The 43,664-nt window shown below is 42.6% G+C and carries 30 protein-coding genes and 10 pseudogenes; 16 read left to right on the top strand and 24 right to left on the bottom strand.

The window, feature by feature from the left end:
* Positions 1-179, top strand: a 179-nt coding sequence (ccsA, locus tag ACYRY3_RS04660) for a cytochrome c biogenesis protein CcsA (protein WP_460200592.1), incomplete at its 5' end; no start/stop codon positions are given.
* Between the two features lie 340 nt (positions 180-519).
* Here the strand turns inward: ccsA and ACYRY3_RS04665 are convergent.
* The 7 genes and pseudogenes from ACYRY3_RS04665 to ACYRY3_RS04695 form a co-directional block, all read right to left on the bottom strand.
* Complete coding sequence (locus ACYRY3_RS04665; protein WP_460200562.1) at positions 520-2,586, bottom strand: prolyl oligopeptidase family serine peptidase; 2,067 nt, start codon at positions 2,584-2,586, stop codon at positions 520-522.
* Positions 2,587-2,717: 131 nt separating this feature from the next.
* A pseudogene (locus tag ACYRY3_RS04670) lies at positions 2,718-4,331 on the bottom strand (hybrid sensor histidine kinase/response regulator); the annotation flags it as partial.
* Between the two features lie 27 nt (positions 4,332-4,358).
* Positions 4,359-5,516: pseudogene (locus ACYRY3_RS04675) on the bottom strand (MFS transporter); the annotation flags it as partial.
* 93 nt (positions 5,517-5,609) lie between these two features.
* Positions 5,610-7,187 carry a long-chain-fatty-acid--CoA ligase gene (locus ACYRY3_RS04680; RefSeq protein WP_460200563.1) on the bottom strand — a complete coding sequence of 526 codons (1,578 nt, stop codon included), beginning with the start codon at positions 7,185-7,187 and terminating at the stop codon, positions 5,610-5,612.
* A gap of 52 nt (positions 7,188-7,239) precedes the next feature.
* Positions 7,240-8,601, bottom strand: a complete 1,362-nt coding sequence (locus tag ACYRY3_RS04685) for a thioesterase domain-containing protein (RefSeq protein ID WP_460200564.1) — start codon at positions 8,599-8,601, stop codon at positions 7,240-7,242.
* 70 nt (positions 8,602-8,671) lie between these two features.
* Positions 8,672-8,809 (bottom strand): annotated as a pseudogene (locus ACYRY3_RS04690) (P-II family nitrogen regulator); the annotation flags it as partial.
* A gap of 134 nt (positions 8,810-8,943) precedes the next feature.
* On the bottom strand, positions 8,944-9,429 hold the full coding sequence (locus ACYRY3_RS04695) for a globin family protein (RefSeq protein ID WP_460200565.1): 486 nt from the start codon (positions 9,427-9,429) through the stop codon (positions 8,944-8,946).
* A 1,438-nt stretch (positions 9,430-10,867) separates the two neighbouring features.
* Here ACYRY3_RS04695 and ACYRY3_RS04700 point away from each other — a divergent pair.
* Together ACYRY3_RS04700 and argJ are read left to right on the top strand one after the other, a co-directional pair.
* Entirely contained in the window at positions 10,868-11,422 is a 555-nt protein-coding gene (locus tag ACYRY3_RS04700; RefSeq protein WP_460200566.1) for a pentapeptide repeat-containing protein, read from the top strand.
* A 295-nt stretch (positions 11,423-11,717) separates the two neighbouring features.
* Positions 11,718-12,881 (top strand): bifunctional glutamate N-acetyltransferase/amino-acid acetyltransferase ArgJ, encoded by a 1,164-nt coding sequence (argJ, locus tag ACYRY3_RS04705; protein ID WP_460200593.1) that lies wholly within the window; start codon positions 11,718-11,720, stop codon positions 12,879-12,881.
* Positions 12,882-13,021: 140 nt separating this feature from the next.
* On the opposite strand, the pseudogene ACYRY3_RS04710 reads toward argJ, so the two are convergent.
* Positions 13,022-13,378: pseudogene (locus ACYRY3_RS04710) on the bottom strand (serine hydrolase); the annotation flags it as partial.
* 12 nt (positions 13,379-13,390) lie between these two features.
* Here ACYRY3_RS04710 and ACYRY3_RS04715 point away from each other — a divergent pair.
* From ACYRY3_RS04715 to ACYRY3_RS04725, 3 genes are all read left to right on the top strand, one after another.
* Complete coding sequence (locus ACYRY3_RS04715; protein WP_460200567.1) at positions 13,391-14,107, top strand: C40 family peptidase; 717 nt, start codon at positions 13,391-13,393, stop codon at positions 14,105-14,107.
* A gap of 15 nt (positions 14,108-14,122) precedes the next feature.
* Positions 14,123-15,136 (top strand): glycosyltransferase family 2 protein, encoded by a 1,014-nt coding sequence (locus ACYRY3_RS04720; protein WP_460200568.1) that lies wholly within the window; start codon positions 14,123-14,125, stop codon positions 15,134-15,136.
* A gap of 168 nt (positions 15,137-15,304) precedes the next feature.
* Positions 15,305-16,534, top strand: coding sequence for an MFS transporter (locus ACYRY3_RS04725; protein WP_460200569.1), 1,230 nt, complete (start codon positions 15,305-15,307; stop codon positions 16,532-16,534).
* A gap of 100 nt (positions 16,535-16,634) precedes the next feature.
* On the opposite strand, the gene ACYRY3_RS04730 is transcribed toward ACYRY3_RS04725, so the two are convergent.
* Positions 16,635-17,180, bottom strand: coding sequence for a pentapeptide repeat-containing protein (locus tag ACYRY3_RS04730; RefSeq protein ID WP_460200570.1), 546 nt, complete (start codon positions 17,178-17,180; stop codon positions 16,635-16,637).
* A gap of 37 nt (positions 17,181-17,217) precedes the next feature.
* Positions 17,218-18,153, bottom strand: a complete 936-nt coding sequence (locus tag ACYRY3_RS04735; RefSeq protein WP_460200571.1) for a CobW family GTP-binding protein — start codon at positions 18,151-18,153, stop codon at positions 17,218-17,220.
* A gap of 136 nt (positions 18,154-18,289) precedes the next feature.
* On the opposite strand from ACYRY3_RS04735, the gene cysS reads away from it, so the two are divergent.
* The 3 genes and pseudogenes from cysS to ACYRY3_RS04750 all read left to right on the top strand — a co-directional run.
* On the top strand, positions 18,290-19,792 hold the full coding sequence (gene cysS, locus ACYRY3_RS04740) for a cysteine--tRNA ligase (protein WP_460200572.1): 1,503 nt from the start codon (positions 18,290-18,292) through the stop codon (positions 19,790-19,792).
* Between the two features lie 156 nt (positions 19,793-19,948).
* Positions 19,949-21,391 carry a TldD/PmbA family protein gene (locus ACYRY3_RS04745; RefSeq protein ID WP_460200573.1) on the top strand — a complete coding sequence of 481 codons (1,443 nt, stop codon included), beginning with the start codon at positions 19,949-19,951 and terminating at the stop codon, positions 21,389-21,391.
* 232 nt (positions 21,392-21,623) lie between these two features.
* Positions 21,624-21,758, top strand: a pseudogene (locus tag ACYRY3_RS04750) (TldD/PmbA family protein); the annotation flags it as partial.
* A gap of 649 nt (positions 21,759-22,407) precedes the next feature.
* Here ACYRY3_RS04750 and ACYRY3_RS04755 read toward each other — a convergent pair.
* Together ACYRY3_RS04755 and prfC are read right to left on the bottom strand one after the other, a co-directional pair.
* Positions 22,408-24,549, bottom strand: coding sequence for a M48 family metalloprotease (locus ACYRY3_RS04755; protein WP_460200574.1), 2,142 nt, complete (start codon positions 24,547-24,549; stop codon positions 22,408-22,410).
* Positions 24,550-24,771: 222 nt separating this feature from the next.
* A pseudogene (gene prfC / locus ACYRY3_RS04760) lies at positions 24,772-26,127 on the bottom strand (peptide chain release factor 3); the annotation flags it as partial.
* On the opposite strand from prfC, the pseudogene ACYRY3_RS04765 reads away from it, so the two are divergent.
* A pseudogene (locus ACYRY3_RS04765) lies at positions 26,124-26,672 on the top strand (Crp/Fnr family transcriptional regulator); the annotation flags it as partial. The pseudogenes prfC and ACYRY3_RS04765 sit on opposite strands and share 4 nt — an antisense overlap.
* A gap of 133 nt (positions 26,673-26,805) precedes the next feature.
* Here the strand turns inward: ACYRY3_RS04765 and ACYRY3_RS04770 are convergent.
* The 5 genes and pseudogenes from ACYRY3_RS04770 to ACYRY3_RS04790 form a co-directional block, all read right to left on the bottom strand.
* Entirely contained in the window at positions 26,806-27,837 is a 1,032-nt protein-coding gene (locus tag ACYRY3_RS04770; RefSeq protein WP_460200575.1) for a PstS family phosphate ABC transporter substrate-binding protein, read from the bottom strand.
* A 199-nt stretch (positions 27,838-28,036) separates the two neighbouring features.
* The gene (locus ACYRY3_RS04775; protein ID WP_460200576.1) at positions 28,037-29,470 is read right to left on the bottom strand and encodes a protein kinase domain-containing protein; all 1,434 of its coding nucleotides are present in this window, start codon (positions 29,468-29,470) and stop codon (positions 28,037-28,039) included.
* Between the two features lie 103 nt (positions 29,471-29,573).
* Positions 29,574-30,500: pseudogene (locus tag ACYRY3_RS04780) on the bottom strand (LysR substrate-binding domain-containing protein); the annotation flags it as partial.
* A complete protein-coding gene (locus ACYRY3_RS04785) occupies positions 30,424-31,155 on the bottom strand; it encodes a hypothetical protein (protein ID WP_460200577.1) in 732 nt (243 codons plus the stop codon). The gene ACYRY3_RS04785 and the pseudogene ACYRY3_RS04780, both read right to left, overlap by 77 nt.
* Before the next feature lie 397 nt (positions 31,156-31,552).
* The gene (locus ACYRY3_RS04790; protein ID WP_460200578.1) at positions 31,553-32,116 is read right to left on the bottom strand and encodes a Uma2 family endonuclease; all 564 of its coding nucleotides are present in this window, start codon (positions 32,114-32,116) and stop codon (positions 31,553-31,555) included.
* Positions 32,117-32,198: 82 nt separating this feature from the next.
* On the opposite strand from ACYRY3_RS04790, the gene ACYRY3_RS04795 reads away from it, so the two are divergent.
* On the top strand, positions 32,199-32,504 hold the full coding sequence (locus ACYRY3_RS04795) for a hypothetical protein (protein ID WP_460200579.1): 306 nt from the start codon (positions 32,199-32,201) through the stop codon (positions 32,502-32,504).
* 58 nt (positions 32,505-32,562) lie between these two features.
* Positions 32,563-32,781: a hypothetical protein gene (locus tag ACYRY3_RS04800; RefSeq protein ID WP_460200580.1), complete on the top strand. Its 219-nt coding sequence runs from the start codon at positions 32,563-32,565 to the stop codon at positions 32,779-32,781.
* 39 nt (positions 32,782-32,820) lie between these two features.
* On the opposite strand, the gene ACYRY3_RS04805 is transcribed toward ACYRY3_RS04800, so the two are convergent.
* Complete coding sequence (locus tag ACYRY3_RS04805) at positions 32,821-34,074, bottom strand: M28 family peptidase (RefSeq protein ID WP_460200581.1); 1,254 nt, start codon at positions 34,072-34,074, stop codon at positions 32,821-32,823.
* Positions 34,075-34,389: 315 nt separating this feature from the next.
* Between ACYRY3_RS04805 and ACYRY3_RS04810 the strand changes: the two are divergent.
* A pseudogene (locus ACYRY3_RS04810) lies at positions 34,390-34,833 on the top strand (sulfite exporter TauE/SafE family protein); the annotation flags it as partial.
* Here the strand turns inward: ACYRY3_RS04810 and ACYRY3_RS04815 are convergent.
* The 4 genes and pseudogenes from ACYRY3_RS04815 to ACYRY3_RS04830 form a co-directional block, all read right to left on the bottom strand.
* Positions 34,732-36,354: a B12-binding domain-containing radical SAM protein gene (locus tag ACYRY3_RS04815; RefSeq protein ID WP_460200582.1), complete on the bottom strand. Its 1,623-nt coding sequence runs from the start codon at positions 36,352-36,354 to the stop codon at positions 34,732-34,734. The pseudogene ACYRY3_RS04810 and the gene ACYRY3_RS04815 overlap by 102 nt on opposite strands.
* Before the next feature lie 21 nt (positions 36,355-36,375).
* Entirely contained in the window at positions 36,376-36,630 is a 255-nt protein-coding gene (locus ACYRY3_RS04820; RefSeq protein WP_460200584.1) for a SemiSWEET transporter, read from the bottom strand.
* 54 nt (positions 36,631-36,684) lie between these two features.
* Positions 36,685-38,505, bottom strand: coding sequence for a hypothetical protein (locus ACYRY3_RS04825; protein ID WP_460200585.1), 1,821 nt, complete (start codon positions 38,503-38,505; stop codon positions 36,685-36,687).
* Between the two features lie 336 nt (positions 38,506-38,841).
* Positions 38,842-39,273 (bottom strand): annotated as a pseudogene (locus ACYRY3_RS04830) (chorismate synthase); the annotation flags it as partial.
* Positions 39,274-39,328: 55 nt separating this feature from the next.
* On the opposite strand from ACYRY3_RS04830, the gene ACYRY3_RS04835 reads away from it, so the two are divergent.
* The 3 genes from ACYRY3_RS04835 to ACYRY3_RS04845 all read left to right on the top strand — a co-directional run bounded on the left by ACYRY3_RS04835 (position 39,329) and on the right by ACYRY3_RS04845 (position 40,865).
* Positions 39,329-39,508: a hypothetical protein gene (locus ACYRY3_RS04835; protein ID WP_460200586.1), complete on the top strand. Its 180-nt coding sequence runs from the start codon at positions 39,329-39,331 to the stop codon at positions 39,506-39,508.
* Between the two features lie 3 nt (positions 39,509-39,511).
* Positions 39,512-40,012 (top strand): GNAT family N-acetyltransferase, encoded by a 501-nt coding sequence (locus tag ACYRY3_RS04840; RefSeq protein ID WP_460200587.1) that lies wholly within the window; start codon positions 39,512-39,514, stop codon positions 40,010-40,012.
* 91 nt (positions 40,013-40,103) lie between these two features.
* A complete protein-coding gene (locus ACYRY3_RS04845; protein WP_460200588.1) occupies positions 40,104-40,865 on the top strand; it encodes a HEAT repeat domain-containing protein in 762 nt (253 codons plus the stop codon).
* A 68-nt stretch (positions 40,866-40,933) separates the two neighbouring features.
* Here ACYRY3_RS04845 and ACYRY3_RS04850 read toward each other — a convergent pair whose 3' ends face one another.
* Together ACYRY3_RS04850 and ACYRY3_RS04855 are read right to left on the bottom strand one after the other, a co-directional pair.
* Entirely contained in the window at positions 40,934-42,271 is a 1,338-nt protein-coding gene (locus ACYRY3_RS04850) for a PQQ-dependent sugar dehydrogenase (RefSeq protein WP_460200589.1), read from the bottom strand.
* Positions 42,272-42,349: 78 nt separating this feature from the next.
* Positions 42,350-43,447 carry a hybrid sensor histidine kinase/response regulator gene (locus tag ACYRY3_RS04855; RefSeq protein WP_460200590.1) on the bottom strand — a complete coding sequence of 366 codons (1,098 nt, stop codon included), beginning with the start codon at positions 43,445-43,447 and terminating at the stop codon, positions 42,350-42,352.
* Positions 43,448-43,664 lie beyond the last annotated feature (217 nt).

Raw genomic sequence — 43,664 nt, forward strand, 5'->3', positions numbered from 1 at the left:
CTTGGGCGCTGATCACTTGGTTGGTCTTCGCTGCTTATCTCCACGCCCGCATTACTCGCGGTTGGCAAGGTCGTCGTCCTGCAATTTTAGCCGCAAGTGGCTTTGTCGTTGTTTGGATTTGTTACTTAGGAGTGAACTTGTTAGGTAAAGGTTTACACTCCTACGGCTGGTTTTTTTAGAATAAATTACGTAGCTTGGGTTGAGTACGAAACCCAACATTCCCAAGCCCACGATCGAGGTTGCCCAAAACCAAACATTCGCAACATGATCAAGCTTTTTGTTGGGTTGAGCGAAGCGCGAAACCCAACCCAACCATTCTTCTCAAGCGCACACTCGGTTCACGCTCTCAAGCTTATTGACTTCATCTCACTATGCTCTTAATTTAGGAGTTTGAGCGCTTCTGCTTCCTCAAGCAACAACCGGACAGTGCGAACATAAGTACTCAGAGGTGTGCCGTAAACAGTAATTGTTGCCATTATTTGTCAATCTCCAACCTAAAATTTCACAATTAATTTCGGTTTAAAGTTCCACATCAAGTGTACTCACCAAAAAAGCCCACTTGTCTGCTGCTTCTTCAATGAGCTTCGTTGTAGGTTTGCCTGCTCCATGTCCTGCTTTAGTCTCAATTCTAATCAGGACTGGGGCTTTACCAGTATGAGCAGCTTGCAAAGCCGCTGCAAATTTGAAACTGTGTGCTGGAACAACGCGATCGTCACGCAAGGCTGTGGTAATCATGGTTGCTGGGTATGCTGTACCTGACTTGAGGGTGTGCAGAGGAGAATAGGCATACAGCGCCTGAAACTCTTCAGGATTGTCTGGCGAACCGTATTCAGGAACCCAAGCCCAGCCAATGGTGAATTTGTGGAAACGTAACATATCCATGACACCCACAGATGGCAAAGCTGCACCAAATAAGTCGGGACGCTGAATGATACATACCCCTACAAGTAATCCCCCGTTGCTACCTCCGCCAAGCGCTAATTTAGCAGGCTTGGTATAGCGATTTGCAATCAGCCATTCAGCAGCAGCAATGAAGTCATCAAAAACGTTTTGTTTTTTCTGCTTTGTTCCTGCTTGGTGCCATTGTTCTCCATACTCACCCCCACCACGCAGGTTGGGAATTGCATAAACACCTCCCATTTCCATCCATACTAAGCTACTAACAGAAAAACTGGGGGTGAGAGAGACGCCGAACCCACCATAACCATAAAGGTAGGTAGGATTACTACCATCTAACTTAATTCCCTTTTTGTAGGTGATAAACATTGGTACTAAAGTACCATCTTTGCTTTCATAGAAAACTTGTTTTGTCTCGTAATTATCGGGATTAAAATCTACCTTTGGTTCCCGGAAAACTTCGCTTTCTCCGGTGACCATGTCGTGACGGTAAATAGTTCCTGGTATAGTATAGCTTGTGAAACTATAAAAAGTTTCCGTATCATTTCTTTTGCCAGCAAAACCTCCAACAGAACCAATGCCCGGTAATTGAACTTCTCGCACAAATGTGCCGTTCATCTGAAAAATTTTGATTTGACTGCGAGCATCTTTGAGATAATCAGCAACAAGTTGGTTATTGATTGTACTAATAACTTGTAGAGTTTCATCTGCTTGGGGTATGATTTCTACCCAGTTTTCCCGTGCGGGATTTTTAATATCAATAGCGATCGCTCTTCCTTTTGGCGTATCTAAATCCGTTTGAAAATAAAAGATATTATCTTGATTGTCAATAAAGCCAAAACTTGCCTCAAATTCCTTAATAAGTTCTACAACTTCTGCATTTGAATTCGTCAAATCCCTATAAAAAACCAAATTCTGAGGATTAGCTCCCTCCCATACTAAGATAATCAGGTAGCGCCCATCTTCTGTAACGCTGCCATTAAATCCCCACTCTTTTTTGTCGGGGCGCTCATAAATTAATATGTCTTGTGACTGGGGCGTACCCAATTGGTGGTAAAAAAGCTTTTGATAATAGTTAACATCTTCAAATTGGGTTTTTTCATTTGGCTCATCATAGCGACTGTAGAAAAAGCCTTTACTATCATGAGTCCAGGACGCACCAGAAAATTTAATCCACTTTAAGTGGTCTTCCAAATCCTCACCAGTTTCGATATTCCGAACTTTCCACTCTAGCCAATCAGATCCAGAGGATGATAAACCATAGGCTAAAAATTGCCCGTTTTCACTAATTGCAATTCCAACAAGCGCAACAGTACCATCTTTTGACAGGGTATTTGGATCGAGTAAAACTTGTGGTTCGCTATCCAAAGTTTTCAGGGTATAGAGAACGCTTTGATTTTGCAAGCCATCGTTTTTAAAGTAGAAATAGCGATCGCCCTCTTTAAAAGGAACGCTATACTTTTCGTAATCCCAGAGCTTCGTCAACCGCAGCTGAATTTTTTCTCTGGCAGAGATTTCTCGAAGATAGCTAAAAGTGACTTGATTTTGTGCCTCAACCCAAGCCTTAGTTTCCTCTGAATCTGGGTTTTCTAGCCAGCGATAGGGGTCTGGAACCAAAGTTCCGTGGTAATCGTCAACCCAATTGCTCTTGGGGCTTATGGGATAAGTCAAATCTTTTCCAAAAGACATGGTATGAGGTAAGAAGGTACTTTTAAATGGTATCGAAGTTACTAAACCTAACCTAGGTTCATCCTTTATACTTCATCCTTGATACTTTAAATGTTGGGTTTCGCGCTGCGCTCAACCCAACCTAGGGTGGATTAAATGCCAACGTTGTTAACGAGTTTTTCGCCTTTTAACATCCGCGAAGCTGCTTCAAGCAGGGCTTCTTCAAGATAGGGTTTGGTGAAGTAGCCACTAGCACCGAGTTGTATTGCCATTTGTCTGTGTTTGTCTGCACCGCGTGAGGTGAGCATGGCGATGGGTAGATTGTTAAGATGGGAGTCTTTCTGAATCCGAGAGAGCAATTCCAGACCATCACAACGGGGCATTTCAATATCGCAGAATACGATGTCGCAAGGTAAACCAGAACGCAGTTTATCCCAAGCTTCCTGACCATCACGTGCTTGTTCTACGCGGTAACCAGCCTTATTAAATGTTAGCGAGAGCAATTCTCTTACTGTAATGGAGTCATCAACAATGAGTACTGTTGGGTCAATCTTGGCAGAAGAGGTTTCTGCGGTAACCGTACCAGATGTTTGTTCCCTGAAGCTAATGGCACGCTGTTTTGAAGTTCGACCTTGGAAGATGTCAATGATTTCCAATACATCAGCAATTGGCATAATGCGACCGTCACCCAACACAGTGGCACCAGCGACACCAATGGGCTTGGGTGCGGGACCTTCAAATTGCTTGATGACAATTTCTTGTTCGTTAAGGACTTGATCGACCTGTAGGGCAACGAGGGTATTTGCCGAGCGCACAACAATCACAGAAATCATATCATCATCGCGATTACCACCGTAGACGTTACCGCGACTCAGTTGCCTGTTGAAAGTTAAAATCTCTTTCAGGGGTCGGAAAGGCAAGGTTGTCTCGCGCCACATGATGTACTTTTGCCCATCAGCTCCTTGTTGAACAGTTTTTCCAGGTATATCAAGGGTATCCTCTACCCCATCCATTGGGAAAGCAATACGAGCTTTGTCAGATACACAGCACAGTGCTTTACAAATACTGAGGGTCAAAGGCAGACGAATGGTAAAAGTCGTTCCTTTGCCTGGGCTGGAATCAATACTAATTGCCCCCCGAATTTCGCTAATTCTGGTGCGAACGACATCCATACCCACACCACGTCCTTTCAAGTCGTCAACCTTTTCGGCAGTACTGAAACCAGGTTGAAACAACAAGTCGTAAACCTCAACACGAGACATGGTTCTGGCTTGTTCTGGCGTAATCAGACCTGTTTTGAGTGCCTTTGCTTTCACTCCCTCTGCATTAATACCCGCACCATCATCGCTGACAGAAATAACGGTTTGGTTCCCTTGGTGAAAAGCGCGGACAGTGATGTTTCCCACTGGTGATTTCCCAGAGGTTTGTCGCACTTCGGTTGGTTCAATACCGTGAGCGATCGCATTATTCAGCAAATGAGTCAGGGGGTCTTTAAGATGCCCCAAAATCATTTTATCAATTAAGGTGTCCCGACCTTCAATTTTGAGTTGTGCCTGTTTGCCCTCTCTAATAGCACTTTCCCGCACTCCTCGCTCTAAAGGAGTTGTCACTTCCGAGAAAGGTTCCATTCGTGCTCTTGTAATCCCTTCTTGGAGTTGATTGCTCACTTGTCGGAACTGCCGCGCCACTCGCTCGGTTTCTTCTGTCACAAAATCAATATCACTGGCTGCCTCACGCACCCGCACACTCAGTTCAATCATTTCTTCATAGGAAAAAGGAGCAATACCAAAGGAAGAAAGCATTCCCAAGCTCATCACTCTTCCTAACATTTCAGGTGGAGTTTGCTTTTGCATCCAGGTAATTCCTACAACAGTAAACAAGCCACTGCATAATCCCAGTACAGCGATTGTTACACTGGCCAGTACTACATTTGGTATGAAGCTAAGTAAAAATAGACCTAATCCTTGTATACTAGCAAGACTCAGCATCAAAACTCCAAGCTTGGGAAGGTTTTGGAAGACTTGAGGTATAAGTATCCCTAATAACCCACCACCACCCCAAGCAGAATTCATTATCCCTAGAGCAACAGCACCGCCTGGAAAGCGACTATGAGCCAGTGCAGTGATGCCAACTTGTAACGGGCCAATAAAAAGAAAATTTAACATCACCAATACCAGCAAAACTGCTTTGAGAGCTGGATTATGCCATGCATAGTTGAGTCCCTCACGGATACCAGTAATTAAACTAACACTCTTGTTAGTTGAGCTAGGATTTTGAAATGAGTCATGAGCTTGTTTTGATTCCTTATGCAATGCAATCTCTTTAGTCGTTACAGTATTTGACCTAAGACTGTCCTTGAGCAGCAAAAGTGTTACGGTTGTGAAAATAAAAGTGGCAGCATCAATTGCAAACGCTGTCTCAATACCGCTAGTGGCAATGAGCAAACCACCTAAAGCAGGCCCGATAAGCAGAATCAGTTGGGAAGTTCCTTGGCTCAAGGTGTTACTTGATACCAATTGTTCTTTGGTCACAAGACTAGGTATGATTGACTTTGCGGCGGGAATAAAAAAGCCATCTGTGATTCCAAAACTGATAGCAACCAGGTAAAGATGCCATAGCTGGGTTGCTCGAAAAGTAACGATCGCTGTTAGTAAAATTGTCAGTATTGCGCGGAGGGCATTGGAAGCAAGCATAACTAACCGAGGTGAGCAGCGATCGCTGACCACACCACCAATTAGCATCAAAACAGCGCGAGGAATTGCAGCTGCCATGAGCACTGTGCCCAAGCTAACACCAGAGTTAGTTAACTGAATAGTCAACCAAGGCAATGCTATTAAATAAAATTGATCGCCCAGCAAAGAAACACTTTCACCAACATAAAAAAGTAGGAAATTGCGTACAGTTAATGGTTGCCAAAGAGGAACTTTGTCTTTACTAGAACCTGTTTTCATTCTTGTTAAAAGTGCTGAGTCAAATACTAATCCCTAATTTTCATCCTTGGTGATGAAACTTGTTTCATTGGGACTACCTTTTGTCTTTGTTTATCAATTAACACGACGTTGATAACCTTGCCAATATTTTTCTCGCAGTTTGCTCTTTTGCAATTTACCGCTCGGTGTTCTTGGTAAGGATTGAGTAAATTCAACACTTCTAGGTAACTTAAAATCGGCAATTTTCCCCCGTACAAAACTGATAATATCTAGTGCTGTTGCCTTCATCCCTGATTTTAAAACGACGATCGCTTTAACAGTTTCTCCAAAATCTCCGTCGGGAACACCAATTACAGCTACCTCAGCTACTGCAGGATGTTCATACAAAACATTTTCAATTTCTGCCGGATAAACATTCTCACTAGCATAGCAGATCATATCTTTAACGCGATCGCAAATATAAATGTAACCTTCTTCATCGAAATAGCCCGCATCACCAGTATGAATCCAGCCATCTACCAATGTGTTTGCTGTAGCTTCAGGTAATTTCCAATAACCAATCATATTAGCAGGGGACTTGATACAAATTTCACCCACCTGACCGCAATCTACGTGTTTCCCTGTATTATCTAAAATTGCTACTGATACACCGGGAAACGGTTTACCCGCAGATTTTAACCTGTCTGGATTTGTAGAGGTATGGGCATCCGCAGGTAAACACACAGCACAATTTCCCGTTTCAGTCATGCCATAAATTTGCACAAAGTTGCAGGCAAATGTAGCGAGCGCTTCTCTCAGTACTGATTCGGCAATCGGAGAACCTCCATAAACAATGTATTTCAGTGAGGAAAAATCTGTTTTTTGGCACTGAGGTTCAGATAAAAGAACTTGAATCATGGCAGGAACCATACAGGTCTTAGTAATATGGTACTTTTCAATAGCAGCTAAAACCTCAATTGCGTCAAAAGTGTCTAGCAAAATATTTTCGGCTTGGGATGCCAAACCACGGATAGCCCACCATAAACCTCCAATATGGAATGAAGGTAAGACTACTAGACTCCGATCGGCTTTGTCCCAACCGATCCAGCTTTTTCCTTGCTTGCAAAATTCTTTGGCGATCGCAAAAAAACTGTAATGCCCTAGTTGCACACCTTTGGGTCGTCCAGTCGTACCACTAGTATATATTTGTACAGCTACATCATTTGGTTGAATTTCAACATCAGGCTGAACATGACTATGTTGCTGCCACCAAGTATCATAAGTCACCCAATTATATTCAGATTTGTCTAAGGCAATGAAGGTTTTAATACCGTCAAGCGCTTCTCTAATAGATTCAATCAACCCATGAAACTCGGCTCCGACAAAAAAAACTTCAACGTTAGCATCCCTGAGAATATAACTAACTTCAAGAGCAGTTAAACGCCAATTAATTGGCACTAAGACAGCATTGATTTTAGAACAAGCAAATAAGATTTCATAACTACGAAGTGAATCTTTGGCTAATAATCCAACTCGCGATCGCGCTTTCACTCCTTGAGCTAAAAGTGCATTCGCCACACGGTTACTTTGTAAATCTAGCTGTAAATAGGTGAGAGCATTTTCCTTGAATATTAAAGCTGTGGCATCTGGAGATTGGTGAGCTTGTACGCGTGCCAAATCTGCTAGTGTTGAAATCTCATCGTTGTGTATCATTGTTATTTTCCAAGAATTGTGAAACGCACAGGTAAGCAACAGAGTATAAGTCCTATTTTTGATTGTTCAATTTAAGTTGCATAAATTCTTGCAATCTCTGGGCTAATGCTGTAATACGGGGAGGACGCATGATTGTGAAGTGATTGCCATCTAAAATTTCTGTGTAGATTGCACTCTTAGTATGTTTACTCCAATCGGTACGAGGCACTCCTGCTTCGAGCAGATCCGCAGCCCACCAGACATAAAGTTTGGCTTCAATTTGGGGTGCGCGGTGAATTCTTAAGAGTTTTTGGTGAATTTCTGTAATTTCTAGCTGTTTTTGCAAAATCTCAATTGATACTTCCGTTGAAAGTAGATTTCGTTCTTCTCCCCAGCCAATCATCCGCCGCAAACGTTCAATACAAGGTAAACCTGTCAATTCGTCTCGTAATTTCTGCTGTTCAACAGCATCCAATGCTAGAAAAGCATCAACAAAAGTATTGCCAAACACCAACGCTAATTCGTACAACGGATCGCGTTCAAAGGTGGGTGCGTTGTTTGGAATTAAAAAAGAATCTACAAGTCCGACAAAAGCTACCCTCTGCCCTTGTTGCTCTAACTGTTTAGCAATACTGACAGCAATTACACCACCCATAGACCATCCAATGAGATTATAAGGGTCATGAGGTTGACACTGGCGAATAGCTTTAGCATATTCAACAGCCATATTCTCAATGCTATTATGCTCTTGAAGTGGGTTGTTGAGAGCGCAAGACTGAAGTGCATATACAGGTTGCTCCAATTCTAAACAAGCAGCTAAATGTTGATACACCATGACTTGTCCCCCAACTGGATGAATACAGAACAATCGGGGTTGAGTTCCTTTAACCCGAATTGGAACTAAATACGTAGTTTTTAATGAAGCATCAATATTTTTAGTAATAAAATTTGCTATCTCCGCCAGAGTTGGATGCTGGAAAAGTATACTAAGGGATACGTTTGTACCCAGTTTTTGATTAATTTTTGAGATTAATTGCAGCGCCAAAAACGAGTTTCCACCTAACTCAAAAAAGTCATCATGGATACCTATGCGCTCGCTTTGGAATACTTCAGTCCAAATTGTTGCCAGCAACTCCTCAAGCGAGTTGCGAGGAGCCACAAAAGTTTTTTCTAACTCTGGAATACTGTGTTTAAGTGTCGTAAGCGCCTGACGATCCACTTTGCCGTTAGGTGTGAGGGGCAATGACTCTAACAACACGAAGGCTTTTGGTATCATGTACTTCGGCAATTTCTGCTGTAGGTACTCCCGCAACTCCACAGAAATTGTATTAGAACTCCGACCGCTTTTAGCAGAAAACCACTGCTTTGTATGAGCTAAATCTAATTTTCCACCCACAAAGCTATAAAGCAGAACCTGACTCGATTCGAGCTTCAATAAATCTTGCAGTTCCTCAAACTTCAGGTAGCCAATCGGACATAATCCGATTTGGTTTTTTGGTGCAGAACCCCTCACCCTGAACTTGACTAATAGTGTAGCCGCTTACACTATGACTTTTCAGTAGCTTGACAATACGGTCTTTCAGCACCGTTTCCCCAATAATGGTGATTAAGACGGCGGATTCGAGGGGAGAGAAGTTTGACATGGAGAACTCCAGAAAATAGGTTTTAGCTTCTCAAGCTTAAGTTTTTCATAAAACAGGCGCTACAACTTCTACCCCTAAGATGTAGATTCGTCTTCTGAGCCGACTAACAATCAACTCCCATGTTGACAACAGCCCTACTGCATGGCAGCGATTAGGTAGTCAAAGTAACCGCCAACAAGGCTTGCGTCTTCTGATGATAACATTGAGGTGGTAACATTCTTCATCGCACGGATGCCTTCAGCAACAGCCTCAATCGGGGTGCCAAGAGACCTATACATTTCTCGAACACCAATGACCCCAATCTCTTGAATCGGTGTGTCCTCACCAGCTACGAGACTGTAGGTGATTAAGCGCAGGTAGTAATCCATGTCCCGTAGGCAAGTCGCAGTCATTTCTTGACCGTAGGCGTTACCACCAGGAGAGACAATGTCAGGGCGCTTTTGAAACAGCTGGTTTCCAGTTTGCTTAACAATGCGATCCCGGTTTTCTGTTAAAACCTGAACAAGCCGCATACGAACCTCACCACTTTTGGCAAAGCTCTTAATCCGGTCTAGTTCTCCAGGGTTGAGATAGCGAGCTTCAGCGTCTGCGTTCACAATCGACTTTATAATAAGACTCATTAACAGATTCCTTCAAGAACAATGAAATCAAGTTGATCTAACACTGTCGCGGCTCACTAAAGATAGTGGCATCCTTATCTATACAAATCATAAACGGTGGATATCTTTCCAACAAATGTTGATAAAGTAGCCACTGTCAACGCTGTAAAAAGTATTCGCAACGTTAAAACCTAATATCAGAAACGTCGCTGTTTCTATATTTTAATTATACTTCACAATTCTCGTGTTTTCCCAAATTACAAATAAGAAATCACAAATAGGGAAAATACAATTTAACTATAAGATAAGTAAGCCGACGAGAAAAAACCCAACTATGTAACGAAAAGTAAAATCTCTGTATTTGGCTCGTAGTAGCGCTGTCTTCGCATGCACCGTAATTACAATCCAGTGACAGCATGGGTGTAGATTTTCACGGCTTTCAGCTAACTTCACCTAGAATGCCCTATGTCAGCTTTAAAAGGCTAGGAGATACGTAATTGATATCTATATCAAAATCAAGGGCTTAATGGGCATCGTAGCGTGGGTATTTCTCAATAATTAATTTTATTGAGAATGAGTTTGCTATTGCCGCCATACTATATCTTGAAACTGTTTTCCACAACAGATATCAATAAACCAAGTGCCTAAATTTGGAAAAAGTTCATCGGTATAATTGGTGTGTTGCTCGATTTTACAAGCGTAATTAAATATTCCATGCTAAGATGAAACTAAAGAGAAATACTTTCGGCTACGTGACTACGCCATAGACACATTTGCCATAGACGCCTTCCCGGATCTAAATCTCTACACCCTATTAGGTTCGAGAGGTGTTGTATGTAAGTTTATTTAGCTAATCATCTTATGAGGTTGAATTGGACAATTGCCATGCTTGGGTAAGCAAGTTCCACGCTCCCGTGCCGTTTCTATGAATTTTGCTTTAATTCCTATAGTTGTCTCATCTAATAAAAGCTCGTTTTATGGGTTTAGAGTTAAACTCAAAGTCATTAAGGAAAAAAAGTCTGTTTGTCCTTGCTGCTCATATACTTTGCTTCGTCATATGGGCTTGAGAGGAATTTACTGGCGTTGTAGTCACTGTTACCAAGAAATGCCGGTTTATTAACTATTACAGTAGAGGGAAATTTTATGCGGAAGAAAAACACCATCCAAAGCCTAGAACTGCAGCAGATAATAACTCAGTCCAAGGCTTCAATCAACAAGCCTAAGTTGTTGGAGCCGCCGGTGCAGTCGATTATCAAACTGAATACCTTTGTTTAGGCGAAGGCTTAAACTGTAAAAAATGGCCGATTGCCCTCCATGCAAATTGCAAATTGAGAATTATGCTACTCTTTGTGAATTTTCATAAGTATAGGTCTGCATAAAACATCAGCAAGCTGATGTGACAGACCATTACTAAACTTATTGACAAAATCTTTTAACGAAATTTCAGGAAACAAAAGATATGGATACTCAGGAACTTTTGAGACGATACGGATCGGGAGAACGGGACTTTAGCAATGTAAACTTGGTTCATGTGTGCTTAACTAATGCAAATTTGGTTGGGGCACACCTGATAGGAGCACACTTGATTCGCGCAGACTTAAGAGGGGCAGACCTGAGTGCTGCACATTTAAATCAGGCAAAACTGAATGAAGCTTCCTTAGCTGATGCCAGAATGATTGAAGTGTGCCTGATGAGTGCAGAATTGGTTGATGCAGATTTGAGTGGGGCAAATTTGAAGCAAGCAAATTTTAGTGGAGCAGACTTAAGCTGTGCCAAGCTAGGTGGAGCCAACTTAAAGGAAGCAGACTTAAGTAACACCGACCTCAGGGGAGCAGACCTCAGAGGAGCAGATTTGAGTGGAGCCAACTTAAAGGGGGCAAAGCTAGATGGGGCAAACTTAGATGGGGCATATCTAGATAACGCAGACCTAAGCGAAGCAGAAATTGCAGGGGCAAATATGAGAGGTACAGGATTGAGTGGAGCAAAGATGCCCGACGGAACAGTTCACTACTAAGGGATAAAGTTGCTGTAGCGTTCTACATTCCCAGCATCTGAGCGCTTAGGTGTGAAATAAAGAACATCATTCATGGCAAAACTCAGCAATGCCAAAAAATTAACTCTCAAGTCTTTTGGGCAGGCATAGAGTCTGCCCTTTTTGCGCTTGGGTTAACTGGGCTTTGCGATCGCACGACTACCTGCAACCACCAAAGTCTGGTTACAAAATGGAGATTGGGTTAAAGCATTTTGTACGCTATCATGAAACATTAGCATCTATGGGGGCGCGTTACCCACAAGAACTTATGCGTTGTATGGAAGTGCATTTTACTTTTATCCCTCAAGGTTTTAGTACATTTGTCACCAATCTAGGCATCCGAGATAGTAGCGATGATTTTGTCTTGATTAAATCAGATGTTCCTTGTGTTGCTGATGGAGTCTTTACTCAAAGCCTTTTCGCAGGACCCAGTGTGACTATTAGCCGCCGTAATTTAAAAGATGCTCGAGCCCAAGGCATTATCACGATATCTAAAAATGCAAATGTCGCCAATGGGAAGGATGGCTTTGCTGATGCAGAAGAAGTTATTCAGATTGTTGCACGTGAAACTGGAATTGCATCTGACGATATTCTCATAGCTTCTACGGGAGTTATTGGCAGACGCTACCCGATGGAAAAAATCCGAGCAGGTTTATCAGGAGTAGGGCAAAAATTAGGTTCCACCGATTTTCATGCCGCAGCACGGGGTATTATGACAACTGATACCTTACCTAAGTTGGCTGCCCGACAAATTGGAAATGCCAAGCTAGTAGGAATTGCCAAAGGTGTCGGTATGATTGAGCCTAATATGGCTACATTGTTAGCTTTCTTTTTTACTGACGCTGCTATTTCAAAAGATGTACTTCCTTCTATTTTTCGTCCGACTATAGATAAAACTTTTAACTGTTTAAGTATTGACACTGACACTTCTACAAGTGACACTGCTATCATTCTTGCCAATGGTTTGGCTGGGGAAGTTCAAGAATCCGAATTTTCTCGAGCGCTATATGAAATTGCTCATGAGTTAACATTAATGGTTGCGCGAGATGGAGAAGGAGCGACTAAAGTTATTGAAGTGACAGTAGATTCAGCTATTAACTATGCACAAGCCAAGAGAGTTGCAAAAGCAATTGTGAATTCCCCATTAGTAAAAACTGCTGTATATGGAGCAGACCCCAACTGGGGAAGAGTCGCAATGGCTATAGGCAAATGTGAAAATGAGCGGGAGATAAATCCAGAATCTGTAGTTATTAGGTTTGGTGATATTCAAGTTTATCCGAATAGCTCTATGGAAGAAAATCTTGACTCTTTGCGACAAATCATGTCTCAGAATAAAGTAAACATTCATGTTAGCTTGAACATCGGTGAAGCTTCGGCAACAGTTTGGGGTTGCGATTTATCGGAAGGTTATGTCGATATTAATGCTAAGTATTCAACCTAAAGCGAAAAAAAGGTCACATATCTTGCACCACCTTCTTATTGAGAAAATTGTAGTCTAAAAAATTTATCCCGATCGTAGGGTGGGCACTGCCAGCCCTTTCAATGCGAACAAATGAACTACTAATTCAAGGGCTGCAAGGCGCTCTGTGTATCATTGCTAGAATCAACAATCATATCGCGCATGGCTCTTTCCAACTCCTTGGAAGTAGAAATCATGCCTTTTTCCAACCATTCGTTCACCGCTACCAAGTAAAACAGCTTCACAACACTTGCAGGGTAAATACGTTCAACACCGCGATATGTAAAACCACGAACTGGATGGCTCCAAAAAGCGTCTGGAGTAAGAGCCCCACCAGTGTTTACCAGCACAGGCGGATCGTAGACAACCCAAGTTACGGCAATTTGGTTACGAGCTAAACTCGGAAATGCTGCCCAAGTTGCTTCTAAAATTCCAGTACCAAGATTTTCCAGTTGTTCGTCCCGATTAAAAAAATTCATTGTAGTTTCAGAATGTCCTCTAATACAGAATCCAAAATTGACAATTTAAAAGCGGGTGAGTATCAGTGTTTAGCGAACCTAAACATCTATGATTCTCCTAATTGTGACCGATTAGCAACTCAAGCTGCGGCAGGGCGGTATCTGCGGCTCACATTAGATGATGTACAGACACCAAATGCCGAGTCTGTACAAATATGCTTGTGTGAGGATGACTATCCGGGATGGCTTTTAATTTCGGATTTAGATTTGTTACAACCATGCACTGTACCCCATAAAGCGCAATCATTTTCTGAAGCGGAGATTAAAAACCTCCTGCCAAAGGTGATTGCTTTTACTCTTACAGCTATGCAGCAACCGAACTATTACCTTTGGGGTGGTACGGTAGGACCGAATTACGACTGTTCGGGATTGATGCAAGCGGCATTTGCGTCTGTTGCTATTTCCATACCTAGAGATGCCTATCAGCAGGAAGCTTTCACTCAGCCGATTCCTCTTACACAATTACAACTAGGCGACCTTATCTTCTTTGGAACTTCCCAAAAAGCAACTCATGTGGGACTCTATTTGGGAGATGGTCGATACATCCATAGCTCTGGAAAAAATCAAGGGCGCAATGGCATCGGCATTGACTATCTCTCGGAACAAGGTGATGAGGTTAGTCGGTCATATTACCAGCAACTGCGCGGTGCTGGAAGAGTGGTCAAGAGTTACGAACCACAGAAAAGCTAAGGACGACAGGGAAATATGAGGAGTGGACTGGTTAATTACGGGTTTACCGGACAAAATGACGCAATAGCATCAATTGTCCCAGATGTTTCGGTTGTGGTGCCAGTACATGACGAGGTAGAAAGTTTGCCTTATTTACTTGAGGCGATCGCATCTACTTTGACAGCTACTGAATTAAGTTATGAAATTATCTGTGTGGATGATGGTTCATCTGATGGTTCGGCGCAGTTTCTTAAAGAACAAGCGCAAATACGGAACGATCTCAAAGTGGTGATTTTGCGTCGCAATTACGGACAAACAGCAGCAATGTCTGCTGGATTTAACTACGCCGTGGGAAAAGCAATAGTCACTTTGGATGCTGACCTCCAGAACGACCCAGCAGATATACCTATATTGCTGGCAAAGTTAGATGAAGGTTACGATTTGGTCAGTGGTTGGCGGAAAAATCGCCAAGATGGAGCTGTGAAGCGGTTACTTCCTTCTAAAATTGCTAACTGGCTCATTCGTCGAGTAACAAGCGTCCATGTTCATGACTATGGGTGTTCGCTCAAAGCCTATCGTGCAGAACTCGTGGCAGATATGAACCTTTATGGGGAGCTGCATAGGTTTCTTCCTGCTTTGGCTTACATTGAAGGCGCAAGAATTACAGAATTACCAGTTCGCCATCACGCCCGTCGTTTTGGTCGTAGTAAGTATGGATTATCGCGAACTTTCCGGGTATTGATGGATTTGTTAAACATCTACTTCATGAAAAAGTTCCTGACACGTCCAATGCACGTTTTTGGTCTGTTAGGGCTGATTTCAATGGTTTCAGGTGGGGCAATTGGAATTTACCTGACTTTTATTAAGTTTGCTTTCCATGTAGATATTGGTAATCGCCCGCTACTGATTCTGGCAGTCCTGTTGCTAGTGACTGGAGTCCAGTTATTTTGCTTTGGTCTGCTGGCAGAGTTGCTGATGCGTACCTACCATGAATCCCAAGGGCGTCCCATCTATCGTGTACGTGAGGTTGTAACGAAAAGTATAAAATAATATAAATACGTAGTTTCACTCACGCTATCTAAAAAAAGATTGGGCTATAACAGAAGCCATCTAAAACAGGCTAAGAAGAAATTCCTACCTGCTTTAGATGGCTTTAGTTATTATCCAGGAAACGCGTTTCTTGGTGTGAGGATAGTTTAGTATAAACGCGCATTTACCTTGAAAAACTTATACATTAATAATGCCCAAGTGAGGCATAACCTGCTGTTTTCATTTGCGGCAGGTTTATTATTCTGGTCTGCTTCAGGCTCTTTATTGCCAACTCTACCCCTTTACCTGAAGCAATATGGTGCAACAAATCAACAAATTGGCATTATTATAGGCAGTTTTGCCCTAGGATTATTGCTATTTCGTTCTAAGTGTGGACAACTTGCAGACGAACGAGGTCGTAAACCAGTATTGCTTATTGGTACACTCGTTAGTGCGATCGCGCCTTTAGGCTATTTAGTAGTCACGTCTTTTCCCCTATTAATGGTGCTGCGTATCTTTCACGGTCTTAGCGTTGCAGCCTTTGCGCCCGGTTTTAATGCGTTGACTGCGGATATAGCACCTCCCCATAAGCGTGGCGAAATCATGGGTTATATGAGTTTGGTCAATCCAATTGGTATTGCCTTGGGACCTGCGTTGGGTGCTTATGTACAATCTGCCGGTGGTAATACTTATATATTTTTCTTAGCCGCAGGATTGGGTTTGGGATCGCTATTGTGTGTCATGCAAATTACCAATCCTGGAATTGAACAAGAACCGGAAGATCTTCAAAAAAGCAAATTTTGGCAAATGTTACTCAGTCCAAGGGTGAGAGTACCAGCAGAAATTCTGTTGCTAGTTGGTTTGGCTGTCGGTACATTAAATACTTTTGTGCCGTTATTTATTAAGTCAAGCAAAGTCGAGTTGAATACTGGGTTGTTTTACACAGCCGCAGCTTTGGCTAGCTTTAGCGTGCGGTTGTTTACTGGCAGAGCAAGCGATCGTTTTGGTCGTGGTTTGTTTATCACCTTCAGCCTCGTGTGTTACTCAGTAGCAATGGTCATTTTATGGGCAGCACACACTGCTCCAGCTTTCCTCGTAGCCGCAAGCTTTGAAGGAGCAGGTGGAGGTATGTTATTTGCCATACTTGCAACCATGATGGCAGATCGCTCGCTGCCTCAGGAACGAGGGCGAGTTTTTGCTCTGTGTATTGTTGGATGGGATCTTGGAATGGCAACAGCAGGTCCCGTTTTTGGTTCCATCGCCGCACACGTTGGGTACCGAAATATGTTTGGTTTTGATGCCTTTTTAACTGTCCTTGCACTCCTTATTTTCCTGACTAAGTCCAGCAAAGACTTACCCAATTCTCTACGCTTTGCCCTGGGACGAGGTAGGGATATCTACGCTTTAAATAAAGTTTGATACCCAATCCAAAATTTATCACATCCCCACCAAATCAAAAATTCTCTCTGAATAATCTGGGTGGGGACTGCACTCAAAATTTTTGTTCAAGTCAGTAGTATCAAGTTAAATCCGTACAACTCAGGTCAGTATTGCTTAGATTAGCCTTACTGAGGTTGGCATCATCTAGGTTCGCAGCGAACAGGCTACTATGGCTCAAGTTAGCTTCGTTGAGATTAGCATGACTTAAGTCGGCACAACTGAGGTTAGCATCACTTAAGTCAACACGACTGAGATTGCTGTGGCTGAGGTCTGTGTAGTTGAGTAAGGCACCTTTGAGATTGGCACCTTCGAGATTGGCATAGCTAAGGTTTGCACCCCGTAGGTCTGCGTATTGTAAGTTCGCACCACTTAGGTTGGTACCACTTAAATCAGCACCGTTAAAATAAGTTCCCATCAAGTTGAGGTGGCTGAAGTCAGCCCCACTGAGATTTGCACCACTGTAGTTCGCAGAACTTCTGTCAACACTATCGAAGTGTGTTTTTGTAGAGCTTTGAATCCAATTTAAATCAGTATTTTTCTCTTTAATAGAAAAAATTTTTACATCTTCCTCTACAATCACCCGAGTTGAATCTTGAGATTCGTTTTGGAATTCTGATTTAGTCATGTTCTATATCTCTATCAACCTGGAATTTTAGTTTTACTCAAATACGGCTATGGCGGCTATTTCTTGAATTAAGCCGTACATATTTAATTTGATTGCAGTTAGCTAAAACCTCAGCCTCCGTAAATATATTGAATGTCACTAGTACAAGTCGGCGTAAATAAGGCAACCATTGTAAATTGCTCCAAAGCTTACAGTGTAAGCCTTTTAATTTCATGTCATGGTCATGGTCGTGACCGCATTCGGAATGGTCATGGTCATGGTCATGGTCATGGTCATGATGGTGATGGTCATGACTGTGCCCTTTCGCTTCCTCAAAATATCTGTCTGTTTCAAACAGACCAACACTCAGAATGAGGGGAAGCGGGACTTGGGCTTGCTTAGTGCGGAGAATTCTCGCACCTTCTTTAACTTGGTTAATTTTTGCCTCTAGTGCTTCTAACTCTGCTTCAGAGACTAAATCTGTCTTATTGAGTAGAATAACATCACCATAAGCAATTTGACTGTAGGCTGCTTGGGAATTGAATAAATCCAAGCTATAGTTCGCCGCGTCTACAACTGTCACAATCGAGTCAAGACGGGTTAAATCCCTTAACTCCGTACCAAGAAATGTGAGAGCTACTGGTAGAGGGTCTGCAAGCCCAGTTGTTTCTACAACCAGGTAATCTATATTCTCCTGACGTTCTAAAACTTTGTAAACGGCATCAACTAGATCGTTATTAATGGTGCAGCAGATACAACCGTTGCTCAGCTCCACCATATTGTTATTATCGTCAGTAGCGATAATTAACTCGTTATCGATACCAATTTCGCCAAATTCATTAACTAGTACAGCTGTTTTCAATCCCTGCTGGTTTGTCAGGATATGATTAAGTAACGTTGTTTTACCGCTACCAAGGAATCCAGTAATAATTGTTACTGGTAAACCTTGTTTCGGTGCGTCCATTGATTGCGGTTCGGAAGTAACTGCTTGCATAGCGCTGCTGTCAAAAAGTAAAAATAAAGGATTGTAGCGCAAAGAGTCAGGAAGACACTAGCATAAGGATGCTGGTAGTTTCATCCCAGTTGCCTAAACCTATTATTACGTATCTTTATTCTGTATTAGATTGGATATGACCCTATCTGTTTACAATACCCTCACCCGTCGTCAAGAGCCGTTTGAAACGGTAGAAACAGGAAAAGTTAAAATGTATTACTGCGGCGTGACGGTGTACGACTACTGCCACTTGGGTCATGCCAGAGCTTGCATTATCTGGGATGTAGTACGCCGTTATCTCCAATTTATTGGTTACGACGTGCGCTTTGTCCAAAATTTTACTGATATTGATGACAAGATTCTCAATCGAGCACGGCAAGAACACTCGTCAATGGAAGCTGTTGCCGAACGCTTTATTCAAGCGTATTTTGAGGATATGAGGCGTCTTGGAATTCAGGATGCTGATGAGTATCCCCGTGCTACCCACACAATGAACGGTATTCAACGGCTTATTCATGAGTTGGAAAATAAAGGCTATGCCTACCCTTCTGATGGCGACGTTTATTATGCAGTGCGTCAATTTTCCGGGTATGGTAAACTTTCCGGGCGCAATTTGGAGGATATGCAGGCGGGAGCCAGCGAACGGGTGAATTTAGAAGACCTAGAGTATCAAAAAAAGCGCGATCCGTTTGATTTTGCTTTGTGGAAAGCAGCAAAACCCGGAGAACCCGCTTGGGATTCGCCCTGGGGTAAAGGACGTCCGGGTTGGCATATTGAATGCTCGGCTATGGTACGCGATCGCTTGGGTGAAACTATTGACATCCACGCAGGAGGAGCCGATCTGATTTTCCCCCACCATGAAAATGAAATAGCTCAGTCAGAAGCTGTGACGGAACAACCCCTAGCACGGTACTGGCTGCACAATGGCATGGTAAAGGTGGATGGCGAGAAAATGTCCAAATCTTTGGGGAACTTCATTACTATTCGGGATTTACTCGATGGAATAGGGGAAAACAACCGTGCGCCCGTACACCCAATGGCGTTGCGCCTTTTTGTTCTCCAAGCCCACTACCGCAAACCAATTGATTTTACTGATGAAGCGATCGCCTCAGCAACCAACGGTTACGAGACACTGAAAGATGGTTTGCTGTTCGGCTATCAGTACGGTAAACAATTGGGTTGGGAAGTAGAAGATACGGAGACTCAAGGTGGTAAAAAGGGGAATCTATCGACAAAACTGTTGACATCATATGTTCAGCGTTTCCAAGAAGCTGTTAATGATGATTTTAATTTCTCTGGAGGATTACCAGTACTTTTTGAATTAGCCAAGGAACTTCAGCGCGAGGGCAATATTTTGGTGCATGAAGGGAAAACCCACACACCACCAGATAAACTATTGTTACAATGGCAAACTCTGATGACGTTGGCTGGGGTTTTGGGATTGGAAGCCAAGCCAGAGGTAGAAACATCCCAAAGTGGTGGTTTAAGCGATGCGGAAATTGAGGCGCTCATTCAACAAAGGCAACAAGCACGTAGAGCTAGAAATTTTGCTGATGGCGATCGCATTCGTGATGAACTACTTGCACAAGGTATTACCCTAATAGATAGCCGTGATGGTACTAGATGGCACCGGAATTAAGGTTGAAGTGTGAAGTATGAAGTATGAAAAAAATTTGAAATATCAAGTGAGTAAGCCAAACGTCAAACGTTTGAAATTATGAATTTTTAAGGATAGAGACAACATTTTTCAGACTTTATCCTTTATTCTTTATCCTTCACCCTTGACCTGAAACTTATGTTACCTGAACTGAAAAAGGCTATTGCTCAAATAAGTATTCCCGCTGATTGGGTGGGTATTAGAGTTGTAAAAGATACGACCTATAACCGTCATGTACGTGATGGCATACCGCAAAGTAATGGGAAATCCTTTACCAAGGGGTCGATGCTGGAAGTCATAGTCAATGGTTGTATAGGTTATGCAGCCAGTAATTCCCTGCAAATAGAAGACCTACAAGCTGCTGCCGAACAAGCGTATCATCAGGCACTCGCTGCCAGTGAGTGGTGGATATATCCTTTTACAGCAGCACGGGAGCGCCCTAAAGTCGTAGGTCAATATACTTCCCCATTTCTCAAAACTCTTGATGCTCTAAGTGCAGGAGAGATTAACGATTTACTCATCCGTATTTGCCACACTCTCAAAGTCTGCGACCTCATCGTCCAAACCACAGCTATTGCCTCAGTCAGCGAACGGGAGACTTGGTTTGCGAGCAGTAACGGCTCCGAGGTGTATCAAAAGTTCATGTTTTTTAGCACCCATTATGGAGCGACCGCACAGGATGGAGCTATTGTCCAACAACGCAGCCACAATGGCTGGCAGGCAAACTGCTACCAGGGAGGATTAGAACATTTTCAGAATGCGGATTTGTGGCATCAAGTACAGCAAATTGGCGAGCAAGCAGTAGAATTACTGACAGCAGAAGAATGTCCAACCACACGTACCAATCTGGTTTTAGCCCCAGACCAAATGATGCTGCAAATTCACGAAAGTGTTGGGCATCCTTTAGAAATTGACCGAATTTTGGGAGACGAGCGTAACTATGCGGGAGGCAGCTTTGTTAACAAGAGCGATTTCGGTCACTTGGTGTATGGCTCTCCCCTTATGAACATTACCTTTGACCCTACTGTCAAAAGCGAATTTGCTAGCTATGGATTTGATGATACAGGTAACTTAGCAACACGGGAGTATTTAATTAAAGAAGGTGTTCTCCACAGGGGTTTGGGCAGTTTGGAAAGCCAAGCCAGAGCGGGTGTACCCGGTGTCGCTTGTGCCCGTGCTTGTTCTTGGAATCGACCGGCAATCGACCGCATGGCAAATTTGAATCTTGAGCCAGGAGACGCTTCCTTTGAAGAACTCCTTGCTGGCTTAGAACATGGTGTTTATATGGAATCAAATCGCTCTTGGTCCATAGACGACCGCCGATATAAATTTCAGTTTGGCTGCGAGTACGCAAAACTGATTGAAAATGGCAAACTCACAAAAACCCTCCGCAATCCAAATTATCGAGCGACAACTCCAGAGTTTTGGCAAAGCTTAGTGAAAATAGGAAATTCCTCTACTTGGCAAATTTACGGTACTCCTTTTTGCGGCAAAGGAGAACCAAACCAAGCTATTTGGGTAGGTCATGGTTCCCCCGTCTGTGTATTCGCTCATGTCGAAGTTTTTGGCGGAGGTTCTTAACTCATATCTTGCACCACGCTCTCCCAATCGAAAATCATAGGCTAAAAAGCTGATGTTTTCGTAGGATGGGCACCGCCCACCGTTGCCTTATTGAGAAGGTACAAGATGTCAGTTAAGAAGAGTCGGAGACAAGGTAGACAACGAGCGACAACAGCAATTCACACTCCCTCCCTCCCTCCCTCCCTCCCTCACTCACTCCCTCCCTCACCCCTCCATCTGACCAATAATGTTCATGAAAGACGAAAAATTATCTGCCTTAGAAGTCAGTTTTAACCAATTGATTGAAACTCTCCTTATCAAGAAAGAAGAAAGCGAACAATTCACTGTAAAACTCAATAGTGAACGCAGCCAATTTACTCGTTTTAATCCCTATGTATAGGCGAACGGACATGAACTATACCTCCACAAGTTGACATTTGAATGAACGCGACCAGGCAAAAAACAGCGGCTGGTAAGCGGATGGCTGATAAATACTATTAACTAACACTGACACAAACCAACCTTTTTTACTCCAAACCGTTAACCTTTACAATACAGTTTTTTACCAGAATCAAGCTTTTTTAATACGAAAGCGCACACAACGCCAATAACACCTTTATTCTAAAAATTCTGAATTTTACAGAGTACAGCTGCCACTGGGTCTTCTTCGATATCTTTTTTCCGAAGAATGCAACACCATCCCTTACATTATCACGGTATTTTACACGTAGCTAGTTCAGGTTAGACATTTCCAGCGATTGCATAATCGCATAGTAACATAAAATACACTTCTTCTTCTAGAATTTAGTGTTTTGGAAACAAAAACCAGCCGATGGCTGGCTGATTCAATGCTGTGTTGGGAAGAAAAAGGGGATAAATTGGCGCGTTTGAGCCGCACGGGTAACCAAGCTAGGGTGCTAAGGTTTGCCAATTGCAGCTATTTTGTAAATAAATGTAACATTTATTTGAAAATTTTGCAACTTTTGTTTACATTTTCTGGGATAGCCATTACTAGTTAGTAGTTAGCCGAAAAACCACTAACCACTAAAAAGAATGTAAGCCCCCCAAGCATTAGCAGCAATAGCTAACGCCGTAGACAAAATCGGATGATGGCTGCTGATAGTTCTGCCACTTTGAATTTGTAACGTTTGAATATCTACCCAAGGCAATGCTCCCCTTCGCAACCAGCCTGTAACAGTAATCTGACGACCAATCCAATCTTGGGCGTGGAACTTTTCCCCAAGATGTGGAATATAGTGTAATTTCACTAAACTTGTGCTAGACAGTAGGATTAAATCTTGCCCGAGCAAGTTGCTAGTACCCCGACGCCCCAAAAGCTTACCAACAAGACGTACAGGAGTACTATCAACTGGAAGACTAGCTGGGTTAGCCAATAAAACTGACAGTCGGTCAGCGGTTTGTGCTCGATCGGGTATAATATCAGGAAAAAAAGAATTGATCCTTAGCAAGATGCCGATACTAATGCAAATCAGCACACAACCCATAACATAAGACCAATCGTCGTATATCCACTTTAAGTTTAAAAACTTAAGTGCATAACTCGTTTGCCAAATGACTAAAATCAGAAATGCAGACACTATACCTATGAGAATCCCTAAAACAGGGGCAATCTGGAATAAGAAGGACTGACGCCTCAGTTTCAAAGGCTTTTGGTTTTCTATGTTCAGCTCGGTTTCCAGTCGCCAGTAGCGGGCTATCGAAATTAAACGCTGCAAGCGATCGCCCATCAAAGGATGAGTCTTGTTAAAAACAAACCACCAGCGATAAGGATTAAGAGTGTCCCACATTAAAAATGATTCAAAAGTTGTGTGACAAGCAATACTCCCCAAACAAATGCTCTGCTGATAGCTAACTGGTGCTAGTATATTAAAGCTTTCTAGGAACCAACTTGTATGTTCTTGTTTTTGGATATCGCTAGCAATGCCAATCGTCATTTTAAGTAAGCCACGCACAAGACCATTAGGATTACCAGTGATTTCAGCAGCAAGGCGATCGCTATAATAATGACGCAGCTGGGACAACCACAAAGAAGTTCCTGTCAACAAACACCAAATTCCATAGGCAAAGCTTCCCATCACTGCTAAACTCACACGCCAGATTTGCACTTCTGTTTTGTTTCCCCATTCAGCTAATTGCTGATAGAGTTTGTAAACCGGAATTGTCAGCGCTAACACCAAGGACATCACAACAAAATCCCAGTAAGCAATATGACCGATTTGAGTAGCGTAGATTGCAGCTATCTCATCTTCTGCCAATTGCTCTAGCAGTCCCTGACTTATGACAATTCGGGCTGTACGCCGTAAATTACCATAAGTTAATACTACTGGAGCCGAAGAAGGCAAAATACCCAGCTTTGGAAACTTCCAACCTTGCTGCTGACATTGTCGTTGCAGCACCCGGACTGCTTCTTGACTGTATTGATTCAAAGTGTCTTTGTTCAAATCTCGGTAACCATAAGAGTTTCTCAACCATTGGTCAATCAACCAAGGTGAAAGCCCCATTAACACGAATAGTGCGAACAGCAGAAAGAATGTGGGGTCTGCATATAAAAGCTGTATTGGCTCCAAATAAGGCAGTTTAACTAAAATGTCGTTGATAAATCCCATTCCAAAGACTAGGAGTCCGCGCATCACCCAAAATAGAGCGATGAATGTCCCCGCTTGTAGCAAATGAAAGGGTATTAAATTAAGCTTTTCTAGGGGTTGCCAAGATTTGGCTCTTGCTGCTTGTCGCCAATAAATACTCAGTGGTTTTGTCGGTTCGCGAATCGCTACTGGTGGTGGGGGGGGCGGGCTAAAAGGATGAGGGTCAGGGGGGCTAGGGGTTTCCTGCGCGGTTGGGGGCTGTAGAAAACTAACTTTTTCTTTGTCCCCCTTGTCTCTCTTACTGTGTTGTTTTAGCTGTTTTAAAGTATTTTTTGCCCACTCTTGTACTTGAGAGTTATGACTTTGAGTGAGAGTCTCGCAAAGGGCTATTGCTTTTGGAATATTACCTTTGCGTGTTTGCGCTACGACTAATCCTATTTGCGCCTGTAACCCCGCATGACTGTTACCTTCTTTAGCAGCCACTGCTTCCAGAGTTGCGATCGCACTCTGTAAATTTCCTTGTTTAAGAACTTTTAAACCTGCCTCCAAAGACGGTTCTGATTGTGAAGGCATAAATATTATCTCACTCTAGTCTTATTTAAAATACCCAGATTGAGGTTTTATTTTAACGGTTGCGCTGAAATTGTTTTTAGCTAATTGCTAATCGCTAATAGTTCTTTTCCATTAGCCCTTCGGGTATTTCCTCTAAGGAGGCTGCGCCAACGCCAGTTCACTCTTGTTGGGAAACCCGTCTACAGGGGGCTGGACTCACCATTAGCCATTAGCCATTAGCCATTAGCCCTCTGCCAGTTGTTGTGCCGAAAAAACTGGTGCGATTGCGCTCAATTTTAAATTTGGATGGTCTTCCAGTAATTGATGGCAATTCCATTCATTGCGGAACAGTAATACTGGGCGTCCCATACTATCTTTCACTGTTGTTGTGTTGAATAAACGTCCGATTTTATTCAACGCTTCCCAACCACCTTCAACCCAACGGGCGACAGAGTAAGGTAACAATTCGAGATGGGTTTCTACGCCATATTCGTTTTGCAAGCGGAACTGTACAACCTCAAATTGCAACTGACCGACCGCAGCCAAAATGGGATCGCGCTTCGACTCATCTACCGAGTACATAATTTGTACAGCCCCCTCTTCCCGTAACTCGGAAACACCTTTTTGGAATTGTTTAAACTTAGAAGGGTTTGGGTTGCGGAGAGTAGCAAATAATTCTGGTGAGAAATAAGGAATACCTTCATATTCCAACTTTTGCCCAGTGTAAATGGTATCTCCTATGGCAAAAACACCAGGATTGTTCAAGCCAATAACATCGCCAGCATACGCAACGTCAATTGATTCTCTTTCTTGGGCAAATAATTTTTGCGGGCGGGACAGACGAATATTTTTGCCAGTACGGGCATGATTCACTGTCATATCTTTTTCAAATTTTCCCGTACAAACACGTACAAAAGCTACGCGATCGCGATGCTTTGGATCCATATTTGCTTGCAGTTTAAAGACAAAACCGGAAAACTCTGGGTACGTTGGTGGAATATCGCCCACAGTGCTGTTATGAGAACCCGGTCTTAAGGCATACTTGAGGAAACTGTTGAGAAATAATTCTACCCCAAAGTTGGTCATAGCACTACCGAAGAAGACAGGTGTCATTTTGCCTCGGTGTACCAATTCCAAATCTAATTCCGGTCCCACCCCTTCGAGCAGTTCTAAATCGTTTTTCAGTTGATAATAGAGGTCTTGTTCCAAAAGTTCTTCAATTCTGGCATCACCCAAATCCACTACCGTATCTACGGCTTCGCGGCTACCGTGGGCACTTCTTTCAAACAAGTGAATTTGTTCTTTTTGACGGTCAAAAACACCCTTAAAACGGTCGCCCATACCAATGGGCCAATTGACAGCATAGGTCTGCAAGCCCAATTCTTGCTCTATTTCGTCTAACAGTTCCAACGGTTCTCTTCCAGGACGGTCAAGTTTATTCACGAAGGTGAAGATAGGAATACCGCGCATCTTACACACTTCAAATAACTTCCTTGTTTGAGGTTCCAAGCCTTTTGCAACGTCAATCAGCATGACTGCATTATCTGCTGCTGCTAGGGTGCGATAAGTATCTTCACTAAAATCTGGGTGTCCGGGGGTCCGCCCAAGTTAGTGCCACTGCAAGTCAGTTAACATCTCGACGCATCAACAGAACCCCAGAGGAAGCTTTCTTAGGGTTCGTTGGTGCCGGACAACCGTTTGAAATTGTTGCTCAGTCGCCATTCACGCTACAGTCTTACGCCCATGTGGACCAAACAGCAGTGCTGTGGATGGACTGGCACGATCTAGACAATTGGCCTCACTTCCGCCGCGAAGTTATGGATGCCTTTAGATATCAGCACCAGCGCAAGCTGCTGTGGCTGAGTGCTTTAGGACAACGTCGCACTATTGACCGTCTCCTGGGATTCCTCACACTGCTCATCGAGGAATATGGAGAACCGGCAATGAGCGAAACCGACCCAGACGTTATTCGCGGTTATTGCCTGCCTTTCCCCCTCACTCATGCCCAAATTGGCAGTGCTATTGGCTCCACTCGTGTTACTGTCACCCGCTTGATGGGCAAATTGCGTCAACGCGGTTTAATTCTTACACAAGGTGATAATCTCATCTGCTTGCCAGCAGAGTCGATTAATAGAGCCAGCTAGAGCAACAAAGGAAGCAGGTGCTAGGGAATTTTGACAAACTCTTCTTGGGTAACAAGTTCCTGTGCCTGCTAAATTAGCAGTCATAAGTCGTTAGTGGTTAGTGGCTAGTAGGAAAATAACTAACCACTAGCTTCTACCGAATGCTCACATATCCAGCTTTGGCAATTAATCTCTGACCTTGAGCAGTCAGCATGAGATTGGCGTAAGCCTCTCCTGCTTCCTCGTCTGTTTGACCATTCTGTTTAACAATGACAAATAATCTTCGGGTGATAGGGTATTCATCATTCTGAAAAGCGATTGTATTCAGTTGGTTGCGCTGTTTTGGACACTGAGAACGAGGAACGAAAGGTTCGCTGTAAGGTGGAACAAGCTTATCTGATGATTTTCCCAGTAGTACGGGCTTAACGCTACATTGTCCCACCACTTCTGGTGCTGAGGCATAGTAGATACCGCCTCGGTTTTTTGCCAGATCTTGTAAAGCAGTTGTTGTGGTGGAAATGTACTTTACATTTGTGCCAAACTTTTCACCCCCCAAAACATTGTCGTTAAAAAATTCCACAGTCCCTCCTTCTTCCGGACGGCGAGAGTAGGGTGTTATAGGTAAGTTGGGACCACCTATAACCTGCCAGTTGGTAATTTTTCCCGTGTATATGTCTTTGACTTGGGCAACAGTTAAACCAGTGATATTGAGATCCGGATGAACTGCGATCGCAATGCCGTCAATTGCCACTGGAATTTCTCTCAGTGTAAACCCCCGTTGCTGTGCCTGTTGATATTCTTCATTTTTAATAGGACGCGACGACTGGGAAAACGCTAGCTGGTTATCTAAGAGCATCTTAATGCCACTTCCAGAACCTGGTGAACCAGAGGTAGGGTCAGTATAGCGTAGTTGAAATTCAGGAAAAACGGTTTGAATAGCTATATCGACATCTTTTCTGATTGGTGCCCAAGTCGTACTCCCACCATAACTGAATAATCCTGAAGGAACTTTTGGCACTTGGGAAAAAGTTTGATAGTTCGACTGTCTAATTTGCCGATACCCTTGATTGCTTAAGGAGGCTAAATTAATACCAGAATGGTTTAGCCACCAATAAACGGCACCCATTAATCCCAGTGTAATTACGAGAGAGAGAGCTAAAACCGCAGTTTCATTTTTTGCCGCCATAGCTATTTTGAATTATTTACTTTAAAAAAAATTTTGTAGCACCAAGTTCTTGAGGTTATTAATTTGACAATTTTTGTTTGAGAGTACTCCTGGAAATGTACTTAGCTTAGGCTACAAACAAAAGTTCCCTCGTTTCGGATTTGGTTATCAAAATAATTTTCAAATACCAGATCAACTGTTGTTTGCATAGCAAGGAAGTTTAGAGTATCAAAGATAACAATTTGTAGATAAGGCGAAACAGTGCTGTAGTTGCGATCGCTATCAAACTAGCTGTAATAGGTAAGATAATTAACTGCTGAATACTTAGACCAGCGTGGAGAAACGGGACAAAATAAACAACAGCAAAAGTAATGGCTGGAATGATTACTAAATCCCACCTTTCAATCCACCGCTTAGCTTGAGCAAACAGGAGTATTCCTAAAATCACGACGGAAGCAGCCACGGTAATCAAAGGGGATTTCAACAAACTGAAGAGAGCTATAGCAAACAATCCACCTTCAAACCCACTAAATGCCGCACTGCCTAATATCTCTAATACAGAAAATGGCTGTTTGGATGACGGCTTGTTAGCAAGTGATGGCTGTTGATTGTGCGATAACTGTGGTTGTACTGATAATTGCTGTTGTGGAGGTGTTGAGGGCTGGGGAGGATTGATAGTTGTGGGAGGTATTCCTACCGGGGGTGTATCCAGGGCTTCTAAAACATCCTGCGCTGATTGATAGCGGGAGCTGACAGCAGTTTGGAGCATTTTATCCAGAATATCCGCAAGATGAGAACTGACAGTCACTCGAGACCGCCATTTCCATTGATTAGTATAAACATCAAATAACTTAGTTACGTCTTGTTCCCCCGTCAGTAACATCACAATAGTAACTGCCAAGGCGTATAAATCTGTGGATGGAAAGACTTGCCCCCCAGACATTTGCTCGGGGGGTGCAAATCCCATAGAGTATATACCGGTGGAAGGGGCTGTAGCGCCGATAGGAGAATTTGCCACCTGTTTCACTGCGCCAAAATCTAGCAAATAAAGTTTGCCATTCCGATGCCGCATAATGTTGGAAGGTTTGATATCTCGGTGGATAATGTTTCGGCCGTGAACAAATTTGAGTACCTTGAGAATTTCTCGCAGGACTTCTAATACCTCTTGTTCGGAGAATTGTCCTTTGTTGATTAATTCTTCCTCTAGGTTTTGCCCGTCGATGTATTCCTGTACTAGGTAAAAAAATTTTTCTTGCTGTCCTGGTACTAGAGCTGGCACTTGTAACGGGAAAAAAGCAAACAGATCGGGGATTTGCTCGTGTTGATTGCCTATTTGCTCTAAAACCTCTGCTTCTCGTTCAAATAAATCCTGCGCCAGATGCATTTGAGTGACACTTAAATTTCCTGAAGGCTGAAATTGCTTGACCACACATTGGCGCATTCCTGGAGTATAGCGATCGCGTGCCAAAAATGCTGCTCCAAACCCCCCTTGTCCTAAAAGCTTGATTGGTAGATAGCGTCCAACTAAAATCAGAGGCATTCCGCAAGCAGTGCAGTATTTCTGCTGCGCTGTTCTCAGGGTTGCGTTATCATCTAGATCTGGAAAATGGTTTAGCGGGCGGGGGCAGCGGGAACGTGTACAGTAAACTTTCATGATTGGTCATTAGTCATAAGTCATGAGTCATTGGTCCTTGTCCTTCGTCCTTAGCCGAGGACAAATGACAAAGGACAAATAACAAGGGACGAATGACTATATCTTATTCGTCATCAGAGTTATGATTTCCTCCATCCAAAATACTTACCACCATTGTTTTTGGTATAGATTTTAACAGTTCTAGATTCCATCCCGGTGTAGCAAACTGAGGTAAAATTTCCCGACTAAATGCTTCTGCTGCTTTGGATCGATAGCGGTTGGGATTAAAAATCAGCCTTAACATCCGCTTAACGATAACACCTTCTATAGGAGCGCAATGCAACAGCCCCATTTGTAACTCTTTAGCAATTGCTGAAGTTGAGACAAAAGCGGCTCCCAAGCCAGATTGAACGGCATTTTTAATAGCTTCTATGGAATTGAGTTCCATTTCAATTTTAAAACGCCGGGTATCGATGTCACAGCGTGCTAAAACTTGGTCAATGACCTTGCGGATAGTAGACTGTGAATCCAAAGCAATGAATTGCAGTTTATATAGGTCTTCTCTTTGAATCGTTTCAAGTTTGGCAAAGGAATGGGATACGGGTAAAATCAGTGCAAGCTCATCCTCAGCATAAGGAATAATCTCCAAAGATTCCGCCAGTTCAGCCGGAATTTCGCCACCGATGATTGCCAAATCCACCTGCCCGTTGGCCACACTCCAAGCAGTTCTGCGGGTGGAATGGACGTGCAATTGTACTGCCACATCCGGGTATTTTTGTCGGAACATCCCAATCATCCGGGGTAAAAGATAGGTACCGGTTGTTTGAGAAGCGCCAACAATCAGAGTACCGCCCTGGAGATTTTGTAAATCCTCAATAGCGCGGCAGGTTTCCTGACACAAACTGAGGATTTTTTCACCGTAGCTCAGAAGTAAATGTCCGGCTTCGGTGAGTTGGGCACGACGTCCTCCACGGTCAAATAACGGGACATCTAATTGCCGTTCTAGGTTTTGCACTTGCAAACTCACGGCAGGTTGGGAAACGTAGAGGCTGTGCACTACTGAGGTTGGCACCACTGAGGTTGGCATCGTTCAAATCCAGAGTGCTTATAAGTTCTGCATCAAACAAAAAACGAATAATGCTTCCCTTTCGTTCTCCGTCCCGATCCAACCTTCGTAGCACTGATAATGTTCTAGCGCGTGCTATGTCAAGAGCTGCATCTAGCACAGGATATTCGGGGTCTGACGTTTCTAACTTTTTATCAATCAATACTTTTAAGTTTTTATCAATCAGCAGTTCTGACATTCGGTCAATATAAGCCTCTAGAGCTTGTTCACGTAAGCTGTTATCTGCTATTTTTTTCTCAGTTTCAGCCTGCTTTTCAGATCGCCTCTGTTCTGCTTGTTGAAAGGAAAATAATACAAATGGAATGGCAATCGTGCCAGCTAAGCCTAACCAATCCCACAACGTCTTTGCTGATTGAGAATGGGTAGTTGTTTCTGTAAGTTTGATAATTTTTCCGTCCTTGGGGTTTATAACTTCCTTTGTAGTTTTTGATTGATTCGAGTCTGGTCCAAAACCAGACCCCTCAAGCGAGTACAGTAGTGAGTACAGCAAGTGCAGTTGTATAGCAATTCCAGCTATAACAAAGATAATTAAGGTAATGCCAATGGCAAATACGGAGTATTTGACTATACTTCTTTTCATTAGATACTCCTATCTTGCTAAATATAATCCACTGCTATCGTTAAAGTTGGCATGGGCATAGCGACTCGTATTATTAAAAGATTTATGTCCCAGCGTTTGTTGCACTAACTGAGTAGACCCCTATCGAGTGCATGGGAAGCATGGCTGTGTCGCAGCCAATAGGGGCGGATACGACGATCTCACTTCGCCAGTTCACCAGCTTTGGCGACGATATAAGCTAACAGCCCGCCCCAAGCAATAGCACTATAGCAGAATGGTGAGATAGCGATCGCTCGGAGTATAACGATATCTTTCACTGTTAACGGTACAAGTAAGTAATCTTTGTACCCAAACCTATAGTTTTCGGCAGCCCGCTACAACGAAATTGTTAGATATGCAGATGTATATATTTATTGTTTTACTCTAATAACCAGCCAAATACAGTTCCTACACTCAGATTTAGCTCATTGGCAAAGGACGGAACTGGAAGTTTTTGCTCTGGTTCGTCAAACACCTCTAGTTGCTGCTTTGGAAGATAAACAAACACAGTTTGCTCATATGGGTCAATTAACCAACCCATTTGAGTTCCAAAATTGAGGCAATGCAAAATATTTTTGGTTACTTTTGTTTGGCTTTGGTCAGGTGACAGGATCTCGATTGTCCAATCAGGAGCTACCGTCCAAGTATTAGCAATTTCACCTTTTTCGTCGCGTGGAATTCTCCCCCAAGTAAATACAGACACATCTGGAACTATCGATCGCCCACCAAATGTGCAACGTAACTCTGAAAATGCTCGTGCAACCTGTGGAGGTTTAAGAATTAAGTTGACAATTGTAGAAAACTCAGTTTGAATTGTGCTGTGCTTACCCTGTGGCATTGGCTTCTGAATTATTTGCCCATCAATATATTCGCTTGCAGGTTCGGTTTCTGGTAGCTTCAGAAACTCCTCCAAAGTCATAGGTTGAGATGAGGTTTGTACCATTGAGACTTCCTTGCATAAGGGAGTTTGATTAGTAATGCTAAAATGTACTATAATACCTAATACAAGGTAAGAACGACGTGGCATGGCTCAGGACAGAGGAGATCGGCTAGACCGAATAGAAGCGGCGTTAGAAAATTTGCAGCAGCAGTTGGACAACCAAGTGATTGTAAACGCGGAGTTGAGACAATCGACTGCTGAGTTGAGAGCGTCAACCTCCGAACTTAGGTCAACAGCAGAAGCCCTACTGCAAGTGGTGACAATTCACCAGCAGAACTTTGAGCGATTAACTTCAGAACTGAATGCTGACCGTCAGGAGTGGCGATCGCAAATTGAGCGGATATGGGACTACCTACGGCAACGCGCCAATGGTGAGACTGAAATCGTTTAAAAATCAATACGGTTCAGTTAAGGCTGATGTGTAAATAATCACGCTGTAGAGACGCGCCATGGCGCGTCTCTACGACATGGCGCGTCTCTACGACATGGCGCGTCTCTACGACATGGCGCGTCTCTACGACATGGCGCGTCTCTATGTTGTGTTCTCAATCAGGGTTCTGGTCTTATCTGAACCGTATTGGTTTAAAAATAGACGTAACGCAGCTGTATATATTTATTGTTATTCTACCCGACAGAAAGCCCAGATTTTTTGGTTGTCAAATCCATGACCTGGGCTAACAAACAAAAAAACTGGGCATTAAACTACATCAAGAAGATGGTGGTGAAGTGGACACAGTGTTCAAAGCACCATCACTTTGCAACAACTCAGTTGTCGCATTCACCACAAGCTGTGCTGCACCTGTAAAGAATTCACGGTCAATAGTGGCTGGGACATCAGTGGGTTTGTGGTAGTGAGGTGTTCGTAAATTTGCTGTATCCGTTACCAAAACAGCACCAACTCCTTGATACCAAAACGGTGCGTGATCGCTGCGAAGCATATCCGGTGTCAGCAAGCCTTTGAGGGGTACTGGTAGTGCGAGTACGGATGGCAATGAGGGAGATGGGGAAGTTATTTCAGCCTTTTGGCTCTTATCTTCTTTATTGAACGCAGTTTGGAAATTGTGTGCTTTTTGAAAAGCGTGAAGGAGTGGCATGTGTTCTGCATCGCCCACCACTGCCAAAAAATCCCCTTTGTCGCTGGCTGGGGCGATGGGCAAACCCGAGGGGTATTTTTGACATCCAGAGGTGTGGCAGGCATAACCGACCATATCCATTACAATGACGCTACGTAGGTTTTCCAAATGTGCTTTATTTGTGACAAAAGCTTTGCTCCCTAAAAGCCCTGCTTCTTCTAAGTCAAAAAAAGCTAACTGTAACGTTTTGGTAGTTGGAACAGAACTCAGGAGTCGAGCAACTTCTAAAACAACAGCAACACCACTGGCGTTATCGTCAGCACCAGGAGAGAAGAAAATGGTATCGTAATGAGCAGCGACCAGAATACTGCCCGCTTCTTTATTTGTACCGGGTCTTTCTGCAAAAATGTTAATACCTTCTCTGGTGTCTTCCAACTGTTTGCCTGTGAACTTCTCCATCTGGGGGTTCCAACCAAGTTTCTTCAATTCAGACGTAATGTAAGCCCTAGCCCGTGCTCGTTCGACTGGAGTATGACGTATAAAATTTAACTTAAGAAGGTGGGAGAACAGCTTGTCACCGGAGACTTGTGGGGTATTGACAATGAGCGAGCTATCTACCTTTTCTTGTAAAGACTGATGCGGAGACGAGGATTCGGAAAGAATATGACGGGGTGAATTGGAGAGAGAAAATTTCCCCTTGTGCCCTTGTTCCTGAGTCCTCATGTCCTTTTTATCTGCCTCTTTCTTTACAGGAATGGAATTTTCAACTCTAATGCTATAAATAACTGACTCCTGCGGCTGTTGAAAGAATCCTTGTGTACCCAAGACAACGACTGCTGTTGTTAAAGCTAACAGCACCAACCAAAACCATTTTTTCTTTACTTTCATTTACAAACCCTTTCCTTTTCACCTTGTCCCCTTCTCTCTTAATTTCCTGACATAGAATGGCGCAACCGTTAAGTTTGACGCCACGTCTTTTGACAGAAGCGTTAACTTCATCTAGAGTTCCCCATAAAACTGTCAAAGTATAGACAATGCTGCAAAAATTTTTCCTATTCCAAAACAGGCAAGTATAAAGGATCGGTAGTTGGCTTCTTACCTTAACCTAATTTAATAAGTCAAATTTTAATCAAATTTCAAATGTTAAATTTGTTACTTATTGCAAGCCTGGGGTTTCTGGGAAGTTTTGGACATTGCTTTGGGATGTGCGGTCCTCTTTCGGTGGCATTTTCTCTGTCTCAGAACCAAGACAAAACGGCTATCACATCTAGACAATCCCCCTGGCAGAACCATTTCCAATTTCATATATTACTAAACTTGGGACGAATGTTGAGTTACACCCTAGTCGGTGCTGGTATTGGTGCTTTGGGTTCCGTACTGCTCAACACCGGGCAACTAGCGGGAATTGGTAGCGAGTTACGCCAATGGATGGCAATTATCACTGGTATTATGCTGATTTGGTTTGGCATTAGTCAAATAAATCCTAAATTTCTACCCCGCATACCAGTGTTACATCCTTTTTTGCAAAGCAATTTACATAACCGCTTAAGTGCAGAAATGGTCAAGCTTTCCCAACAAACCAGATGGTGGACGCCTGCAGTTTTGGGTATAACATGGGGTTTGATGCCCTGTGGGTTTCTCTATGCTGCCCAAATTAAAGCGGCTGAAACTGGTAACTGGTGGATGGGTGCAGCAACAATGTTGTTTGAAAGCACGTTTGTAGCTACCTAAAGAATCTCCAAAGCTTCGGGTGAGTTCTAAAAGTTGGGAGAGTCGGCGATCGCCCCTCGACAATAAAGCTTGAATAATTGACCAGTTGTAGCTTTCAGGGCGAAAGTCTATTCCTTGTTGTCTAAATTGCTTTTGTAAAAACTGCAATCGTTTTTCGGCTTGAGGATTGACTCCAAACCATTGAAATGGGGTGTGTGCTTTGGGAACAAAGGTGCTGCAACCCAGTGTTAACCGCAGTCCGGGAGCAAGTTTTTTGATATCGCGCATCATTGATACCGTTGCATCCAAATCCTCTGGTTCCTCTCCGGGAATTCCTACCATCCCATAAAGTTTCAATCCAGATAGCCCTCCAGCTTTCGCATTGATTGCCGCTTGAAGGATTTCGTCGTTTTGTAACTTTTTATTTACAATACGCCGCAATTTTTCAGAACCACTTTCTACAGCAATGGTGAGTGACTTTGTGTCTCGTTTTGCCAAAGTTTGTGCTAGCTGTACCGTGACTGTGTTTGTTCGTACTGAGGCAATACTTAGACGGACATCATCGTACTTTGGCTGACTGATGTAATCTAGCAAAGCCTCAAACTCTGGATGCTGGGTAACGGAAGCCCCTAGCAATCCCAGACGATTTGTCACGGATAGCCCTTTTTCAATTGCTGGAATTAACGAACCTTCTAAACTGGCAGTTCTAAAAGGCAGGGTGAGATAACTTGCCAAACAGAAACGGCACATCTCCGGGCAACTTCTCACCACTTCTACCATGTAAATGTTTTCCCAAGCGGCTTTTTCTGTCACTACTGTAGATGCTGAGAGAATGTTTCCCCGGTAAGTTTGCTTATGCACTACACTGGGAATTTCTTCAGAAATGGGTTCTATTGATTTTATTGCCCCATTTAATGAATGATATTTCACCTCATACAGACTAGGGACGTAAACACCGGGAACTTGTGCTAGTGCTTTGAGTTTGCTTTGTCTGTCTGCGTTTCTAACTTCCTTATAAGCTTCAATAAAATTACCAAGCAAATTTTCGCCATCCCCAAGCAAAACGACATCAAAGAAATCGGCAAAGGGTTCGGGGTTGGCTGTTAGTACCGGACCACCACCAAAAACTATGGGGTCGCGATCGCTTCTATAATTTCCTCTAATGGGAATTTCGAGAGATTCTAGTAAATTTAATATATTGACATAATCCAATTCCCATGAGAAAGAAAAGCCAATTAACTCAGGCTTTCTGGGAAGTTGTTCGCGAGTATCGGTGAATAGACGGCTCACCTGCACATCAGAACGCATAGCCAAGCTTGCCCACACCAATTGATAGCCAAGACTCGTAATGCCCACACTGTACTCATTAGGAAAGGCAAAGATGGTGGGGATAGCATCAGGAGCGGAGATAGCAGGATTAAATAAAAGGTGTTCAGCTGCAAATACAGAAGATGTCACAGGTGTTGATTAATAACAGGTTTATCTATATTTAATTTTAAGCCATAAAATTATAAGGTTAAAAACTAAGGTGACACCGTTAGCAAGAATTATTGGCAAAGATTTGAGAGCGATGCCATAGATTAACCACAAGAAGATACCTGTGTTAAAAGTTATCAGCATAACAAAAGAAACATCTTTTGCTGATTTTGTCTGCCATGTTTTCAGCATTTGAGGAAGGAAGGACAAAGTTGTTAGCGTTGCAGCAAACAAGCCTAAAATTGTAATAGAATCCACGAGATGCTACCCCTGCAAATTGTTTTTTGTCTATTGGAGCAAAATTTTTTATTTCTATTTTATTCCTTTATCTTTCGATCTCTTTTGATAAGATTTAGCCCAACTATAGCGTTCTGGGTCTTTCTTCAGTAAATATTCCAAGGTATTCTGACGTTGCTTTTCATTGGCTTTTATTTTTAAAATTTGTCTAATTTCATCATCTATTTCTTCTACTTTTGCTCCACGCTGCATTGCTTCTTTAAAGAAAAGGTCTCCGTTTAAATAATTACATCTATCATAAGAAATAGTTCCCAGTAAAATATAAGGCTTATAACTTTCAGAATGACATTCTATTGCTTTCCGAGCAAATATTTCTGCATTAATTAAATCCAACATATCTCTAAAAGCTGCACCTCTAGCAACTAGAATAGCTGACTTGAGAGAATTATCTTGAATTATTTCAAATTCTATGTTCGTTAGACTTAAGGCTTTTTCTGGTTCATCTGCTTTACGCCAGTAATCACTGGTAGTTGGGATGTGCCATCGATCGTGAGTACGATAAAATTCTTGTTCATAAAATTCCGCTTCCAGTCTGTAATGTGCAATAGCAATTTTTTCTCCAGCAGATAAAAGGTTCTTTTCCCTAAGGTAAGTCACCGATAGTGGGTCTAGCCGCTCTTTTGCCTCCAGCTTCAACATAATTTTGTAGAACGGCTCGAAAGGAAATTGATTTTTTGTATCTACAATTTCAAATTTTCTCTTTAAAGTTAGAAAATGATGGTGCTGAGCAAAGGTAATAATATCATCATGATTATTATTTTTTAACCAATCGATTTCTAGCTCGCTTAGAGACCATCCCAATACAACCCTCGATTTCAAGCTACGAGCATATTTTTCATTAGCTATTGCGATGGTTTCATAAAGATTGTTATTTTTGAGAAAATTAATATCTTCTTCTTGTAAAAGATGATCTGTGTCAATCAATTTAAGAACTTCATACAAGTGACTATAAGGTGAATAATCCTCTTGACAATCAGCTTTATATTTAGTTTTTAAAATAGCAAATTCTCGTTTTTTTTCTAAATTATTCGCAATAGCTATAGTTTCGGAAAGCCCATGCATTTCTAACCAGTTCATTTCTGAATATGTCAGGTCTTCGTCAGCATCAAGTTTTTGCAAAATAAAATACAATTGGCTGGAGGCAGATTCGTCTGTATATTTATTGGCTTGATATTTTTCCTTAAGTTGGGAAAATGCTACCTCTCTTTCTGTCTCTTGTTGCTTAAAAACTTCTATTGTTTCCACTAATCCATGATTGAGCAGCCATTCTATTTCAGAATTTTCTAAACGGATTTTCTGGTCTAGCTTTTTAAGAATGATGTGTAATGGATTATAAGGAGAGGAATCAGAATGTTTTGTTGCTTGATACTTTTCCTTTAAGGCAATAAACTGCTTTTGGAGTTCCATCTCCTCAATCATTGTTACTGTGGCAAACATTTGATTTTGTTTCAACCATTCAAGCTCTTCACCAGTTATCTGATTTTCTGAGTTTAATTTCCAAAGAATTGGAAATAGAGGAGCTGATATATCATTTTTGAAACCATTCCAGTAGCTGGGAACTTTATATTGAGATTTGAGATGGTAAAATTGGTTCTCTAGTTTTATAATTGCTTCTGCTCTACGTTGCTCTTCCTTCAAAATATTTTCTACAGTTTCAAAAAGCTTGTGCTCTTTTAACCAATTCAACTCAAATTGAGACAGTTTGACTCCCATATCAAATTTTTGCAAAATTAGATACAATAAGCTAGAGGGCGATGAATCACTATAGGTAGTTGCGCTGTACTTAGATTTCAAATCTTTAAAGTGTTTTACCTGATTTTGAAACTCTTCTTCCATGTTGATAACTAGTGCAATACACTTTGATTAATTGTTATTAATGCTACTATAACAGCACTGAAAACAAAAAGGTAGAGTGTTCCAAATTCTGAGTAGTGGAAACGATGCCTCGATCGCTCAGATAGAAGCAATAACACATGTGAAGATGTTATGGCGCAACTGAGAACCGCTATATAGCAGTTCTCCTGAACCTAATTTTAGGGCAGCACTCTCTCAATCCTTACCAATGGCTAAGGACAATTGACAGATGGAATTTTGGTGGGCAGTGCCCACCCTACTTACAATTGACAGATGGAATTTTGGTGGGCACTACCTACCATACATGAAAGCAAAAATTTATGACAAAACTTTACACTGTCCGTAATGCCGTAAGAGATGATCGCATAGCACAACCGCTACCATTGCCTCAACCATTGGCACAGCACGGGGTAAGACACAGGGGTCGTGGCGTCCTTTACCTGCTAAAACTGTTTCCTCTCCTTCTTTAGTCACCGTCTTTTGTTCTTTTCTAATAGTTGCTGTGGGCTTAAAGGCAACGCGTAAGATGATGTTTTCTCCGTTGGAAATGCCACCCTGAATTCCTCCAGAACGGTTGGTTGTGGTGCGAATTTCATCATTTTCATCAATATAAAATTCGTCGTTATGCTCAATACCCGTTAACAAAGTTCCTGCAAAACCAGAACCAATTTCAAAGCCTTTGCTAGCAGGAAGTGACATCACACCTTTAGCAATATCGGCTTCCAATTTATCGAAAACTGGATCGCCCAGGTTGCCCAAAACCCAACATTAAATGAGTGGTTGCCCAAAACCCAACATTAAATGAGTGGTTGCCCAAAACCCAACATTAAATGAGTGGTTGCCCAAAACCCAACACCATTCACCATTGATTGAATTGAGCGACCAAAGGCAACGCAATCTGTTATTTGTTGGGTTTCGCTACCGCTCAACCCAACCTACAATCTTACTTGACGGGGAAGTACCACCAAAACGGAGTCATTATTGAGATTTGGAAGCTTTAGCACCAGGTTATATCATTCGCCGTGGTTCTACTGTAGACCGGGCACTCTTGGTCAAGTTTATGTATCGGACTTACCAGGAACTTTTTCCCAACCAGCAAGATTTTTCCCATTTGGCACAAACAGTTGAGCAATATTTTTCTAGCGGAACATCTTTGTGGTGGGTCGATTTTGTAGGAGAGGATTTTTCCACTTCCCACTCAAAAGCCCCTCCCCCCGTTGCTTGTCTTTGGGTAGGAAATGCAATCGATCAGGTATGTGGAGTGCGTTACGCTCACATTTTTTTACTCTACGTTGCGCCAGAACATCGACGGCGCGGTATTGCTAAAGCCTTAATGCTGCACGTGGAAAATTGGGCAAAGGCTAGAGGCGATCGCCAGATAGGTTTACAAGTGTTTGACACAAACACAGCCGCATTAAATCTTTACAAGCAACTTGGGTATGGAACTCAGTCACTGTGGATGCTGAAACCGCTCAACACTGAGGAATAATCCTTGTTATATTTGGCTAGAAAACTTATCAATCTTCACTTATTGCTACAAGGGGCTTTATATTAATCCTTATCAGGGATTGAAACGCAATATGTATGACGAAGAAGACCTAAAAATACTTGATGATGTTGAAACAGAGCTAGAAAGCCCTCTAGACCACTTGGGACCGCTAACTGCTGAAGCAGAGACACCTAAGCCCAATCCAGAGGTCATGCTAGCCCTACTGGAACACGCCGAACCGCAGCAAAGGATGCTAGCAGCCCGTGCTTTTTGTGACATAGAAGATGCACGGGCAATTCCCCACTTGATTCGCTTATTAACTGATACCTGTCCTTTAGTGCGAGTAAGTGCAGCATATGGCATTGGACGCAACCCAAGCCAAGATGCGGTGGAACCATTGATTGTCCAATTAAACCAAGATTGGAATGGTTACGTGCGTAAGGGCGTTGTTTGGGCTTTGGGGAACTGTCGGGACATCCGTTCTTTAGCACCTCTAGCAGATGCTTTAAGAACGGATATTTCTGCAGTACGCTTGTGGGCGGCTAGCGCCCTGGCTCAAATGGCAGACGTAGGTTATGAAGCAGTTGTGGGAGCAATACCACCTTTGATTGAAGCTTTAGTGCAAGACCCCATAGCCCCAGTGCGGAGTAATTGCGCCTGGACATTAGGGCAATTGTGCCGGGAACTCCCTTCCAATGTAGTCTATGCCACCGCTGTTGACGCTTTAATTCAAGCCTTTGCTGAAGACAAAGATTTGGGAGTAAGGGAGGATGCCAAAGCAGCAATCTTGGGTGTAGGTGATGCCCGTGGTCTCCAAATGATTGAAACGCTGGAACTTGAGGGATGGTTTTAGATTGTGTCCTTTGTCATTTGTCCTTTGTCCAAAGTCCATTTAATTAACAAATGACAAATGACAAATGACTATCTCTTATACTGAATCCGATAAATTCGATTATTGGCTTCCTCTGTGACTAAAAGACTACCGTCAGGTAAAACAAGTAAACCTACAGGACGTCCCCAAGTAGATGGCACAGAGGGGTCGAGCAAAAATCCAGTGAGAAAGTCTTCATAGTAACCCTGTGGTTGTCCTTTACTATCAAAAGGTACGAAGACAACTTTATACCCAGTTGCGCGATCGCGATTCCAAGAACCACGAAAGGCAACAAAAGCACCGTTACGGTACTTTTCAGGAAACGTCTGACCGTCATAAAATTGCAATCCCAAGGCTGCTGAATGTGCTTGAAATAACACATTTGGAGTCCGCGTGCGGGCTGCTAACTCAGGTCGTTTGCTCTGGTTAGCTGTTTTCTGACGTGGGTCAAGATTGTTGGGTGTGAGGTAAGCATAGGGCCAACCGTAAAATTCTCCCTGCTGAATGCGAGTTAAGTAATCTGGTACTAAATCATCCCCTATACCATCCCGTTCATTGACAGTTGTGTAAAGTTCTTTTGTTACAGGGTGAAAATCTAGACCAACTGGGTTACGCAAACCAAAAGCAAAAGTTTGTCTTTGGGAACCATCTAAGTTCATGACCTGCACTGAAGCCCGTGGCAGGTCTTCTTCATCTACATTGCTTTCGGAACCAATTGAAACGTATATTTTATTACCATCTGGTGATAGTACTACATTGCGAGTCCAGTGCTGATTGTACCCGCCACCAGGTAAATCGGCTATCTTTTTCCCAGTACCATTGAGTTGCTGCTGACCTTTCTGGTATGGGAATCGCAGGACAGCATCAGTGTTACCCAAAAAGAAAGAATTATCCCCAAAAGCCATACCAAATGGGATATTGACCCCATTGCTGGAGTTAGCAAATATTTCTTTCACATCAGCTACCCCATCGCTATTGGTATCTCTGAGTAAACGAATGCGATTTTCTCTGGTTTCTGTCACCAAGACGTCACCACTCGGGGTTAAAGCCAACCAACGCGGTGCATCCAGACCATCTGCAAAGACGTTTACGACAAAGCCAGAAGGTACGCGCAGAGTGGGATTTTCTGGAATTGGTAACACTTGGGGTGGGTTGGACGCACTTTCCGTCGCAAAGGGTTTTGGTAAATCTTTGAGATTTATGCGGATGGGTGCAGGCGAGAGTATTTCAGTCCGAACAAGATTTTTGGGCTGTGCCGAATTCTGTGCTAACTGAACAGGTGCAGAAGATGGGGCAGTAGGTTCTTCTTCTAAAGAGGCACTAGTCTGGTTACAGGCTGTTGCTATACCAAGAAGCAGAAACAGCAGCAACCATTGCAGAGATTTCATGGCAGTTCCTAAATGATTTAAGGGTGGAACACTTTCGAGTTTAGCTCTCGAAGAGTGGCTCTTGAACCTTCTGTGTTGTCATTTAGTACATGGAAGCATTACTTGTACAATGGTTTTCTCTTTTGGCTTACTCTCAATTTTGAGTTCGCCTCCATGTAACTCAGCTATACGTTTAACAATAATTAATCCCAAACCCGAACCTTGCTGTTCGTAAAGTTTTCGCTCAAATTGTCGATAAGCACCCAAATCGGAAATTTGGGCGCTGGTCATACCTCTGCCGTAATCGGTAAACGATAGGGAGAATTTATTATCAATAATAGTACTTGTTATATGAATATCTGTTTTTAGCTGTGAAAATTTTAAGGCATTATCCAGTAATTCTTCAATAATCTTATAGAGTCTGGTTTCACAAATTCTTAAGCAACAAGATGTTTGCCAGTTTATATGTACATCGGCTGACCGCCCTGCTTTTCGGGCTTTTTCTTCGATTAATCTTTTTAAAGATGTTGAGGGAAATGTAGTTTTATGGTTTAGCAATAACTTTATTCGCTGTGGATCTGTGGCTGTGATTTCCAATTCCACATAAAGTAAAAATTTTTGGATCAACTTATATAGCCGTTCACCTGATTTATGAATCCCTTCAGCCATCTCGCGAATTTCTTGACGGGTCAGGTTATCGACCTCTTTGCTCAGAAGTTCTGAAAAACCCAGAATTCCATTCAGTGGCGTCCGCATCTCATGAGGAAGGGACATAGTAATACTGCTACGCAATTCATCCAGCTTTTTTTGTGAATGCTGATGAATGGTGATTTGCTTTTCCAATCGAGAGGAAATAGCAGCTAATAATTCTAGCCTTGTAAAAGGCTTTGTTAGGAAATCATCAGCTCCGAGTTGCATCCCTTGACGGAAGTCAGCTTTTTCGCTTCTAGCAGTCAGAAAAATAAACGGAATTGTTGCTGTTGACGGTTGTTGGCGTAATATTTTTAAAACATCATGCCCGTCTAGCTGTGGCATCATAACATCGCAGATAATCAGGTCTGGAGCTACCTCCTGGGCTAACTGCACACCGATTCGACCATTCTCTGCAGCAATGACATTGAAATTCTCGTAAGTGAGTAATTCCACAAGGTTTTGCCGCACGGTTGCCTCATCTTCTATTACTAGAATTTTGTGCATATATTAAAATCATAATTAATAACAATTAAAAAATCATTCATTCCTTTTGTTCAATTATTTTGTCATTTTTATCCTCTTAAATAAGTATTTAATTATAATTTATTAACTTATTGAACAGCCCCACTAACCACTAACTACTGAGTAGGTCGGTAAGAAAAAAAGTAACTGGTGAGGGTCGTCCTTAGTCATTTGTCATTGGTCATTAGTAAGGGTTTTC

The sequence above is a fragment of the Scytonema sp. NUACC21 genome, from assembly GCF_054684315.1.

Coding starts and splice junctions, on each gene's coding strand:
- ACYRY3_RS04775 (WP_460200576.1), bottom strand. CDS start 29,470: ATGAAAGTTTACTGTACACGTTCCCGCTGCCCCCGCCCGCTAAACCAT.
- ACYRY3_RS04850 (WP_460200589.1), bottom strand. CDS start 42,271: ATGAAATCTCTGCAATGGTTGCTGCTGTTTCTGCTTCTTGGTATAGCA.
- ACYRY3_RS04825 (WP_460200585.1), bottom strand. CDS start 38,505: ATGGAAGAAGAGTTTCAAAATCAGGTAAAACACTTTAAAGATTTGAAA.
- ACYRY3_RS04680 (WP_460200563.1), bottom strand. CDS start 7,187: ATGATACACAACGATGAGATTTCAACACTAGCAGATTTGGCACGCGTA.
- ACYRY3_RS04805 (WP_460200581.1), bottom strand. CDS start 34,074: ATGAAAGTAAAGAAAAAATGGTTTTGGTTGGTGCTGTTAGCTTTAACA.
- ACYRY3_RS04720 (WP_460200568.1), top strand. CDS start 14,123: ATGAGGAGTGGACTGGTTAATTACGGGTTTACCGGACAAAATGACGCA.
- ACYRY3_RS04855 (WP_460200590.1), bottom strand. CDS start 43,447: ATGCACAAAATTCTAGTAATAGAAGATGAGGCAACCGTGCGGCAAAAC.
- ACYRY3_RS04745 (WP_460200573.1), top strand. CDS start 19,949: ATGTTACCTGAACTGAAAAAGGCTATTGCTCAAATAAGTATTCCCGCT.
- ACYRY3_RS04695 (WP_460200565.1), bottom strand. CDS start 9,429: ATGAGTCTTATTATAAAGTCGATTGTGAACGCAGACGCTGAAGCTCGC.
- ACYRY3_RS04755 (WP_460200574.1), bottom strand. CDS start 24,549: ATGCCTTCACAATCAGAACCGTCTTTGGAGGCAGGTTTAAAAGTTCTT.
- ACYRY3_RS04785 (WP_460200577.1), bottom strand. CDS start 31,155: ATGAAAAGAAGTATAGTCAAATACTCCGTATTTGCCATTGGCATTACC.
- cysS (WP_460200572.1), top strand. CDS start 18,290: ATGACCCTATCTGTTTACAATACCCTCACCCGTCGTCAAGAGCCGTTT.
- argJ (WP_460200593.1), top strand. CDS start 11,718: ATGGAAGTGCATTTTACTTTTATCCCTCAAGGTTTTAGTACATTTGTC.
- ACYRY3_RS04735 (WP_460200571.1), bottom strand. CDS start 18,153: ATGCAAGCAGTTACTTCCGAACCGCAATCAATGGACGCACCGAAACAA.
- ACYRY3_RS04665 (WP_460200562.1), bottom strand. CDS start 2,586: ATGTCTTTTGGAAAAGATTTGACTTATCCCATAAGCCCCAAGAGCAAT.
- ACYRY3_RS04845 (WP_460200588.1), top strand. CDS start 40,104: ATGTATGACGAAGAAGACCTAAAAATACTTGATGATGTTGAAACAGAG.
- ACYRY3_RS04770 (WP_460200575.1), bottom strand. CDS start 27,837: ATGGCGGCAAAAAATGAAACTGCGGTTTTAGCTCTCTCTCTCGTAATT.
- ACYRY3_RS04795 (WP_460200579.1), top strand. CDS start 32,199: ATGGCTCAGGACAGAGGAGATCGGCTAGACCGAATAGAAGCGGCGTTA.
- ACYRY3_RS04790 (WP_460200578.1), bottom strand. CDS start 32,116: ATGGTACAAACCTCATCTCAACCTATGACTTTGGAGGAGTTTCTGAAG.
- ACYRY3_RS04730 (WP_460200570.1), bottom strand. CDS start 17,180: ATGACTAAATCAGAATTCCAAAACGAATCTCAAGATTCAACTCGGGTG.
- ACYRY3_RS04715 (WP_460200567.1), top strand. CDS start 13,391: ATGTCCTCTAATACAGAATCCAAAATTGACAATTTAAAAGCGGGTGAG.
- ACYRY3_RS04800 (WP_460200580.1), top strand. CDS start 32,563: ATGGCGCGTCTCTACGACATGGCGCGTCTCTACGACATGGCGCGTCTC.
- ACYRY3_RS04700 (WP_460200566.1), top strand. CDS start 10,868: ATGGATACTCAGGAACTTTTGAGACGATACGGATCGGGAGAACGGGAC.